The sequence below is a fragment of the Methylobacterium sp. Leaf87 genome, from assembly GCF_001422775.1.
Classification (GTDB): Bacteria; Pseudomonadota; Alphaproteobacteria; order Rhizobiales; family Beijerinckiaceae; genus Methylobacterium.
Window position 1 is genome coordinate 1 of the sequence record NZ_LMMI01000011.1, and the last position, 55,969, is coordinate 55,969.

Consider the following 55,969-nt stretch of genomic DNA (forward strand, 5'->3'; position numbering starts at 1 on the left):
CTGCGCTCGCCCGACCAGCTCCGCCGGCCAAGCTACCCGTGGCGGAACGGCCCACCGTGCACTAACTTTACCCTTGGACCACCTCGTGGGGGCCGATCAGGTTGGCATGTAATCATAATTTGGGAGTGCGAGACCCGAGACCTTGCGCGGGTGGCGGAACGCCTTTCAGAGTTCATTGGCGCGTCCCGAGAATAAGCAGGCTAAGGCGTTCCAGAACATCATCAGATGCCGTGAATCACGCCCGGTGGGCTTTATTCGACGCATTCTCGTGCATTGCGGGTGACAGGCCGGAGGAGTTCAGTACGGTAGGTCTCTAGTCGCCTGCGAAAGTCGTAGTTCTTCAACTCGCAAAGTCACCATTAAGGACGTCAGGCGCGGCCACCAACTCCCAAAACTTCCATCCCTACCGCGTGCCGTACATCCGATCACCCGCATCCCCCAGCCCAGGAACGATGTAGCCGTGGTCGTTGAGGTGGCTGTCGATGGCGGCGGTCCAGATCGGGACGTCGGGGTGGCTCGCCTGGAGATGGGCGATCCCCTCCGGGGCGGCGAGCAGGCAGACGAAGCGGAGGTCGTGGGCGCCGCGCGCCTTCAGGAGGGTGATGGCCGCCACCGCCGAATTGCCCGTGGCGAGCATCGGATCGAGGACCAGGACCGTGCGGTCGGCGAGGTCGGAGGGGGCCTTGAAGTAGTATTCCACCGCCTCCAGGCTCTCGGGATCGCGGTAGAGCCCCACATGGGCGACCCGGGCCGAGGGCATCAGCGACAGCATCCCGTCGAGGAAGCCGGTGCCGGCCCGCAGGATCGGCGCGAGGACGAGCTTCTTGCCGGCGATCTGCGGCGCCTGCATGGTCTGGATCGGCGTCTCGATTGTGACGGATTCCAGCGGCAGGTCGCGGGTGACCTCGTAGGCCAGCAGCATGCCGATCTCGTTGAGGATCTGGCGGAACCCCTTGGTGGAGCGCGCCTTGTCGCGCAGGAGCGTCAGCTTGTGCTGGACGAGGGGGTGGTCGACCACCCGAACCGCCGCGTTTGGCATCGCCCGCCCTCGTCCCCGGTCGGATCGGCGCAACGCGGACCCCAGGCGACGAGCCTTAGCGGATCGGCGCCGCGTCCGCATCCGGGCCCGCACCAAAAAGGGCTCCCGGCGTGATGCCGGAAGCCCCTTGTTGGATGGGACGCCCTCGGGTCGTTCAGACCGAGCGGGTCGAATCGGCGGCGCGCTTCTGGGCCATGTAGGCGTCGAATTCTTCGCGGTCCTTGGCGCGCTTCAGGCCCTCGACATACTCGGAGAAAGCGCGGCTCTCCTCGGCCAGCGCCTTGCGCTGGGCGTCGAGCCGGTCGAGCTCGGCCTTGCGGTAATCGTCGAAGGCGCGGTTGCCCGTGGTGCCGACGCCGTTGGCCGCCTCGTAGGCGGCGGCGAAGCGCGAGCGCCCCAGCGTGCCGCCCGACTGCCAGGCCGAACCCCAGGCGCTGCCCCGGTTGGCGAGCCCCCGCAACTCGCTCAAGGCCGGATACCCCGCGACCTTCCAGGCCACGTAGGCGGCGGCGAGCGGCCACCAATAGATGAAGCCCACCACAATGGCGCCGATCTCGAAGGACTTTTTGGGAAACGGGCCGCTGCGGCAGGCTTTGCCGGAGGCCCAGGGGGAGGTCGAGGATTGACTCACGGCTCACGTCTCCGATGTTAATGTGAACGACATTTACTTGCGGATGCGACGGCGCGCTTTCAAGGGGGCGTGGCGCGGATTCGTGCGCGGTTCGCGCCCGACATTCGCCTCATCCAGGCGAACGCCGTTCCGCGGGTCGGCTGCGCCGTTCCATCCGGGGGCTTGCGCCGTTCCATGGGGGGCGTGGACCGGCGCACCGTGCCGCGCGTGCGCCGGAGGGATCGCGTTGAGGTTGTGTTGTCGTCGCGCACCGGTTGCGCGGCGGTCGTGCGTCAGTCGCGGGCGCGCGCGGGTCCGGCGCCGTGCACGAGGGCGAGGACGCCGGCGCGCAGGAGCTCGTACTTGTCCGGCACGCCCGGCCCCTTCGGCAGGTGGCCGGAGGCGGCGAGCGTCGCCAGACCGTGGGACAGGGCCCAGACTTCGAGGGCGACGAAGCGCGGCGCCACCCCGCCGAAGCCCTCGGGAAAGGTCGATTGCAGGGCGTCCACCAGCAGGTCGAACGGGCTCGGCCGGGGCCCGGCCTCTGGGTTCGGCGCCCCCGCCGGCAGACCGCGGGTCTCGAAGATCGCCGCGTAGTAGCCCGGCTCCTCCTCGGCGAAGGCGAGGTACGCCTCGCCCATCCGGGTGAACCGCTCGAGGGGCGTCCCCTTCGCCGCCAGGGACCGCGCCAGGCGCTCGGCGAGGTCGATGAAGCCGCGCCCCGCCACCTCCTCCAGCAGGGCCTCGCGCCCGCGGAAATGGCGGTAGAGGGCGGCCGGCGTCACGCCCACGAGGCGGGCCGCGTCCACCAGGGTGAACCCGCCGACGCCGCGCTCGGCGATGAACCGGCGCGCCGCCTCGATCAGGGCCTCCTTGAGGTTCCCGTGGTGGTAGCTGCGCCGGTCGTCAGGGCCTTCGCGCCAGGGTCGCACGCTGTTGTCCTCATCGGGTCCGCCCCATCATGACGGGCGAGAGCCCCCGTGGTTGCAGACCGGAGCCCTCCCCTAGCACGCGACCGTGAATTTTTAAGCCATCTCTGTCGATTAGTAGACAGACCGTACGCCATCGACGCAGGGGCGCAACAGGGCGCGATCCTAGATCCGGAAGATGGACCCCGCCGCGTCGCGCGCCGCATTCTTGGCGTCGCGGGCCGCTTCGAGGCGCGCGATCTCGCGCTGCAGGAGGGCGATGCGCTCGGCGAGATCGGCGACCGACAGGGTGTCGAGGGGCTCGCCCACCCGGTGGGCCGGGCTCGATTCCGGACGGGTCTCGTCGTCATCGCGCATGGTCTGTCCTTCTCCGTTTCATCGCCACGGCTGCCCCGCCCCGAGGGGCGCGAGACCGAGGTGGCGCGCCACCGTGGCGCCGATATCGGCGAAGGTCGCGCGTCCCCCGAGGGGGCCGGGCGCGATCCCGGGGCCGAAAGCCAGGATCGGCACCTGCTCGCGGGTGTGCTCGGTGCCCGCCCAGGTCGGGTCGTTGCCGTGGTCGGCGGTGACGATGCAGAGATCCCCGGCGCCCAGGACCGCGTGGATCTCCGGCACCCGCGCGTCGAAGGCCTCAAGCTCGGCGGCATAGCCCGGCACGTCGCGACGGTGGCCGTGCTCCGTATCGAAATCCACGAGGTTGAGGAACACGAGGCCGCCGTCCGGCAGATCGCGAAAAGCCCGGAGGGCGGCATCCAGGCAGGCGGCGTTGCCGGCGGGCTTGATCTCGCGGCCCGTCGCGCGGTGGGCGAAGATATCGCCGATCTTGCCGACGCTGACGACGCTGCGACCCGCCGCGGACAGACGGTCGAGCAGGGTCTCGCCCGGCGGCTCGACGGCGTAATCCTTGCGGTTGGCCGTCCGGCGGAACCCCGTTTCCGGCGACCCCACGAAGGGCCGGGCGATGACGCGCGCGACCCGGTACGCGTCGCACAGGTCGCGGGCGATGCGGCAGGTGGCGTAGAGGCGCTCCAGGCCGAAATGAGTCTCGTGGGCGGCGATCTGGAATACGCTGTCGGCCGAGCTGTAGCAGATCGGCTTGCCGGTCCGGATGTGCTCGGCGCCGTAGCGCTCGAGGATCGCCGTGCCGGCGGCGTGGCAATCGCCGAGGATGCCGGGCAGATTCGCCCGCGCGACGAGGGCCGCGACGAGGGCCGGCGGAAAGGCCGGAACCGTGTCGGGAAAGTGCCCCCACGGGTCGAGCACGGGCACGCCCGCGATCTCCCAATGACCCGAGGGCGTGTCCTTGCCGGCGGCCGTCTCGGCGGCGTGGCCGTAGGCGCCCGTGACCGGGTCGGTGGGGGCGAGGTTCGGTGGGACGCGCCCTGTGGCGCCTTCCGCCGCGAGGCCGAGGCCCAGCGCCGTCAGGTTCGGCAGACGCACGGGGCCGGCGCGCAGGCCCGCGCGGTCGCCGCGCCCGGCGGCGCAGGCCTCGGCGATGTGGCCGAGGGTGTCCGACCCGGCGTCACCATAGGCGTCGGCATCGGGGCCGCCGCCGATGCCGACGGAATCGAGGACGACGAGGAGGGCGCGCGGCATGGGGCGTCTCAGGCCGGGACCGGATCGGCGACCATTTCGCTGCGCAGGTCGAAGGCGGCGGCGAACAGGGCCTGGGTGTAGGAGTGGCGCGGATGGGAGAAGATCGCCTCGGCGGCCCCCTCTTCCACCACGCGGCCGTTCTGCATGACGAGAACGTGGTTCGCCAAGGCGCGGACCACCTTGAGATCGTGGCTGATGAACAGGTAGGCGAGGCCGCGCTCGCGCTGGAGGTCGCGCAGGAGGGTGACGATCTGCGCCTGGACCGAACGGTCGAGGGCCGAGGTCGGCTCGTCGAGGACGACGAATTTCGGTTTCAACACGATGGCGCGCGCGATGGCGATGCGCTGGCGCTGACCGCCGGAGAATTCGTGCGGATAGCGGTCCATGGTCGCCGGATCGAGGCCGACATCGGTGAGCGCGCCCGCCACCACCGCCTGGCGTTCGGCCCGGCTCTTCGCGGCGCCCTGCACCACCAGGCCCTCGGCGATGATGTCGCCGACGGTCATGCGCGGGGAGAGGGAGCCGTAGGGGTCCTGGAACACCACCTGCATGTCGCGGCGGAACGGGCGCATGGCCGCCGGGGACAGGCCGGCGATGGACTGGCCGAGGAAGACGATGGGCCCCTCGCAGCCCGTCAGCCTGAGGAGCGCGAGGCCCAGGGTGGTCTTGCCGGAACCCGATTCGCCGACCACCCCCACGGTCTCGCCGGCCCGGACCCGGAGGGACACGCCATCCACGGCCTTCACGTGGCTCGTGGTGCGCCGGAGAAGCCCCTGGCGGATGGGGAACCACACCTTCAAGGGCCCGGCGGCGAGGAGCTCGGATGCGCCCTCCGCGACCGGGTTGGCGCGGCCCGTCGGCTCGGCGGCCAGCAGCCGCTGCGTGTAGGGGTGCTGCGGCCGGGCGAAAATCTCGGCCGTTTCCCCCGCCTCGACGATGCGCCCTTCCAGCATCACGCAGACGGAGGTGGCTATGCGCTGCACGATGCCGAGATCGTGGGTGATGAACAGCATCGCCATGCCGAGGCGCTTCTGCAGGTCGGCCAGCAGCGTGAGGATCTGTGCCTGCACGGTGACGTCGAGGGCCGTCGTCGGCTCGTCGGCCACCAGCAGGTCGGGCTCGCAGGCGAGCGCCATGGCGATCATCACCCGCTGGCGCTGGCCGCCGGAGAGCTCGTGCGGATAGGCGGCGAGGCGCCGTTCGGCGTCACGCAGGCCGACGAGGTCGAGGAGTTCGAGGATTCGCGCCCGCGCTTTCCGGCCCGAGAGCCCGCGATGCACCTCCAGCACCTCGCCGATCTGCCGCTCGATGCTGTGGAGCGGGTTGAGGGAAGTCATCGGCTCTTGGAACACCATGGTGATGTCCGCGCCGCGCACCTTGCGCAACTCACGCTCGGGCAACGTCAGGAGGTCCCGCCCCCGGAACAGGATGCGTCCGCCCGGGTGGTGGGCGCTGCCGTCGAGGAGGCGCAGGATCGACAGGGCGGTGACCGACTTGCCGGAGCCGGATTCGCCCACCAGCGCCAGGGTCTCGCCGGGCGCGATGGCGAAGCTCACGCCGTCCACCGCCCGGGTCTCGCGCTCGCGGGAGCGGAAGGCCACGGACAGGTCCTGAACCTCGAGCAGCGTGTCGGTCATCGGGCGCAGGTGATCCGGGGGGAGGTGATCCGGCGGGAGGTGATCCGGGGAAAGGTCATGGGAGCGAGCCGGGCTGGGGAGGTCTCGAAGCGGTTATAGCGCGCACGAGGGCGATGGGCGAACGCCGATGCGTGATTGATCGGACCGCCGCGCACGCTACAACACCACCGGTGATCTCCCTGCGCTCCGCCCTCCCCGCCCTCGTGCTCCTCCTCGCCGGCGCGGCCTCCGCCTCGGCGGCCCCATCGGAGGGAGGCGAGACCGTGGAGCAAGCCCTGTGCCGCCTCATCGAATCCTCCGCGAAGACGCGCGCCCTCCCCGTCCCGTTCCTGACCCGCCTGATCTGGCGCGAGAGCGCTTTTCGCGTGGGCGCCGTCAGCCCCGTCGGCGCGCAGGGCATCGCGCAGTTCATGCCCGGCACGGCGCGCGAGCGCGGCCTCGCCGATCCGTTCGATCCCGAGCAGGCGATCCCGCACGCGGCCCATCTGCTGGCCGACCTCAACCGGCAGTTCGGCAATCTCGGCCTCGCGGCAGCGGCCTATAACGGCGGCCCGGGCCGGGTCTCGGCGTGGCTCGCCGGCACCGGTGGCCTGCCTGCGGAGACGCGCAACTACGTTCTGGCGATCACCGGGGCGCCGGCGGAGGATTGGCGCGCGGGCGCCGGCATCGAGATGCCGCCGAGCGAGAACAAGGATGAGAAGGCCGACGCGGCCAGGAAACCCGAGGCCGAGAAGAGCTGCCTCCAGGTGACGGCGGCCCTGCGCGTCCCGTCGCGCGGCGATCGCTTCGCGTTGGGCGGCAACGAGGGGCCGGCGGCGCCCTGGGGCATCCAGCTCGCGGGCAACTTCTCGAAGGCCTTGGCTCTCCAGAGTTTCGCCCGGACACGCCAGCTCTACACAGGTGTGATCGGCGAGGTTCGGCCGATGATCATCGGCACACGCCTGCGCAATCGCGGCACTCGGGCCTTCTACCGCATCCGAATTCCCGCCCAGAGCCGCGAGGCCGCAGACAAATTATGCGGACGGATTCGTGGGGTCGGTGGCGCCTGCCTCGTCCTGCGCACGTAACTCCGGCGATCACGATGCCGATTGTCAGCATGGGTGCCATGAAACCGCCGTGTGCGCCCTGTCACAGGAAGGCAACGCCGCCTTCAGAGAGATGCATGACCCGGGTATTCACCGTCCTTGCCGGCTTCATCGGTCTCGCTCTGCTCGCCGTAGGGGTGACGGCCTGTTCGCCCCTCGCGCTGTTCGACGCCATCGGCCCGCGTGACGACGGCGGGCGCCTCACCGTCCGCAACGCGTCCTTCGGCCCCAACCCGCGCCAGCGCCTCGATGTGTTCACTCCCGTGGCCGGCACCGGCGGCGCCCCCGTGCTGGTGTTCTTCTATGGCGGCTCCTGGAAGAACGGCACGAAGGAGGATTACGCCTTCGTCGGTCAGGCGCTCGCGGCTCAGGGCTTCGTGACGGTGCTGCCCGATTATCGGCTCTACCCGGAGGTGCGCTTCCCCGACTTCCTCGACGACGGGGCCGCCGCCATCGCCTGGGTGCGCGACAACATCGCCCAGTATGGCGGCGATCCGCGCCGGATCGTGCTGGCCGGCCATTCGGCGGGCGCCTACAACGCGGTGATGCTGGGGCTCGATCCGCGCTACCTGCGTCGGGCCGGCGTCGATCCGAAGATCGTGCGGGCGGTGGCCGGCCTGTCCGGTCCCTACGATTTCCTTCCCCTCGATGCCGGCACCGCCACCGAGGTCTTCGGCGAGGCCCGCGACAAGGCGGCGACCCAGCCGGTGACCTTCGCTGGGCCGCACTCGCCCCCGGCCTACCTCGCCACCGGTGACGGCGACACCACCGTGCGCCCGAGCAACACCCGCAACCTGGCTGCCCGCCTGCGCGAGGCCCGGGTGCCCGTGCAGGAGCGGGTCTATGCCGGCCTCGATCACTCCGACACCCTGCTGGCGCTCTCGGTGACGTTCCGCTCCAAGGCCCCGGCGCTCGCCGAGATGGCCGCCTTCCTCCGCCAACATGCCGGCGGCGAGCGCGTCCCGTCGCGGACGGTGAACCGCTGACGGCACGGCCGGAGGATCACCCCCGCCGCAGTTTGTCCCGCGCCGCCTTGTGGTCCGGCGCGTCGGAGAAGGCCCGATGCATCGCCCACCACAGGGGCGTACGGGCGAACGCCTCGTCGAGGGGCAGGGCCCGCTGCGTCAATCCGTCGGCCCGGCGGCGCTGCGGGTTGGTGTTGAGCCAAGTGTTGGCGTTGGTGATGTCCCAGGTCAGTACATTGAGGGTCGCGGGCTCGTCCAGTACCACGTCGAGGAAGCGCCGGGCGAGGTCCGAGACGGCCCGGTCCCGGGCCGGCAGATCGGCGGGGAAATCCCGGTCGTTGACGTCGAACTCCGTCACCTCGATGGCGAGGCCGAGCCCGGCTACGTCGCGCAGGAAACGGCGGAGTTTGTCCTGGTCGAGGGGATGCTTGGCGTAGAGGTGGCCCTGCAGGCCGAGGCGCCGGATCGGCACGCCGCGCCGAACCATTCCTTCCAAGGTCCTCAGCACCATGGCGCGGCGCGGCGCGATCCAATCGGCGTCGAGTTCGAGGTCGTTCTCGTTCCAGACCCCGGCCGCACCGGGGTCGGCCTCGTGCAGGATCGTGAAGGCGCGGTCGACATAGCCCGAGCCGAGGGCTGCGAGCCAGGGGCTCGCCCGCAGCCCGCCGGCACGGCCGGACTCCGGCCCGCAGATCTCGTTGACCACGTCCCAGGCCTCGAGCCGGCCGCGATAGCGCCCCGCCATGGCGCCGATCCATTCGCGCAGGAAGCCTTCCGCGTCCCGGGCGATGCGCTCCTGCGCCCAGGCGGGGATGCCTTCGTGCCAGACGAGGGTATGGCCGCGCAGGCACTGACCGTTGCCCTGTGCGAACGCGACGGTCTCGTCGGCGAACGAGAAGTCGATGGGGCCGGGCGCCCGCCACGCATAGGCGAGCTTCATGGCGTTCTCCGGCACCAGGACTCCGCATTCCCGGGCGAGCGCCCGTCCGTAGGCGGGATTCTGGCGCAGGGGTGTGATGTTCACGGCGGAACCGTAGGCGATGCCCTTGCGTGCCGCCGCCGCGTTGAGGCCATCGGCCGCCCACGCCCCCCGGGCCGCCGCCGAGACCGGCCCGGCCGCCAAAGCGAGGGCGCCGACCCTCAGCAGATCGCGACGGCTCGGCATCAGTTCTCTTCCGGTGGAATCGGGCGCGGGCGCCGGTCTGGTCCGATGGCCACGAAGGTGAACAGCCCCTCGGTGACCTTCATGGTCACCTCGCCCTCGCGCTCGCGGCGCCAGACCTCGGCCTGGATGCGCATGGAGGTGCGCCCGACCTTCACGATCCAGGCGTAGATGCTGACTTCGTCGCCGACGAAGACCGGGCTGTGGAAGGTCATCGCCTCGGCCGAGATGGTGGCGCAACGGCCCCGCGAGCGCCGGGCCGCGACGTTGCCGGCGGCGAGATCCATCTGGCCCATGAGCCAGCCGCCGAAGATGTCGCCGGCCGGATTGGTATCGGCCGGCATGGCGATGGTTCGGATCACCGGTGGCCCCCGATCCGTCGGCTGATGGGTCGGATGGGGGGCGGGGTCGCGGCGGGACATGGTGTCGATCCGGTGGCGAAGGAGGCAGCCCGTCGCAAGCCGCGCGCCGCGGACCCTACGATCACTCCGGCAGGGTGAACACCACCAGGGCGTCGCCGGTGCCGAAACCCGACCCCTTGGTGAACGACGCGCCCCCCGCCGCCACGGCGACGTATTGCCGGCCGTCCAACGTGTAGGTAATCGGCGGGCCGCCGATGCCGGCGCCGCACTGGAAGCGCCACAGGATCGCCCCCGTCTTCGCATCGTGAGCGTCGAGGTGGCCGTCCTCCTCGCCCGAGAAGACCAAGCCGCCGGCGGTTGCCAGGGTCCCCCCGGAGAGGCGGCTCCCCGCTTTCACCGACCATTTGATCGCACCTTCGCGGGCCAGATCCACGGCCGTGAGGGTGCTGAACGAGGGCTCTCCCTTGGCCTCCGTGGTCTCGGTGTATCGGATCGCCGGGCGGTTCCCCAAGGCCGGCACCGTCCGGACCACGTAGGTCGTCGCCCCGTGCCGGACCTGGGCGTAGGCGGTGGCGGCCTTGGGGTCGTAGGCGACGGGGTGCCAGGAGATGGCGCCCAGCGGCCCAGGGCTCACCACCGTACCGGCGGGCGTCGGTGGGGCGTAGAGGTTCTTCTGGGTGACGAGGGGCGCCGAGCGGGTCAGCAGCTTTCCGTCCGCGCGGTCGTGGACGTAGAGCCAGCCGGTCTTGCTCGCCTGCGCCACGGCCTTCACCGGGCCCGTCGGGGTGGTGTGGTCGAGGAGGAAGGGCGGGCTCGCCACATCGTAGCCCCACTCGTCGTGGGGCACCTGCTGGTAGTACCAGCGCAGCTGGCCGGTGGCCGCGTCGAGGGCGACGAGGCTCATGGTGTAGAGGTTGTCGCCCGGTCGCGAGAGGCCGAAATTCTGCGGCGCCGGGTTGCCGGTGCCGACGTAGATCAGGCCGAGGTCGGCATCGTAGGCCGGGGTCATCCACAGCGATCCGCCGCCGACCTTCCAGGCATCCCGGTGGGCCGGGGCGGCGGCCTTCTCGGCAGCGATGTCGCGGTGAAGCGGCACCCCGTCGGGGGTCCTGTCGACGAACCCGCCCTCCCAGCCGTCGGCCTTGGTGACGTACCAGCGCCAGCGCTCCGCCCCGGTCTTCGCGTCGTAGGCGGCGAGCCATCCGCGCCGGCCGTAGCCGCCCTCGATGCCCACGACGGCGCCGCCGTCGAGGCCGCCCTTCTCGTCCTCGACATGGAGGCCGTAGCCGGCCCCGGCCACGCCGACGATGACGAGGCCGTTCGCCACCAGGGGCGGCATCTTGAAGCCGAGCCGGCTCGATCCCTGGACGGTGCCGGCCCCCAGGGTGCCCGCCAGGGCCGATGCGGTCTCGGACTCGCCCTCCTCCGGGCGCACGGCCTCGTGGTCCCACACCACTTTGCCGGTCTTGGCATCCAGCGCGATCACGCGCCCGTCCATGGTGGCCTCGAACACGAGGCCGTCCGCGACCGCGACTCCGCGGTTCGAGGGTGGCCCGAAAATCTTCTCCGTGCGGGCCTTGTGGACGTAGGTCCAGCGCACGGCGCCGGTCTTCGCGTCCAGGGCCGCGACATGGTTCTGCGTCGTCGAGACATAGAGGGTGCCGTCCACCATCACGGGCTCGGCCTGGAAATAGCCGGTGATGCCGGTCTGGAAGATCCAGGCCGGGCGCAGGCGCCCGACGTTGCCGGTGTCGATGGCGGTAAGGCCCGAGAAGTGGCGGTTGGTGTGGTCGCCGCCGAACATCGGCCAATCCTCGGCCACACACGGGGCGAGGCCCGCGACGATCAGGGGGCTCGCGAGGACGAACGGGACGGCGAGCAGCCGGCGGGTGGTGCGGCGGACCATGGCGTTCTCCTCGTCCCATATTCCTGTGGGCGATTGCGTCACCCGCGTGCCCCGTCACGGATGCAACGGTCCGATCCCTACCGCAATGTACGGCGGCGCGCCCTCGCGTCGAGGGCAAGGCCGAGGCCGAGCATCAGCGCGAGACCGCCGAGGTTGACTGCGATCTGAAGGGGCCAGACCGGTTCGAAGGTCCGGTACAGGATCCGGCCGATGAGGGCCGCCATGCAGCCGGCCGCGAAGATTTCCAGGGAGTTCCGGCCGCAGGCATCGAACGGTCGAAGCCAGCGTAGCCCGGAGAGCCGCATGACGGCCGGCGAGGCGAAGACAAGGCTCGTCAGGACCAGGATGTGGAGGAGGCGCAGGGGCGCGACGCGGCTCTTGTCCGGCGGGCTCATGGCGAGGGGCCGGAGGTCGGGCAGGCCCCAATCCCCCCAGGGAAACGCCTGCAGCAGGGCGCACAGCAGGTAGATCCAAGCCGCGACGGTGAGAAGCGAATGCCGAGGCAGGAGTCCGTCGCGCGCCTGGACCGCGACGCTGAGGGCGGCGCCGATCACGAACAGGAACTGCCACGCGAACGGGTTGAAGTACCATCCGTCGTCCACGGCAGCCGCGTTGGGGAGGTTGAGCGTGTGGTCGACGTTCGCGGCGAGCCAGATCAGGCCCGAGAGGCCGAGGGTGCCCCACAGAGTGCGTCGCAGGCCCGCATAGATCAGCGGAAACAACCCCAGCAGCAGGATGTAGAGCGGCAGGATGTCGAGGTAGTTCGGCAGAGCGTTGAGCATCAGCCCGCGCACGGCCCCCGGCAGCAGGCCCATGTCGAGGAGTGCCCGGACGCCGAAGCGCGGGACGAGGCCGATGAGGTCCATCCAGACCCGCACGATGAGCAGCGTCGCCAGGAGCAGCCCCGCCTGGAACAGGTAGATCTTCAGGCAGCGCCACCCGATGCGCGTGAGGGTGGCTCTGGTACCCGCGCGCCGGAACAGGCCGCCATAGGCCACCATCGCGGAGTAGCCAGCCAGCAGCACGAAGATCTCGGCCGCATCGGAGAATCCGAAATTGTGGAGGGTGAGCAGGGCCGGCGCGTTGCGCGGAATGTGATCGATGAAGATCGTCAGCAGGGCGAGGCCGCGGATCACGTCGATGCGTGCGTCGCGGCTTCGCGGCGGTGAGGGCGAGAGGACGACGTTCGGGGCCCGGCGCGGTGGAGCGTCCACCGTAGCGGGACCGAGACCGGTCAGCGCATCACCGACAGGCTCGTGAGCCAGAGCCGGTAGAGCCGGGGCCAGAGGGCGACGGACGCCTCGGCGCTGCCGATGCCGAAGCCGTGCCCGCCGACGGCGAACCGATGATATTCCACCATGACCTTGGCCCCCCGGCACGCCTCGTCGAGGATACGGCTTTGCTGGGGATTGACCACCCGATCGTCGTCCGCCTGCACGAGAAAGATCGATGGGCAATCGGGGCCGACATGGGTGTGAAGCGACCAGGCCGCGCGCGCCTCGGGCGGCGGTGTCTCTCCGACGAGGGACCGGCGGGTGTTCGTGGTGTCGAAGGGGGGCTGCAGGCTCACGACGGGATAGATCAGCGCCGCGAAATCAGGCCGCGCCGAGAGTTCGTCGACGGCGTCGACGGGTGTGTAGGCGCGGAAGGTGGAGCGGGCCGCGACCATGCCGCAGAGGTGGCCACCGGCCGAGAAGCCCATCACGCCGATGCGGCCGGGATCGAGGCCGAACCGCTCGGCATTGGCGCGAATCACCCGCAGGGCGCGCTGTCCGTCCTGCATCGCGACGACGGGACCGTCGGCCCAGTTCTCGCTCGGGAGCCGGTACGTCAGCACGAAGGCCGTGATGCCCTGCGACGCCAAAAGGTAGGCCGCCGGATAGGCCTCCTTCACGAGGCCGATGCGGCGGTACCCGCCGCCGCCCGCGACGAGCACCGCCGCGCCGCTGGGCTTCTGCGGAAGGAAGACTTCGAGGACCGGGGTGGAAACGTTCGATACCGCGCCGCTGCCATCCTCGACCTGGGGCCCCGACGGTCCGCCGCCGCCCGGCGGTAGATCCGGCCAGAGGGTGAGGCGGGCGAGGCCTCCGGCCGCATGAGCCCCCGGAATCAGCGCCGCCGCCGCGCCAAGACCCATCATCACGGCACGGCGGCCGGGCCGGGACAGTTCGTTCGCCACGCAGCCCCTCCGGACGCCCTTGCGCACAAGCAAAGGGGTGGCGCCCGGATTCCGTTCCATCGGCCCGGCGAACCGGGCCGACACGTCAGCGGAAGGCCATCACCAGTGCGCCGACGGCGATGCCCCATAGGGCCAGTGTCGACCAGATGGCGCGCCGTCTTGTGGCACGCGCGAAGGCGTCGAGGCGGTCGGCATTCCCGGTTCCCGATTCGTCGAGGCGTACGAGGATGCGGCGCAGGCGCTGGGCCAGATCGGGCAGGTCCGAGATGACGTCGGTCAGCGTCAGGGCTGCGCGCCCCACACCCTCGATGCGGCCCAGTGGGCCGAGATTGCGGGCGATCCAGCTGCGTACCACGGGCTCGGCCCCGGTCCACATGTCGAGCTGAGGATCCAGCGAGCGGGCGACGCCCTCCACCACCACCATGGTTTTCTGGAGCATCACCAGCTCCGTGCGGGTCCGCATGTCGAACAGGGCGGTGATGTCGAACAGCAGGGTCAGCACCTTGGCCATGGAGATCTCGTCGGCCCGGCGCTGATGGATCGGCTCGCCGATGGCGCGGATGGCTTGGGCGAAATCGTCCACGGAATGGTGCGCGGGCACGTAGCCGGCCTCGAAATGCACCTGCGCCACGCGCTTGTAGTCGCGCAGGATGAAGCCGAGCAGGATCTCGGCGAGGAAGCGCCGCTCAGGATGCCCGAGGCGGCCCATGATGCCGAAATCCACCGCCACCAGGGTGCCGGTCGGATCGACGAACAGGTTCCCGGGATGCATGTCGGCGTGGAAGAAGCCGTCCCGGATGGCGTGGCGCAGGAACGACTGGATCACCGCGCGTCCGAGCGCCCGCGGGTCGTGTCCGGCGGCCACGATGGCGGCCCGGTCGTTGAGGCGGATGCCCTCGATCCACTCGCTCGACAGGACGTCGCGGGCGGTGAGTTCCCAATCGGGCCGAGGCACCCGGAAATCGGCATCGTCCTTCGTGTTGTGGGCGAGCTCCGACATGGCCGCCGCCTCGAGGCGGAAATCCATCTCCATGGTGACGGAGCGGGCCAGGATCTCCACCACCTCGCGCGGGCGCAGGCGCTCGGCTTCCGGCGACAGGGCGTGGACGATGCGGGCGAGGAACCGCATGACTTCCAGATCGCGCTGGAAGCGCTCGCGCACCCCCGGCCGCATGATCTTGACGGCGAGCACCCGCTCGGCGCCGTCCGGGTCGATGACGTGCGCTTTGTGGACCTGGGCGATGGAGGCCGCCGCGATGGGCGGGCTGAACGAGACGAACAGGGAGGAAACCGGCTTGCCGAACGCCGCCTCGACGACCTGGAGAGCCACTTCCTGCGGGAAGGGCGGCACCCGGTCCTGCAGGGTCTCGAGATCGCGCGCGGCATGCATGCCGACGATGTCGGGCCGGGTGGCGAGGAACTGCCCGAACTTGACGTAGGACGGCCCGAGCCGGGTCAGCGCCCGCTGCAGAGGGGCGGCCCCGGTTCCGAGGCCGCGGCGCTCCAGCATCCGTCCGACCCGGAGGGCGAAGCGCAGGTGAGGCGGCAGGTCGCGGGAATCGACGAGGGACAGGCCGCCCTCGCGGGCGAGGACGAAACCCACATGGGCGCCGCGGACGAGGGAGCGGAGCATCAGGCCATCCGCCGATCTCTGTCTCGCATCGTCGTTTCCTGGGGGCCGAACGCCGCCCGGCCCGCTGCGCTCACGAGACCTTCCAGCCCGAATGGATCGCCACGATGCCGCCCGACAGGGGCCGGTGGCTCACATGGCGGAAACCGGCGGCCTCGATCATGCCGGAAAAGCGTCCCGGGCTCGGGAACTTGCGGATGGATTCCACGAGGTAGCGGTAGGATTCGGCATCGCCCGCCACCTTCGAGCCGAGGCGTGGGATGACGTGGAACGAATAAGCGTCGTAGATCCGGTCGAGGACAGGCAGGTCCACCTTCGAGAATTCGAGGCACAGGAAGCGCCCGCCGGGCTTGAGGACCCGGTGGGCTTCCGCCAGGGCGACATCGATACGCGGCACGTTCCGGATGCCGAACGCGATGGTGTAGGCATCGAACCGCTCCGACGGCAGCGGCAGGGCTTCAGCATTGGCGGTGACGAAGTCGATGCGCCCGGTGAAGCGGTTTCCCGCCCTCTCTGCCCCGACGCGCAGCATGGCCTCGTTGATGTCGAGCACGGTGACGTGCGTCGCAGGGCCGCCGGCCTCCAGGGCCCGGAAGGCGATGTCGGCGGTGCCGCCGGCCACGTCGAGGTGATGGAACGGGCGGTTGCGCGGCGGGCGCAGCATCGAGATGAGCTGCGACTTCCAGGCCCGGTGCAGGCCGCCCGACATGAGGTCGTTCATGAGGTCGTAGCGCTTCGCGACGGACCGGAACACATCGTCGACGCGCGCCTGCTTCTCGCCGAGCGCCACCTGCTCGAAACCGAAATGCGTGCTCTCGTCGGGGGGGGAACGCTCGGCGTGACTCATGAACCTCACCTCTCGGGTTGAGCGTCATAGCGAAAGGCGGGGCGGATCGCCATGTTCGCCAGCACCGCATCCCGCCCGAGTCTTGGACGCCACGCGCCGGAGAGCCATGCCCGAACTGCCCGAAGTCGAGACCGTGCGCCGCGGTCTCGCCCCAGCCATGGTGGGTGCCCGGTTCGCCCGCGTCACCCTGCGCCGGCCGAACCTGCGCTTTCCCTTCCCCGAAAGCTTCGTCGAGCGTTTGGAGGGACGGACGGTCCTGGCCCTCGACCGGCGGGCCAAATACCTCGTGGCCGGCCTCGATTCCGGCGAGTCGCTGATTCTTCACCTCGGCATGAGCGGGCGCTTCGACGTGGCGATGCCGGACGGCCGCAATCTCTCGCCGGGCGATTTCTACCTCGACGGGGCGCAGGGCGCCCCAAAGCACGACCATGTGGTCATGGCCCTGTCGAACGGTGCCACCGTGACCTATAACGACGCCCGCCGCTTCGGCTTCATGGACCTCGTGCCCAGCGCCGACCTGGCGACATGCCGGCACTTCGCCGCCATGGGTCTCGAACCCTTGAGCGACGCCATGACGCCGGAGGCCGTGGCACGGCTGTTCCGCCACAAGATCACGCCCCTGAAGGCCGCCCTCCTCGATCAGCGCCTCATCGCGGGTCTCGGGAACATCTACGTCTGCGAAGCCTTGCACCGGGCGGGACTGCACCCGGAAATGCCTGCCGGACGGCTGGCCGGGCCCGATGGACGCCCGTCCTCGAAGGCGCGTCTCCTGGCAAAGGTCATCCCTCAGGTTCTCACGGAGGCGGTGGCCGCCGGGGGATCCACCTTGCGAGACTATGCACAGACGGACGGAAGTTCCGGCGCGTTCCAGCATGCGTTTCGCGTGTATGATCGCGCTGGAGAAGCGTGCCGCACGATAGGATGTGGTGGATGCATCGAACGGATCACCCAGTCGGGCCGGTCGACATTCTACTGCGCGACTTGTCAGCGTCACCCGGAGGGGTTGTCCGGTTCATCGAAAATACCCGTGAAATCCAAGGTCGAGCTTTGAGAACTTGGCTTTTAGCCGCCCCCGTTCGTCAAGTCTGCGGACGGCGAGGGTTCTGTTAAGGCCCGGTGTCTAATCATCATCAGAGGTCGACCCAGATCCGACCAGTCGCCTAAGACACCGAGGGCTTCGGAGCACGCATGTACCCACGTCCCGGCAATGAAGCGGAGCGGCTCGCCGCCTTGCACGAACTTGCCATTCTCGACACGCCGCCCGAGGTGCGCTTCGATGCCGTCTGCCGCACAGCCTGCGCCTTGTTCGGCCTGCCGATGGCCACCGTCACCCTCGTCGAAGCGGATCGGCAATGGTTCAAGGCGAAGTGCGGCGTCGGCGGGGAAGGTAGTCCCCGGCAGGATTCGTTTTGCACCTACACGATCCTGACGGACGACGTGCTGGTGGTCGAGGATGCGACGAAGGACCCACGCTTTTCCGGCAGCCCCCTGGTCACCGGTGGGCCGCAGATCCGCTTCTATGCCGGGGCCCCGATCATTCTGGCGCCCGGCATCCGCATCGGTACCGTCTGCGTCCTCGGGACCGTTCCGCGCGGGTTCTCCGCCGTGGAGGAGGCGCAACTAACCGATCTCGCCGCTGTGGTCGCGGCGCAACTGACCCTGCACCGGACCGAAGCGCGACTGCGCGAGAGCGAGGCGCATTACCGGCTGCTTGCCGAGAACACGTCCGACATGATCGTCCGCTCGGGGCTCGACACCCGCCGCCACTACGTCTCCCCGGCGTCCCGGACCCTGCTGGGCTACGATCCCGACGAACTCGTCGGAACGATGCCGATGGACCAGATCCATCCCGACGATGCCGAGGCCTACGCACGCGTCCTGACCACCCTCGGGGAGGGACGGACCGCCCGTGCGGTGACCCGCCAGCGCTACCGCCGCAAGGACGGGTCCTGGGTCTGGGTCGAGGTGACCTTCAATCTCACCCGCGATGCCACGGATGGGCACCCGACCGGATACGTCGCGGCCGTACGTGATATCTCCGAACGCGAGGAAGCGGCCCGCCGTATCGGTCACATGGCCCGGCACGACGCCCTCACGGATCTCGCCAATCGGACCCTGTTCCGGGAGCGCCTGATCGAGGCATTCACAGCGAATCGACGGGGGAAGGATGGGTTTTCCGTGCTGTATCTGGACCTCGACCGCTTCAAGGCGGTCAACGATGGTCTTGGCCACCAAGCCGGGGACCGGCTCCTGTGCCGGGTCGCCGATCGTCTGAAGGGGCTCGTCCGGCAGTCGGATACCGTGGCGCGGGTCGGCGGTGACGAGTTCACCGTGATTCAGGCCGGTACGGACAGGCCCGAGGATCCGCAGCAACTCGCTCAGCGGCTCATCGAGGCCATTCGCCAACCGATCGACCTCGACGGCGAACGAGTGATCGTGGGGGCCAGCGTCGGAATCGCCCGGGCTCCGCAGGATGGCGGAGACGCAGACACCCTGTGCCGGCACGCGGACCTCGCCCTGTATCGTGCAAAGGCAGCCGGCCGGAACACTTTCCGGTGCTACGAGCCGGGGATGCGTTTCGACCGCGCGATCAGGACGCGCGCGGCCGGATAGGGGTGTCTCGCCGGCGCCCGATGGGCGCCGGATGCCGCTACCACCCTCGGGTATCCTCGCCCGTTGGGCGCCGGCCCTGCGGCGTCAGACGATCGATCACCTGCGGCAAAGCTTGCGCCAGCTGCGACAGGAGATCGTCGCGTTGCAGGCCGGTGCGCTGCTCGAGGGCATCGACGGTGTCGGGACCGAGGGCGTCGGCGAGTTGTCGGGGCTGGACCGGACGGTTCTCACCGGAGCCGATCCAGGATTCGATCATATCTCCGAGACCACCGCGCTGGAACCGGTCGATCAGTCCGTCGAGGCCGGTCTCACCGTCACCAGGCTCGCGGTCGAGCCGGGCGTAGGGGCCGGCACCCGGATCGCGCTCGGTCGTTCCACCGCCGCCATCTGCCGTACCCCGCTCCCCCGGTCCATCGAGCATCCCCGAGAGATCGCTGAAATCACCCTCCTGGCGGCCGCGCGGCTCGGCACCGCCCCCCCGGTCATACTCTCGTCCGCGATCGTGCGCGAAGCCGCCGAGATCACCCTCGTCGTAGCCGCCGGGGGCCTGCCCGCCCGACCCATGCCCGCCTTGGGAATCATCACGGTGGGGGCGGCCGCCGCCGCCCAGAAGATCGCCGAGGCTCCCGGCGCCCTTGGACATCAGGAGCATCAGGAGGGCCTGGACGATGGGCGAGAGATTGCCCATGCCGCCACCGGCTCCGCCGCCCTGCCCGCGGCCCTGTTCGGGTCTGCCGCCGCCCAGAACCTGTCCGAGAACGCCGCCAATGACTTGATCGAGGAGGCCCATGATCGTTTCTCCCGTGCTGCGTGGACGTGTCGGCCTACCGTTGTTGGCTGCCGCCGGTGGCGGCGCGGTCCCGGTCGGGCAAGTGATCGAGGGGATTGGTCCGCTTTCCGCTCGATCCGACGACCGCGGCCGAGTGGTCGATGGCCTTCGGCGGCGAGACCTGTCCGGTGGGCCGCTCCGCCGCGCGGGCATCGCGTGACGGCAGCGTAGCGGGAGTGGGCTGATCGTTGGGGTTGGCGAGCGACTGTGCCACGGCGGACTGGCCGCCGAGGGGCGTGATGAGCATGCCGAAGGCGGCCGACACGGCGAGGCCGGCAACGAACAGGCCGGTCGCCGCGATGCCGGCGCGGGGCCGCAGGGCATGGCGCCGGCGGGCGGAGGTGGTGGTCATGATCAAGACGATCTCCGTGGGAGGACGGGCTCGGCGCCTGCGCGGGGGCGCCATCTGCTGCACCAAGCCCGGCCGGGCCGGGCTGGTTCCCCTCCCCCGCTTCAGCCCTTCTTGCGCCCGCCCCCACCCTTGTATTTCGGCTTCTGCCCACCGAGCCCCTGCGTCGAGCGAGCCTTGGGACGCTCCTGCCATTGCGGCGGGGCGGTGCCTACGGGCAGTTCGCGGTCGGTGCCCGGCCCCATGTTGTCGAGAGTTGGCTTCGAGATGCGGCTCTGCTTCGCGCCGTAGCGTCCCGCCTCGCGTTCGACGTCGCCCTGGCGCGCCATCGGATCGTCGGAGACGAGGAGCTCCGTCGCCTGGAGGCGCTTGAGCTCGTCGCGCAGGCGCGCGGCCTCCTCGAAGTCGAGGTCGGCGGCGGCCGTGCGCATGCGCTTCTCGAGGTCGGCCATCACCGCCTTGAAGTTGTGGCCGATGGTGGCGGCGTTCTTGGCGAGCCCCGTATCGACCTGGACATGGTCGCCCTCGAACACGCTCGAGAGGATGTCGGAGATGCCGCGCTTCACGCTCTGGGGCGTAATGCCGTGCTCGACGTTGTAGGCGAGCTGCTTCGTCCGGCGCCGCTCGGTCTCGGCCATCGCCCGCTCCATGGAGCCGGTGATGTTGTCGGCGTAGAGGATGCAGCGCGCCTCCGCGTTGCGGGCCGCGCGTCCGATGGTCTGGACGAGCGAGGTCTCCGATCGCAGGAAGCCCTCCTTGTCGGCGTCGAGGATCGCGACCAGGGCGCATTCGGGGATGTCGAGGCCCTCGCGCAGGAGGTTGATGCCGATGAGGACATCGAAGGCGCCGAGGCGCAGGTCGCGAATGATCTCGATACGCTCCAGTGTGTCGATGTCCGAGTGCATGTAGCGCACGCGCACGGAGTTCTCGTGCAGATATTCGGTGAGATCCTCGGCCATGCGCTTGGTCAGCGTGGTCACGAGCGTCCGGTAGCCGGCCTGTGCGACTTCGCGGACCTCGCCCAGCAGATCGTCCACTTGGCTGCGGGCGGGCCTGATCTCGATGACCGGATCGACCAGGCCGGTGGGGCGGATGACCTGCTCGGCGAAGACGCCGCCGGTCTGCTCCATCTCCCACTTCGCCGGAGTCGCCGAGACGTGGATCGATTGCGGCCGCATGGCGTCCCATTCCTCGAACCGCAGCGGGCGGTTGTCGAGACAGGACGGCAGGCGGAAGCCGTATTCGGCCAGCGTCGCCTTGCGGCGGAAGTCGCCCTTGTACATGCCGCCGATCTGCGGAACCGTGACGTGACTCTCGTCGGTGAAGACGAGGGCGTTGTCGGGCAGGTACTCGAACAGGGTCGGGGGCGGCTCGCCGGGCTTGCGTCCCGTCAGGTAGCGGGAATAGTTCTCGATGCCGTTGCAGGCGCCCGTGGCCTCGATCATCTCGATGTCGAAGGTGCAGCGCTGTTCGATGCGCTGGGCCTCGATGAGGCGGCCCATCTTCGTCAACTCGTCCACCCGCAGCTTCAGCTCGGTCTTGATGCCCTTCACCGCCTGCTGGAGGGTCGGGCGCGGCGTGACGTAGTGGGAGTTGGCGTAGACCTTCACGAATTTGAGGTCGTTGATCTTCTTGCCCGTGAGCGGGTCGAACTCGGTGATCGACTCGACCTCGTCGCCGAACAGGCCGATGCGCCAGCCGCGATCGTCCAGGTGGGCGGGCCACAACTCGATGACGTCGCCGCGCACCCGGAAGGTGCCGCGGGCGAAATCCGACTGGATGCGCTTGTATTGGAGCGCTACGAGGTCGGCTACGAGCTGGCGCTGCTCGATCTTCTCCTCCAGCGACACCGTGAACGACATGGCGGTGTAGGTCTCCACCGAACCGATGCCGTAGATGCACGAGACGGAGGCGACGAGGATCACGTCGTCGCGCTCCAGCAGGGCGCGGGTGGCGGCGTGGCGCATGCGGTCGATCTGCTCGTTGATCGACGATTCCTTCTCGATGAAGGTGTCCGAGCGCGGCACGTAGGCTTCGGGCTGGTAGTAGTCGTAGTACGAAACGAAATACTCCACCGCGTTGTCGGGGAAAAAGCTCTTGAACTCGCCGTAGAGCTGCGCCGCCAGAGTCTTGTTCGGGGCGAGGATCAGGGCCGGACGCTGCGTCGCCTCGATGACCTTGGCCATGGTGAAGGTCTTACCCGAGCCGGTGACGCCGAGCAGCACCTGATCGCGCTCCGCCTTCTTGACCCCGTCCACGAGCTCGGCGATGGCCCGGGGCTGGTCGCCCGCCGGCTCGAACTCGGACTGGAGGCGGAATGGCACGCCGCCCTCGGATTTCTTCGGCCGTTCCGGTCGGTGCGGCGCCCAGTTCTTGCCGTCCTTGAATAGGGGGTTGCCCTCGGTGAGGAGGCGCGACAGGGCGTCCACCGTGGCCGAGACGCCGTCGGTGGCGAGCGACGTGTCGCCATCGTCGGCCAGTCCCTCCGGAGCCGGGCCGTCCTCCGGCGGGGTCAGGCCCAGAGCCTGGGCGAGGCGGGGATCGACCTCGGCCGCCTCATGCGTGAAGGCCGCCTGGGGCGCCTCGCCGAACCCCTTCGCGGATGCGGGTTTCGCGATCGCTTTCTTCGGGCGGCCAGGCCGGGCGGGGGCGGGCGGCGCGGTGTTCTCCACAACCGGCAGGCGATTACGGTTCAGGGCCGGGCTCAGCAGGGCGGCGAGATGCTCGTCGAGGGGCTGAAGCTCGGGTTTCGACGCCTTCGGGGAGCCCCTGGATCGTGAGCTTTTGGGGGGGGAACCCGTGACGGTGGAGGAGCGCGGTTTGTTCGGGGCGGCCATGGATGAGATATGGGCCTTTCGACGGGGGCCGGGAAGGGTTCGCGCCCCGATGGCATCTCCACCGCAGCGTTCGCCCCTGCAACGCGCACATGGCTCACGTGCGCGGGCGAACGGCCCGCCGTCGAAACCGTTGATCCGGCGGGCCGCCTTCACGGCCATGGAGCAGTGAGTTCATGACCGGAACGGCCCTCATCGCCGGTGTCAGCGGCATCGTCGGCAACAACCTCGCCCGCCACCTCGTCGAAACCGGCTGGGACGTTCACGGCCTTGCCCGCCGGCCCGTGCAGAGCCCAGGCGTCACCCCGGTCGCGGCCGACCTCACCGATCCGGACGCCTTGAGAGCGGCCCTGGCCGAGATACGCCCGACCCACGTCTTCATCACCACCTGGATGCGGCAGGAGACCGAAGCCGAGAATTGCCGGGTCAACGGCGCCATGGTCCGCAACCTTCTCGGCGCCCTCGACCACGCACCTCTGGCCCACGTCGCCCTGGTGACGGGGTTGAAGCACTATCTCGGCCCGTTCGAGGACTACGGAAAGGGCACCCTGCCCCAGACCCCGTTCCGCGAGGATCAGGATCGCCTGCCCGTCGAGAATTTCTACTATGTGCAAGAAGACGAAGTCTTTGCCGCCGCTGCCCGGCGTGGCTTCACCTGGAGCGTGCACCGGCCGCACACCATCATCGGCTATGCGCTGGGCAACGCCATGAACATGGGCGTGACGCTGGCCTGCTACGCCACCCTGTGCCGTGAGACCGGACGGCCGTTCGTGTTTCCGGGCTCGGCCCAGCAATGGAACGGGCTCACCGACGTGACCGATGCGCGCCTGCTTGCCCGCCACCTCGCTTGGGCCTCGACCACCCGGGCTGCCGCCGACACGGCATTCAACGTCGTCGACGGCGATGTCTTCCGGTGGTCGTGGATGTGGAGCCGCATCGCGGAGTGGTTCGGCGTTCAGCCGGCGCCCTATTCCGGCGAGGCGATGCCCCTTGAGCAGCAGATGTCGGGTGCGGCCCCCCTGTGGCGCGAACTTGCTGCCCGGCACGGGCTCGTCGAGCCGGATCTCGACCGCCTCGCCTCGCCCTGGCACACGGATGCCGACCTTGGCCGGCCCATCGAGGTCGTCACCGACATGAGCCGCAGCCGCCGCCTCGGCTTCCTCGACTACCAGCCCAGCGACGACGCCTTCTTCGACCTGTTCTCGCGGCTCCGGGCCGAGCGGGTGATCCCGTAGGTGACCGGAACACCGTCCCCGGCTGGACAGGCCGGGGCTCGGGACCCAGATCACGCTGGACACGAGACCGGACGGACCCCGATGCAGCCTCAGACCCCCGCAAAGCCCGAACTCGACGACGCCACCCTCGCCTTCGCCGGGAAGGTGTTTCAGTTCGCCCGTCTGGGCCATGCCCGGGAACTCGCCGAGTTGTTCGGTCAGGGCATGCCGGCGAACCTGCGCAACGACAAAGGCGACAGCCTGCTCATGCTCGCCGCCTATAACGGCCAGGCCGAGGCTGCGCAGGCGATCCTCGAACATGGCGGCGACCCGGAACTCGCCAACGACCGGGGCCAGACGCCCCTGGCCGGGGCCGCGTTCAAGGGCGATATCGCCATGACCGAACTGCTCCTCGCACACGGTGCCCTCGTGGACGGCACCGGCGACGGTACCCGCACGGCCCTGATGACGGCCGCGATGTTCGACCGCGTCGCGATCATCGACCTGCTCTTAGCCCATGGCGCCGACCCGGACCGGCGCGACGGGGCCGGGCTCACCGCCGCCGAGATGGCCCAGTCCATGGGGGCGACCCAGGCCCCCGCCCGTCTCGCGCAGGCGTCGAGGCCCCCGGCCTGAGGTAGCCTGCGTCCGGGGCGGTTCGGGTGTATGGAGCGCATCGGGCTCCGGCCCGCGCCCGGCCCATGAGTGTCCCATGACCACCGCTTCCAAGCCCCGTTCGCTCGAGAACCGCCGCATCCTCCTCGTGATCGGCGGCGGCATCGCGGCCTACAAGTCCCTCGACCTTATCCGCCGCCTGCGCGAGCGTGGGGCCCAGGTGCGTCCCCTCCTCACCAAGGGCGCGCAGGAATTCGTGACGCCGCTGGCCGCCGCCGCGCTCGCTGGCGAGCGCGCGCATACGGACCTGTTCGACCGGGCGGAGGAGGCCGATATCGGCCACATCAAGCTTGCGCGCGACGCCGACGCCATCGTGGTCGCGCCCGCCACCGCGAGCCTGATGGCCAGGATGGCAACCGGCGAAGCCTCGGATCTGGCCGCCACGGTGCTGCTCGCCACCACCCTGCCGATCCTCATCGCCCCGGCCATGAACGTGCGGATGTGGCAGCACCCGGCGACACGGCGCAACCTTGCGACGCTCATGGGCGACGGCGTGCGCGTGGTCGGGCCCAATGACGGCGCCATGGCGGAGGCCGAGTTCGGGCCCGGGCGCCTCGCCGAACCGACGGAGATCGCCGCCGCCGTGGAGGCGATGCTGGCCGAGGGCGAGCGACCTGGCGGGTTCGGTTTCCTTGCCGGACGGACCGTGTCCGGGCGCGCACCGGCCGGTCCTCTCGCGGGACGGCGCGTCCTCGTGACCTCGGGGCCGACCCACGAGCCCATCGATCCCGTGCGCTACCTCGCCAACCGCTCGTCCGGCCGCCAGGGACACGCTATTGCGGCCGCGGCTGCGGCGGCGGGAGCCGACGTCACCCTGATCTCTGGCCCGGTCGCGATTCCCGATCCGGATGGCGTGCGTGTGGTTCCCGTCGAGACCGCGCGGGCCATGCTGGCGGCCGTGGAGGCGGCCTTGCCGGCGGACATCGCGGTGTTCACGGCCGCCGTCGGCGACTGGCGCCCGGCGGAGGCCGGCACGCGCAAGATCAAGAAGGACGGGAGCGAGCCGCCCCCCCTCCTCCTCGTGGAGAACCCCGACATTCTCGCCACCATCGCGGGCCGGGCGAGCGGGCGCCCGGCTCTCGTGGTGGGCTTCGCCGCCGAGACCGACGACGTGCTCGCCAACGCGCAGCGGAAGATCGCCCGCAAGGGCTGCGATCTACTCGTCGCCAACGACGTTTCGGCCGCCGGGGGCGTCATGGGTGGGCTGAACAACACCGTCCACCTCGTTGGACGCGACGGCTCCGTCGAGACCTGGCCGACCCTCGACAAGGATGAGGTCGGGCGCCGCCTCGTGGCCCGCTTCGCCGCGTTGCTGCCGGCGTGACGCGGTGCGGCAAAAACCTGCGGACCCCGTGCGCGTATTGGCGCGTTAACGCTTGACTAACCCGTCTCCCGGCATCATTTCGGCGTCGCCTCCGATTCCGCCTCGTGCCGGTCGTGCGGCTCCATAGGATCTGACTGACCCAATGCCCAGCGACAGTAGTCGATGGACCGTGCCGCCTTCGGCCGTCCGCGTGCGTCACGCCTGATCGCTGATCGGGCTCGCCCGCGATCGACCCCCGGTGACCGGTCGAACGAGGTGAGCCCATGACCGTCTTGAAGCTTTCTGCCTTTCCGGCCGCTTTTCGTACGAACCTCATTCCCCTGAGCGACGTTCGCCTCCGCGCCGTACGATCGCGGTCCACCCGCAAGGCCGCGCCGAAATCGCCCCCGAAGAAAAAGCGCGATGCCAACGTCGCCCTCATCATGGCGGTGATGATGAGCCTCGTTTTCGCGCCCGTGGTCGGCATGCACCTGTTTGCCACCTTTGGGCCGGTCGACCTTGGGACGCAGAAGCCCGCCGCCGAGGTCGTGTCGCGCACCGTGCCCGCCCTTCCCCCAGGTTGACGACCTCAGCCGTCTGAGGCGGCGGGGTCCATGTGGACGGCCTCCCAGACATGGCCGTCCGGGTCCTGGAAGCTACAGGCATACATGAAGTCGTGATCCATCACGGGCTTCCACGGCCGGCCTCCGGCGGCCAGGGCCTGGGCCAGCATCGTGTCCACCGCCTCGCGGGACTCCGCCGAGACGCAGGTCAGCACCTCCGTGGCGGTGTTCGCGTCGCTGATCGGCCCGGTGATGAAATCCCGGAACCGGCCCTCCACCATCAGCATGACAAAGATGTTCTCCGCCACGATCATGCAGGCGGCCTCGTCGTTGGAGAAGTTCGGGTCGAAGCCGAACCCGAGGGTGCCGAAGAACGCCCGTGAGACCGTGAGGTCCTTCACGGGGAGGTTCACGAAAATCATCCGCATGTTTCGTCTCCCCGTGGTTGAATGCTGTCAGGCCTGTGCCTGGGCGGCTTCGTGCCGGGCCGCCAGATCGGCCTCCTCCGCCGCGATCTTGACGGCGGCGGGCCGCCCGTTGACGCGGGCGATGTAGGCCATGATCGCCGGTTCCTCGGGAACGAGCTTGAAACTCGTGGTCCAGCCAAGCGCCGTGCCCCACAGGACATCGGCGGCGGTGAAGCGCTCGCCGAGGATGTAGGGTCCCCTGGAGAGAGCCCCCAGCAGGGTCGCCAGCACCGTGTCGAAGTCGCCGTAGGCCGACATGGCGCGCGGACCCGCTTCGCGCTGGAGCGCCCGGTCGATGACCGCCGGCTCGAAGCTCGACCCGTAATAGACCATCCAGCGCAGGTACGGCCCGCGCAGGGGATCGTCGGGAGCCGGGGCGAGGCCCACCCCGGGGAACAGGTCGGCGAGGTAGAGGTAGATCGCCGCCTGCTCGGTCACGAGGGCGTCGCCGTGGGTCAGGGCCGGGACCTTCCCCATGGGGTTAATGGCAAGGTACGCCGCGGCGCGGTGCTCGCCGGCCTTCATGTTCATCACCTGAAGCCGATGCGGCGCGCCGAGCTCCTCCAGGAGAATCCGCACCCCCGTCGAGCGGGTGTTGGGCGCATGGTAGAGCGTGATCTCGGATGCCAAGCAGAATGCCTTTCGCGAATCGTCGACCGCAGGGTCTGCGCCGGGCGGGCCAGCGTCAACCGGAGCGCGCTAGTTGCGGCGCGCCGCGACGGCCTGGGCCAGGAGGCACAGGATCTCGAAGGCCAGGGTGGCGCCGGCCAGCGCCGTGATGCCGGACGGGTCGAGGGGCGGGGCGACCTCGACGAGATCGGCACCGACGAAGTCGAGGCCGCTCAAGGCCCGCACGAGGAACAGCGCCTCCCGACTGGTGAAGCCCCCCATTTCCGGCGTGCCGGTGCCGGGGGCGTAGGCCGGATCGAGGGCATCGATGTCGAAGCTGAGATAGGCCGGCCCGGCACCGATCACGGCGCGAGCCTCCGCCGCCACCGCGGGCAGGCCCCGCATCGCGACCTCGTCCATGGGGACGATCCGCACGCCCTGCGCCCGCGCCCAGTCGAGTTCGTCGGCGGCGTCGACGCTGCCGCGCAGGCCGATCTGGATCATGCGCCCAGGATCGAGGACGCCGTCCTCGATGGCCCGGCGGAACGGCGTGCCGTGGGTGAGCCGGCTGCCGTCGTACTGGCCGTCGTCGGTGTCGCTGTGGGCATCGATATGGACGAGGCCGAGGGGCCGGTCGCGGCCGAGCGCCCGCAGGACCGGATAGGTCACGAAATGGTCGCCGCCGACGGACAGGGGAACGATGCCGGCGGCCGCCAGCGGCGCGTAGAACGCTTCGATCCGTGCCGCGGTCGCAGCGACGTCGATGGGGTTGACGCAGACGTCGCCGAGATCGGCGCAAGCGGCGAGATCGTAGGGCGCGATCCCGGTGGCCGCATTGCGCGCACGGGTGCCGGTGGAAGCCTCGCGTATGCCGCGCGGCCCGAGGCGTGCACCCGGCCGGTTGGTGGTGGCCCCGTCGAACGGGATGCCGACGAGGCCGATATCGATGCGGCCCGGGGCCTCGGCGGGGGCGAGGATCGGAAGGCGCATGAAGCTCGCGACACCCGAGAAGCGCGGGCTCGCCATGCCCGAGGGCGGACGATGGCGCGCGATCCGTCCCGCATCCGGGTCTTCGGTCATCGTTCCTCCACGTGCGTCTGCCAAAGCGATCGTTAGGGCATCCTTTCGCCGGGATGGCGCTTCGATCAAGCGCATGATCGCCCCGCGGCCCCCGTGGCTGCGAAAACCGTCGCGTTGACGGATCGGCGGTGCGTGGCTATAGAGCGCGGATTGCCGACGGTCGCGGTCTTCCCCGTCCGTCGGCTTCGCCATTGCCCGAACAACCTGCACGCGATCATACGACACTCCGGCCTGCGGGCCCGTCGGGATCGCCTCAAACGTGATGAGGATGCCCCATGGCCAACACCGTGTCGGCCAAGAAAATGACCCGCAAGATCGCGAAGCGGACCGCTGTGAACCGCTCGCGCCGCAGCCGTATGCGCACCTTCGTCCGCAAGGTCGAAGAGGCCATTGCCGGTGGCGACCAGACCAGCGCGCTGACCGCCCTGCGGGAAGCCGAGCCCGAGATCATGCGGGCCGCTCAGCACGGCATCGTGCACAAGAACAACGCGTCCCGGAAGGTCTCGCGCCTCGCGGCACGGGTCAAGGCGCTCGCCGCCTAACCCTCCGTCCTCAGGACCCATTGCGAAGAAAGCCCGGCAGCGATGCCGGGCTTTCTTCGTTTTCGGCTGCCCTTCTCGCGCCGCCGGTGGCCAGCCCGGACCATGCGCCATCCCGTCGTGACACCGCGACATGCGTCCACCTGCAGTGTCTCGTTAACGATATTGCCGAATCTCCCATGTTGTGGCGTGCGCAGGCCAAGTGTAACTTAACGATCGCTTGAGAAGACGCCACAAAAGCCGTGCATCTCCGAGTCGAGGATGAACCGTTCACAAGGTCGGGGCTCCGGCTCGACTCACCCCGCCAAGCCCTCGTCGCAATTCGCGCAAATTTGGCTATCCCCATTAGTCCCGTTGTTAGGAGAACCGTAGCTTATTGTTGATAGGCTGTTTTCATCGACAAAAAGTGCCGTGGGTCCATTGACACCGGCGCGAACACCAGGGTCCCGCGAATGGCTTGCGGGACGCGACGTCAGTCAAGTGTGCGTACGTTCCGGCGGCGGCTCTCCGTCCTCGGCGCGAGGAGAGCGATGATGCATGTCGACGGTAGCGTGTCCGGCAACCCCGAGACGGGCATGAGCGGCGTGGGTGGGACCGATCCGGTGGCCGCCTGGGCTCGGGTGAAGCGCCGCTTGCGGGCGGAACTGGGCGAGGACGTGTTCGCGAGCTGGTTCGCCCGGCTCGAACTGCTCGAAGTCTCAGGCGCCACGGCCCGCCTCACGGTGCCCACCCGCTTCCTCAAGAGCTGGATCGAGTCGCACTACATCGACCGCGTCCTGAACACCTTCCGCAGCGAGGTGGAGGAGGTCTCGCGCATCGACGTCTCAGTGCGCGGTCCCGCCGCCCGTCCGGCCGCCGCCGCGAGTGCTCCGAAGCCCGCGATGGCGCCAAGCCCCCTGGCTCGTCTCCAGGCCGCCGGCTCCGGAATGCACGCCCCGGGCGAAGCCGATTCGGAAGTTTCCGCCCCGGTCCGCGCCGAGGGTGGCTCCGGCGACCTCAACGGCGCGCCCCTCGACAACCGCCTCACCTTCGCGAGCTTCGTCGTCGGCCGCTCCAACGCCCTCGCCCATGCGGCCGGCGAGCGCGTCGCCCGCCACGACGGCCAGGGCGCGCTCTACAACCCGCTCTACCTCCATGCCGGGGTCGGCCTGGGCAAGACCCACCTGCTGCACGCCATCGGCCACGCCGCCCGCGATTCCGGCCGCCGGGTGATCTACCTCACCGCCGACCGCTTCATGTACGGCTTCGTCAACGCCCTGAAGACCCAGAACGCCCTAGCCTTCAAGGAGCGCCTGCGCGCCATCGATCTCCTCATTCTCGACGACGTGCAGTTCATCCAGGGCAAGTCGATCCAGGCCGAGTTCGGCCACACCATCAACGCCCTCATCGATGCCGGCCGCCAGGTCGTCGTCGCCTCCGACCGGCCGCCCACCGAACTCGAAGCCCTGGAAGAGCGGGTCCGCTCGCGCCTCGCCGGCGGCCTCGTGGTCGAGATCGGCACCCTCGACGAGCAGTTGCGCACCTCGATCCTCTCGGCGCGGCTCGCCGCCGTGCAGGTCTCGCATCCGAGCTTCGAGGTCTCGCCCACGGTCGCCACCTACGTCGCCCGGGCGATCACCGCCAACGGGCGCGATCTCGAGGGTGCCGTGAATCGGCTGCTCGCCCATGCCACCCTCACGGGGGCGGCGGTGACCATGGAGACCGCCGAGGCCGCGATCCGCGATCTGGTGAAGAACCGCGAGCCCAAGCGCATCAAGATCGAGGACATCCAGAAGCTGGTGGCCTCGCGCTACAACGTCTCGCGCTCCGACATCCTGTCCGAGCGACGCACGGCCGCCGTGGTCAAGCCGCGCCAGATCGCGATGTACCTGTCGAAGGTGCTGACCCTGCGCTCCCTCCCCGAGATCGGCCGGCGCTTCGGCGGTCGCGACCACACCACCGTGCTCCACGCCGTGCGCAAGATCGACAAGCTCATCGGCGAGGACAATGTGCTCAACGACGAGGTCGAACTCCTGAAGCGCATGCTGCAGGATTGAGGCGCGTCGCGCGGCGGAGCTTTCGGCTCCGCCGCGGATCGAAGCCGGGATAGCCGCCCTCTCGCACTTGCGTTCGCCGATGGGCTTCGCCAAGTTCATCGGCCACGGTGCCGGGTTTTGGTGCCGTTCCACGGTGCCTTTCCACGCGGAATGCCGAGGCGCGCCGCCGCGCCGGCTCAAGCGACGTCCACCTTCAGACCACGAGTTTTGTCGATGAGAGTCACTGTCGAGCGCGCGGCCCTCCTTCGTTCGCTCGGCCACGTGCACCGCGTGGTCGAGCGCCGCAACACCATCCCGATCCTGTCGAACGTGCTCCTGCGCGGCGGCCCTGCGGGCCTGGAGCTGCGCGCCACGGACCTCGACATCGAGGTCACGGAGACCATCCCGGCCGATGTGGCCGATGCGGGCGCCACCACCGTGCCGGCGCACGTCATCTACGACATCGTACGCAAGCTGCCCGACGGCGCCCAGGTCTCCCTGGAGACCAGCGGCGAGACGGGGCAGATGACCATCCGCTCGGGCCGCTCGCGGTTCTCGCTCGGCGCCCTGCCGGAAGGCGATTTCCCCGACCTCGCCGCCGGCGAGCTGCCGAACCGCTTCACCCTGGCGGCGGCCGACCTCAAGCGCCTCATCGAGAAGACGCAGTTCGCCATCTCCACGGAGGAGACGCGGTACTATCTCAACGGCATCTACCTCCACACCATCGAGTCCGAGGGTTCGCTGAAGATGCGGGCCGTCGCCACCGACGGACACCGCCTCGCTCGGGTCGAGATCGAGGCGCCGGACGGAAGCCGCGACATGCCGGGCATCATCGTGCCCCGCAAGGCGGTCGCTGAGATCATCAAGCTCGTGGAGGATGGGGGCGAGGGCGTGGAGATCGACCTGTCCTCGGCCAAGATCCGATTCAAGTTCGCCAGTGGCGTGGTGCTGATCTCCAAGCTCATCGACGGTACATTCCCGGATTACCAGCGCGTCATCCCCTCCGGAAACGACAAGCGCCTTACCGTCGAGCGTGACCAGTTCGCCCGGGCGGTCGATCGTGTCTCGACCATCTCGTCGGAGCGCGGCCGCGCGGTGAAGCTCGCCGTGCAGGAAGGGCGTCTCGCACTTTCCGTGAACAATCCGGATTCCGGCAGTGCCACCGAGGAGCTCGACGTCGATTACGAGGCCGCTGCCCTCGATATCGGCTTCAACGCCCGCTACCTCCTCGACATCACGGCTCAGCTCGAGGGCGACACCGCCCTGTTCAAGCTCGCCGACCCGGGCTCGCCGACCCTGATCCAGGACCGCGAGGGCGCGTCCGCGCTTTACGTGCTGATGCCGATGCGGGTGTGATCGCGACCGCTTCGTCCAATCTCATCGCGCATGCACCCGAGGATGCCTCGGCGGGTCGCAGGCTTCGCCTGACCCGCCTGATCTGCCGCGACTTCCGCAATCACGCCGACGTCGATCTCGAGGTGAGCCGCCGCTTCGTCGCGCTGGTCGGCGAGAACGGGGCCGGCAAGACCAACCTATTGGAAGCCGTATCCCTGTTCTCGCCGGGGCGCGGCCTGCGCCGGGCCGATCTCGCGGGCATGGCCCGCATCGGCGGACCGGGCGGCTTCGCCGTGTCGATGACCCTGGCGGCGGGCGAAGGCGAGCACCGGGTCGGCACCGGCTACGAACCGCCCGGCCTCGACGGGCGCGCCGCGCGCCTGTGCCGGATCGACGGCGCGACGGCGCCTTCCCCCGTGGCGTTCTCCGAGTTCCTTCGCGTGGTCTGGCTTACCCCGGATTTCGACGGATTGTTCCGAGGGGCGGCGGGTGACCGCCGCCGCTTCCTCGACCGGCTGGTGCTTGCCGTCGATGCCACCCACGGTGCCCGGGTCAACGCGTTGGAGCGGGCGTTGCGCTCGCGCAACCGGTTGTTGGAGGAGCGTCCCAACGACGGGCAATGGCTGGACGCCATCGAGCGCGAGGTCGCCGAACTCGGGGTTGCCGTGGCGCTCGCCCGGCGCGAGACTACGGAGCGCCTCGACCGGCTCATCGCGGAGGGGCGCGACGATGCCCAGCCCTTCCCCTGGGCGGCGCTCCGCCTCGAAGGCGACCTCGATGATCTCGTCGCCGTCTGGCCGGCGCTGGAGGCCGAAGACCGGTTCCGTATGGCCCTGCGCCAGGGCCGCGCCCGCGACCGCGCGGCCGGCCGTACGCTCAGCGGACCGCAGACCAGCGATCTCGTGGTGCGCCACGGTCCCAAGGACGTGCCCGCCGCCACCGCCTCCACGGGCGAGCAGAAGGCCCTGCTCATCGGGCTCGTTCTGGCCCATGCTCGCCTGGTCCAGGCCATGTGCGGGATCGCCCCCCTGGTCCTGCTGGACGAGGTCGCCGCCCATCTCGACCCGCGCCGCCGCGCCGGCCTGTTCGACGCCCTCGAAGCCCTGTCCGGTCAGGTCTGGATGACGGGGGCCGATCCGGCCCTGTTTGCCGAACTCGACGGACGGGCGGATCTGGTGAGAATCGTCGACGGGCGCGTCGCCGTGCCTTGAGGCGCCGGTGGGCCATGTCGATCGCGAATCTCCTCCTCTTCGCCGTTGCGGTGGCCTCTCCCGGTCCTGGCATCGCCGCCCTGGTGGCGGGAGTGCTGGCGCGCGGGCCGGTCGGCATCGGGGCCTTCATCGCCGGCTTCGTCGTGGGCGACCTCGTCTGGTTCGGCGTGGCGGCGGCCGGTATGGCCCTCCTCGCACGGTCCCTGGCCGTCGCGTTCGTCGTCCTGAAGTACGCCGGTGCCGTCTATCTCGCGGTTCTCGCCTGAAAAGCCTGGACCGCGCCCTTGGAGCCCATCGAGACCGAGCGCGTGGACGCAGACGGCCGGATACGCCTGTTCTTCGGCGGCCTCGTCCTCACCCTCGGCAACCCAAAGGTGATCCTGTTCTTCCTTGCGCTTCTGCCAGGTGTGGTTGATCTCGATCGCCTGACCCTCCTCGGCTTCGCCGAGATCGGCGCCACGATCGTCGTCGTCTTGAGCGCTGTCTTGTGCGCCTATGCCGGGGCCGCCGACCGCGCCCGGCGGGTCTTCACCTCGATTCGCGCGCGGCGTGCGATCAACCGCAGCGCCGGCACGGTGATGGCGGGCGCGGCGGTCGCCATCGCCACGCGGTGAGCCTCACGCGAGGGCGGATGGAATGTCGGTCTGCGAAAAATCGTTGCCGATGAACAGGAGTGGGACAACACGAGTTTGGGCGCAGGCATAGGCGAAGCAGTCGCCGAGGTTGAGGCGCGCGGGGTGGCCCCTGCCCTTTCCGTAGCGGTGATGCGCGAAGATCGCATGACTTGCGTCTCGGCCATCGATCGGCACGATGGCGATTTCGGATGCTGCCAGAAAGCTGCGGACCTTTTCCTCCGCCTCGGTGGTTGGAATCGTACCGAGACGACTGATCGCCAATGTCGATTCGAAGATCGCGATCGCCGATGTCATCGCGGAACTCGTCTTTTCGAGCCGGTCTACGAGCGCCTTGAAATGGGGTTCGCGCTGGAGAATCGCTACGATCGCAGATGCGTCGATGAACATCACGGCTCACCGCTGAGATCGTCGTAAAAGGCTTTGTCGGCCTTCAGGCCCGTTCTGGGATAGGCGGCAATCGCATCCTGGATCGGTTTGATGCGTTCCAAAAGCGACGGCTTCGCCTCCCGTCTCGCCAACTCGTTGACGAGCGCCATTCGCACGGCCTCGGTCTTGCTCACCCTTGCCGCTGATGCCAGCGTTTCAGCGAGTTGGTTAACCTCCTCGCTACGGATATTCAGCGCCATCGTACGCCCCTCGTGTAGACGCGTTTACGATGGTGCCTACACGACTTTCGCGCAAGCTACCCATTCCACAAAAACAACCAAAAGTTGAAATCCTGAAGGTAGCGATGAACACTCGCCTCGATGAAGCCCGCGCCGCGTTGAAAACGACCTTCGGCTACGACGATTTCCGCCCCGGCCAGGACGAGGTCATCGGCGCGGTGCTCGACGGGACCGACGTGTTCGCCGTGATGCCGACGGGCTCGGGCAAGTCGATGACCTACCAGCTGCCCGCCCTGGTGGAATCCTCGCTCACGGTGGTGGTCTCTCCCCTGATCGCCCTGATGCACGATCAGGTTCAGCAGATGCTCGGCTTCGGTGTAGCCGCCGCCACCCTCAACTCCTCCGTGCCCGAGGCGACTTCGCGCGAGACCTGGCGCCAGATACGCTCCGGCGATCTGCGCCTCCTCTTCGTCTCACCCGAGCGGCTGATGATGGAAGGGCTGATGGATGCCCTGCGGGGCGCCGGCGTTCGGCGCCTCGCCGTGGACGAGGCCCACTGCGTCTCGCAATGGGGCCACGATTTCCGACCCGAATACCGCGATCTGTCGCGCGCGCGCGAGGCGCTCGGCAACGTCCAGACCGTGGCGCTCACCGCCACCGCCGACAAGGCGACGCGGGCCGACATCACCGAGCGGCTGTTTCCCGCGGGCCGCGAGCTCAAGGCGTTCGTCCATTCCTTCGACCGGCCGAACATCCGCCTGACCTTCGTGCCGAAGGACAACCCCACCCGGCAGATCGAGCGTTTCCTCAAGCACCGCCGCTCCGAGAGCGGAATCATCTACTGCTCCTCGCGAAAGCGTACGGAGCAGCTCGCCGAAAGCCTTGCCAAGGACGGCTTCAACGCCCTGCCCTATCACGCCGGCCTCGACCAAGGCACGCGGATGAAGAACCAGGACACGTTCCTGCAGGAGGACGGCGTGGTGATGACGGCGACCGTCGCCTTCGGCATGGGCATCAACAAGCCCGACGTGCGCTTCGTCTGCCACGCCGACATGCCGTCCAACGTCGAAGGCTACTACCAGGAGATCGGCCGCGCCGGCCGCGACGGCCTGCCCGCCGACACCCTCACCATCTACGGCCTCGACGACATGTCGCTCCGCCGGCGGCAGATCGACGAGAAGGAGGTGCCGGACGAGCGTCGCCGCGTCGAGCGGCGCAAGCTCGAGGCGATGATCGCGCTGTGCGAGGGCGCCACCTGCCGCCGCCAGTCGCTCCTCGGCTATTTCGGCGAGGCGAGCGAGCCGTGCGGACGCTGCGACCTGTGCCGCTCGGGCGTCTCCCTCGTCGACGCCACGGTGCCGGCACAGAAGCTGCTCTCGGCCATCGTCCGCACCGGCCAGCGCTTCGGGGCGGCCTATGTCTGCGATGTGGTCCACGGCAAGGAATCCGACCCGATCCGCCGCAACGGCCACGCCGCCCTGAAGACCTTCGGGGTCGGCGCCGACAAGCCTGTCGCGGCTTGGCGCGCCATGCTGCGGCAGCTCTTTGCCGCGGGCGCCGTGTCCGAGAACGGCGACGGCTTCGGCGGGCTCTCACTCACCGACAAGGGCGAGGCGATCCTGTTCGGCCGCGAGACCATCCAGATGCGGCCGGACCCCGAGCCGAAGGTCGCCGAGCCGCGCGACCGCAAGCGCGCGGTCTCGCGCGACGATGCCAGCCTCGATCTCGACCCGGCCACCGAGGCCCTGTTCCAGCACCTGCGCGGCTTGCGCGCCACCATCGCGCGCGCCGAGGGCATCGCCGCCTTCATGGTGTTCCCCGACCGCACCCTCATCGAGATGGCGCGCTCCAAACCCGTCGATCTCTACGCCCTGCGCACGGTCCACGGCGTCGGCGAGCGCAAGCGCGAGGCCTATGGCGCACGCTTCGTCGAGGCCATCGCCGAGTTCCTGTCGCACGCCTCAGCCGGGTCTTCGTGATGCGGTTTCGCACTCGTCGGACGGGATCTTGATCGTGTAGGGACGGGCGTGGTCGCCGCTGCGACCGCCGAGACCCGCGTTCCATCGCATCATCGGACGGACAGCCCCATCGCTCAGGACGCCCCCTCGGCCGAGACCAGGCCGCGCCACATCTTCTACATGCCGGGCTTCGATCCGCGCGCGCCCGAGACCTACTGGGGCCTGTTCCGTCGCGAGAGTCGTCTGACCGCAGCCCGGCGCGGCATGGCGATCACGGTGGGCGATCCTGAGCGCTCGCCCGACGGCCTGCGCCTCGACTGGAGGGTGGCGGCGGACGGCACCGAGACTCGCTACACCCTGCTGCGCTGGGACGACATCGTCGCCGCCCGGTTTCCCCGTGGGAACACGCGCCGCCTCCTCGCCGTGCCGGCCCTGTGGTGGCGACTCTGGCGCATGGGCTACGTTCGACGCTTCCGTCGCGAGGCGCGACGCTTTTCCCGGGTGATCGTCGGCGTCCACCTCATCTACCTGGCGCTCGTGGTCTTCAGCTTCGGGGCCGCGCTGGGTCTCGTCGGCCTGCTTCCTGACTGGACGCGCCCCTGGTCCTGGCTCTCGGCGCCGGCGCTCGCCTACGCGATCCTCGCCGGGCTCATGGCGGTGACGCGGGGAAAGCCGTTCTATGTCGCGCATCTCGTCGACGACACCGCCTTCACCCACGACCATGCCGACGGGCGCGAGGCGCGGATGAATGCGCGCCTCGACGCCTTCGCCGATCTCATCCGGGCGGCGGACGGCCGGGCCGGTGAGATCGTGGTCATCGGCCATTCCTCTTCGAGCTTCCTCGGCATCGAGGTCCTCGACCGGGTGCTCGCCCGCGATCCCGAGTTCGGCCGGCGCGGTACCCCGGTCTCGTTCGTCAGCATCGGCAGCGTGATTCCCTGGATCACCCTCGACCCCCGGGCCGTGGCGATGCGGGCGTCCCTGGCGCGGGTCGCCGCCTGCGATGCCGTCGGCTGGCTCGATGTCCGGGCGAAATGGGACTGGCTCTCCATCCACAAACGCAATCCCCTGAGCGCCTCGCGGGTGCCGGCGCCGATGGCGCACCGGCCGGTGGAAATCCACGTCCGCATCGAGGATCTCATCGAGAAGCGCATCCTCAAGCGGCGCAAGTGGAACCTGTTCCGCATGCACTTCCAGCTGCTCATGTCGAGCCGCGACCCGCACGCGTTCGACTACGTCGCCTTCGTCGCCGGGCCCGAGCCGGTCCACGCCGCGATCCGGCGCTGGCGCGACGGCGCGGAACATCCCAAGGCCCGTGTGACGGAGGAATCCGCCGTTCCATGAGGTGCATGGAACGGTCGCGCGACGATCGCGTGTTGCCAGGGCGCGCCCTAACGCTCTAGAGCCGTCTCGACCGAGACGGCCGAACTGGATCGTGTCGAGAGGGGCCGCATGTTCCGCAACGATGTTCCGATCACCCCCGAACTGGTGCGCCAGCACGGCCTGACGCCCGACGAGTACGACCGCTTCCGCGGCCTCATCGGGCGCGACCCGACTCTGACCGAGCTCGGCATCGTCTCGGCCATGTGGAACGAGCACTGTTCGTACAAGTCCTCGCGCAAGCACCTGCGCGGCCTGCCGACCAAGGCGCCGTGGGTGATTCAGGGGCCGGGCGAGAATGCCGGCGTCATCGACATCGGCGACGGCCTGGCCTGCGTCTTCAAGATGGAGAGCCACAACCACCCGAGCTTCATCGAGCCCTATCAGGGCGCGACGACGGGCGTGGGCGGCATCCTTCGCGACGTGTTCACCATGGGGGCGCGCCCCATTGCGGCACTCAACGCCCTGCGCTTCGGCTCGCCGGACCATCCGCGCACCCGCCACCTCGTCTCGGGCGTGGTCGCGGGCATCGGCGGCTACGGCAATTCCTTCGGCGTGCCGACGGTGGGCGGCCTCATGGGCTTCCATTCGCGCTACGACGGCAACATCCTCGTCAACGCCATGGCGGTGGGTTTGGCCAAGACCGACGCGATCTTCTACGCGGCGGCCACCGGCGTGGGTAACCCCATCGTCTACCTCGGCTCGAAGACCGGCCGTGACGGCATCCACGGCGCCACCATGGCGTCGGCCGAGTTCGACGACGCGTCGGAGTCGAAGCGCCCCACCGTGCAGGTCGGCGACCCCTTCGCCGAGAAGCTGCTGCTGGAGGCCTGCCTCGAACTCATGGCGTCGGGCGCCGTCATCGCCATTCAGGACATGGGGGCCGCCGGCCTCACCTGCTCGGCCGTCGAGATGGGCGCCAAGGGGGATCTCGGCGTCGAGCTCCACATCGAGAAGGTCCCGGCCCGCGAGGCCGGCATGACCGCCTACGAGATGATGCTGTCGGAGAGCCAGGAGCGCATGCTCATGGTCCTCAAGCCCGGCATGGAGGCCGAGGCGCAAGCCATCTTCGTGAAGTGGGGCCTCGATTTCGCGATCATCGGGCACACCACCGACACGCTGCGCTTCGTGGTCAAGCACGACGGCGTGGTGATGGCCGATCTGCCGATCAAGGAACTCGGCGACGAAGCCCCGCTCTACGACCGGCCTCATATCGCCAACACCCACCAGCCGGTGATCCTGGCGTCCGAAGTGCCCGAGACCGTGGGCAGCGCGGAGGCCCTGAAGCGCCTCGTCGGGTCGCCGGACCTGTCCTCGAAGCGCTGGGTCTACGAGCAGTACGACCATTTCATCGGCGGCAACACCGTGCAGAAGCCCGGCGGGGATGCGGCCATCGTGCGCGTCGAGGACGGCCCCAAGGGCCTCGCCATGACCGCCGACGTGACGCCGCGCTACTGCGAGGCCGATCCCGTCGAGGGCGGCCGGCAGGCCGTGGCGGAGGCCTGGCGCAACATCACGGCGGTGGGCGGCACGCCGCTCGCCATCACCGACAACCTCAATTTCGGCAACCCCGAGAAGCCCGAGGTGATGGGCCAGCTCGTCGGCTGCCTCAAGGGCATCGGCGAGGCCTGCCTCGCCCTCGACTTCCCCGTCGTGTCCGGCAACGTCTCGCTCTACAACGAGACCAACGGGGTGGGCATCCTGCCGACCCCGACAATCGGCGGCGTCGGCGTCCTCGCCGACGTGACCCGCCACGCCACCCTGGCGCTCAAGCGCGAGGGCGACCTCCTAGTGCTCGTCGGCGACACCGCCGGCTGGCTCGGCCAGTCCGTCTACCTCGCGGTGATCGCCGGCCGCGAGGCGGGCGCGCCGCCGCCCGTCGATCTCGCCGCCGAGCGCCGCAACGGCGATTTCGTGCGCGGCCTCATCGTCTCCGGCCAGGTCGACACCGTGCACGATCTCTCGGATGGCGGCCTCGCCGTCGCCGTGGCCGAGATGGCCATGGCGGGCGGCATCGGCGCGGCACTTCCCGAGGTGCCGGCCGGCATGGCGACGCACGCCTACCTCTTCGGAGAGGATCAGGCCCGCTATCTCCTCGCCGTCGATGCCGAGACCGCGCCCGACCTCCTCTACAGCGCCACGGCGCAGGGGATCGACGCCCTCGTGGTCGGCGTGACGGGGGGCGATCGCATCACCCTGCCGGGCGGCGAATCCATCGCCGTCGCCGACCTGCGCGAAGCCCACGAGGGCTGGTTGCCCGCCTATATGGCGAGCCAGCCCGCCGGCGTTCCCGCATAAATCCCCGCTGTTCAGGAGGACTTCCCATGCCGATGGATGCGCGTGAGATCGAGGCGATGATCCGCGAGGCACTGCCCGACGCCCGGATCGAGATCAAGGATCTGGCCGGGGACGGCGATCACTACGCCGCCACGGTCCTGTCCGCCGCCTTCAAGGGCAAGACCCGGGTGGCCCAGCACCAGATGGTCTACGGCGCGCTTCAGGGGCGCATGGGGGGCGTGCTCCATGCCCTTGCGCTCACCACGGGCGTCCCCCAGGATTGAGGGGCGCCCTTCGCGAAGCGAGGGACCTCACGGGGCGGACCGCATGGACCAGCCGAGCCTCTACGACGACGACATCGTGACCTGGGCCGAGCAGCAGGCGTCGACCCTTCGCGAACTCGCGCGCCGGCCGGACCTGTCGAACATCCTCGATTGGGAGAACGTCGCCGAGGAGATCGAGAGCGTGGGGCGTTCGCAGATCGGTGCCGTGGAAAGCCTGCTGGCACAGACTCTGGCGCATTTGCTCAAACGCTTGTCCGCGCCGGATACCCTCTCCGTCGAGCATTGGCGGAAGGAGGCCGGTACATTCCAGGTCGCCGCGTTCACCCGCTACGAGCGGTCGATGCGCCAGCGCCTGGACTGGGACAAGATCTGGTCCGTCGCTCAGTCGCAGGCCAAACTAGGCCTGACCACCTATGGGGATACTCTGCTCCCCCATCTGCCCGCCCGATGCCCTTTGGGACCGGACGACCTTCTCGTCGCGCCCTTCGACCTGGATGCCGCTCTCCGCGCCATCGCCGACGCGACGGCCTTGAAATCGACGAATCAATCCTGACCTCAACGGTGACGCACACCGTTCCCGACCATACGAGGATTCCCATGACCGACGCCAACACCGCCATCAAGACCGAGATCGAATCCCAGGACGTGGTCGTGTTCATGAAGGGCACGCCGCAATTTCCCATGTGCGGCTTCTCGGGCCAGGTCGTGCAGATCCTCAACCACCTCGAAGTGCCGTTCAAGGGCGTGAACGTCCTCGACGACATGGCGATCCGCGACGGCATCAAGGCCTTCTCCAATTGGCCGACGATCCCGCAGATCTACGTGAAGGGCGAGTTCGTCGGCGGTTGCGACATCACCCGCGAGATGTTCCAGTCGGGCGAATTGCAGCAGTTCCTGTCCGAGAAGGGCATCCCGGTGAAGGCCGCGACCACGGCCGCCTGAACGGGCACCCGAAACCCTGCGAATGGAAAGGGGCGCCGCGGGCGCCCTTTTTCGTGTCCGGCAACGGGTTGGCGCCTCCGGTCGTTGGTGTACCGGCACCACCATCCCGGAGCGATCGACCGATGCACGATGCCATCATCGTCGGTGGCGGACCCGCCGGCCTCAACGCCGCGCTCATCCTGGGCCGCTGTCGCCGATCGGTCCTGCTGATCGACTGCGGCGACCCCCGCAACGCCGCGACGCCCCGGACCTGGGGGTTGTTCACCCGCGACGGGACGCCACCCGCCGCCCTGCGGGCGCAGGGGCGGGCCGATCTCGCGCGCTACCCCACCGTGGAATGCCGCACCGCGGAGGTGACGGCGGCGCGCCGCGAGGGTGATGCCTTCGCGGTGGTTCTGGCCGACGGCCAAACGGAAACCGCACGCCGCCTCGTCCTCGCCACGGGGCTGCATCAGGACCTGCCCACGGTCGAGGGGTTCGACACCTACTGGACGCGCGGCGTCCACACCTGCCCGTATTGCGACGGCTACGAGAGCCGCGACCAGCCCCTGGTCGCCTACGGACACGGTCACGCCGGCGTCGGCCTCGCCCTCGAACTCATCGTCTGGAGCCGGGACGTGACCCTGTGCACCGACGACCGGGCCGACAGCCTGTCGGAGGCGGACCGCGCCCGCCTCGACCGCCACGGGATCGGGGTCGCCGACGGCGCCGTGGCGCGCCTGGCGGGGAACGGCGAGCGGGCGGAGCGGCTCGTGTTCGCGGACGGGACCGAGCGGCCGTGCCACGCCGTCTTCCTCACGCCCGGGGGATGCCGCCCGTCCGACCTCATCACGCAACTCGGCTGCGACCTGACCCCGAAGGGCATCGTGCCGACGGGGGATTACGAGGGCACCAACGTGCCCGGCCTCTACGTGGCGGGGGATGCGTCCCGTCGGGTGCAATTCGCCGTGGTGGCGGCGGCCGAAGGCGCGATGGCGGCCTTCGCGATCAACACCGAACTTCTGAAGGACGACGCGGCGTGACCACCATTCGTGATTCGCAGCGGCCCGAATCACCCCCGAGCGAATCGGGCATCTTTGCGGCGCAACGGCGGCAAGCCGATCGACGGCGCCCGTCGGGCCGGAAGGGCGCTGCGGTGCATCATCAGTGATCCGATGTATTCGCGTGCGCCGCCGCACCCAATCAACGGCTCGAACTACGCAAATGTAAATTAATCATCAATCAACATGTGCGCCGGGAACTTATTGGCGTTATCCACGCTTTCTGCCAATGACCGGGTCGCGGCTCCCTTTGGAGACCTCAACGGCGCCGGGTCGGTGAACGCCATGCCAGTGTTCGAAGCCAAGAATCTCGATGCGGAGTTCGAGGGCCACGCCTTCCTCGCCGCGATCCTGCACCCCTCCCAGGAGGCGCAGACACGGGCACTCACGCACGGACGCAACCGCGCCCTGCGCGCCTCGATCATGGCCGACCCGATGACCATCGAGCCGCATTATCCCATGTGCCCCTGCGACGTGGAGATCGAAGCGCAGGCGACCTGAGGCTCGGTCCTCGGCCGGCGCTGAACTGCCTCGACCATCGAGCCCGACCACCGGGGGAATTCGAGCCGCCTGCCCCAGACCGGGACGGCGGCTTTTTCATTGCGAACCGTGCCTCGGAAGGCCGGTACGGCTGACCAAATCCGGCGCAGCCTACCAAGCTTGCGGGGTGATCACGCCCTGGCGGGTCACGACGGCCCAGGCCCGGCCCCGGCGCTCGATGGTCTCGATGCGGCCGACGCCCGGGACCGTATCGCCGATTCCGACCTCGACGAGGCGGCGCTTGCGATCCTCCAGAACCGCGATGCCGTCGTAGACCTCGCGCACGGCCCAGTTGTCGCTGGCGGGCGGCTTCGACGCCGCCTGCGCCTTGGCATCTGCCTGCACCTTGGCTTCGGCCTGGATCTTGGCTTCGGCCTGGATCTTGGCTTCGGCCAGGACCTTGTCGGCCTGGAATCTGTCGGTCTGGACCTTGGCGTCCGGAAGCGATCCAGTGACCGTGGGCTCCGGCTTCACGGCGGCCGGTGCCGTTGAGGCGCTTCGCTTCTCGACCTGGGCGGTCAGGGTCGCGAGGCGCCCGGCCTGGTCCTTCTCGGTCTGTTCGAAGCGTTCGCTCAGGGTCGCGAACTTGGCGGCGAGGGTCTGTTCCGTCCGGGCGACGCGATCGACCACGGCGGTGCTGCGGGTCCGCGCCTCCGTGCGGGCCGCGTCGACGGTCTCCTGCGTGTGCGCAATGGCCTTGCCGACCTGCCCAAGGGCCGTGGTCAGCCGTTCGGTCTCGGCCTGCGCCGCGCCGAGCTGGCGCTGGATGTCGGCCATCTCCCCCGTCGCACGGTCGTCGCCCGTCGCCGCGAGGCGGCTCGCGCCGGCGCCGACGACCCCCCCGAGGAGCAGGGCCGCCCCGACGAGGCCGGCGAGACGCGGATCGATCCGGCGAAAGGCAGGCACCGCTGCGCCCAAGCCCGAGGTGTTCCCGAGCGCGGCGTCCCCCGTGGCGGGCTTGGCCGCAGCCTTCGTCCTGGCGCCCATCACCGCCCGCTTGAGCAGGGCTTCCGGCGAGGTGTCCGACGCCGTTCCGACCGTGTCCGTCATGACCAATGCTTCCCGAAGATGTCAGGAAGCATTGGTTAAGCATGCTTGTTTACGGAAGGGTTACCAAGGTGGGCCCGTCCATCAGGCGGCCAGCCCCCGCTTGCGCAGGAGCGGGTCGATGCTGGGCAGCCGCCCGCGGAAGGCCGTGTAGGCCTCGCCCGGATCGCGCAGGTTGCCGGCGCCGTAGACGAACTTGCGCAGACGCGCCGCCGTCTCCGGATGGAAGATGTCCCCGGCTTCGCGGAACGCGTCGAAGGCGTCGGCGTCGAGCACCTCCGACCACAGGTAGCTGTAATAGCCCGCCGCGTAGCCGTCCCCGGAGAAGATGTGGGCGAAGTGCGGGGTCCGGTGCCGCATGGCGATCTCGGCCGGCATGGCGATGCGCTTGAGGGCGTCCGCCTCGAAGGCCAGCACGTCGAGGCCGGCCTCGCCGGCATTCGACAGGTGCAGGGTCATGTCGACGATGGCCGACGACGTGTACTCGATGGTGGCGAAACCCTGGTTGAAGGTGCGGGCCGCCAGCAGGCGCTTCAGCAGGTCTTCGGGCATCGGCTCGCCGGTGCGGTGGTGGCGGGCGTGCCGGCGCAGGACCTCGGGCTGTTCGAGCCAGTGCTCGTAGAGCTGCGACGGCAGCTCGACGAAATCACCCGCCACCGCCGTGCCGGCCAGCAGCGGATAGGTCACGTCGGAGAGGAGCCCGTGCAGGGCGTGGCCGAATTCGTGGAACAGGGTGCGGGCGTCGTCGAAGGACAGCAGCGTCGCCTCGCCCTCGGGGGCTTTGGCGAAGTTCATCACGTTGACGATGATCGGCCGGACCGTGCCGGCGAGGCGCTCCTGCGAGCGGAAGGCGCTCATCCAGGCGCCGCTGCGCTTCGACGCGCGGGCGAAGTAGTCGCCCAGGAACACGCCGACGTCCGAGCCGTCGGCGTCGCGCACGGCCCAGGCGCGCACGTCCGGGTGGTAGCGCGGCACGTCCGCGAGTTCCTCGAACTGCAGCCCGAACAGGCGCGTCGCCGTGTCGAAGGCGGCCGCGATGACCCCGTCGAGGGGCAGGTAAGGCTTGATCTCGCCCTCGTCGAGATCGTGCTCGGCCCGGCGCAGCTTCTCGGCGTAGTGGCGCCAATCGTGGCGGGCGAGGCTGAAGTTGTGCCCCTCCGCCTGGACCAGCCCCTGGAGCCGGTCGCGCTCGGCCGCCGCCTGCTGGTGGGCCGGCGTCCAGACGTTGCGCAGGAGGTCCATGGCGTTGTCGGGGGTGCCCGCCATGGTGTCGGCGAGCTTGAAGTGGGCGAAGCTGTCGAAACCGAGGAGGCGGGCGCGCTCGGCGCGGAGCGCCACGATCTCCGCGATGATGCCGCGGTTGTCGGTCTCGCCCCCGGTCTCGCCGCGCTTCGACCACGCTTCGTAGGCGCGCTCGCGCAGGTCCCGGCGGGTGGAGAACACCAGGAAGGGCTCGATGAGGGAGCGCGACAGGGTGATGACGTGGCCGTGCTTGCCCCCGCGCTCCTTCGCGGCGGCGGCGGCGGCATCGCGCAGGAAGTCGGGCAGGCCGGCGAGATCGTCGGCGCCGTCGAGGGGCAGGGCGAAGGCGCCCTCGTCGGCGAGCAGGTTCTGGCTGAAGCTGGTGCCGAGCTCCGCCATGCGGCCGGCGATCTCGGCCATGCGGGTCTTGGCCTCGGGGGCGAGGTCGGCGCCGGAGCGGCGGAAGCGCGTGCGGTAGCGGTCGAGCACCCGGCGCTCCTCCGGCCCGAGATCCTCGGCGTCGGCATCGACGGCGGAGATGCGGGCCCAGAGATCCGGGTTGAGGTAGATGGCGCTGCCGTGGCGGGCGAGGCGCGGGGTGATGGCGCGCTCCACCGCCTGGAGGTCGGGGTTGGTGTGGCTGCCGCTGAGGTTGAAGAACACGCCCGCGACCCGGTCGAGGGCGTGGCCGGCCCGCTCCAGGGCACCGACGGTGTTGTCGAAGCGCGGCGCCTCGGGGTTCTTGGCGATGGCGTCGATCTCGGAATTGTGGGCGGCGAGCGCCGCCTCGAAGGCCGGGAGGTAATGGGCGGGCGCGATGCGCTCGAACGGCGGCAGGCCGTGGGGCGTCGCCCAGTCGCGCTCGGCGAAGGGGCCGAGGGAGGCGGTGGACGTCGAGGGGGTACCGGCGGTCATGGTCATCCTGGGTCTATGGGCTCGGACGTGTCGGCCGCACGGTAGGCCCAAGTCCGGCGCGCGCAAGTCCGGCGCGCGCGAGGTCCGACGGTCGCGTGCGCGAGGCCGATGGTGCGCGGCTGTTGCGGCCCTGCCCTTGTCCCGGGGCGCCGATGCGCCGATCGTGCGGGCACCGTCGACCGCCTTGCAGGGTCAAGGTCCGGACAGGATTGGAACCGGATGCCCGCGCCCTCGCCCAAAGCCGCACCGGCCCTGTTCCGCTGCGGCCTCGTGATGCTGGCGCTCTGCGGGGGCGCCCGCGCGCAAGCCGAGACGGCGATCCCGGTGCCACCGCCGGCACCGCCGGCCCGCCCGGCGGAGCTCGTGACCGGTCCGCCCGAGCCCGGCCCGTCCCTCGACGCGCCGCGTCCGCCCGAGCGCCCGCCGGAACTGACCACCCCGGCCGTGAAGGCGCCCGAGATCAAGCCGGACGACACCAAGCCCGCGGAAACCAAAGCTTCCGAGACCAAACCCGCCGAGACCAAACCGGCAGAGCCCACGCCCCTGCCCCCGGCGCGTCCGCCCGAACTCTCCGGCGAGGCGGCCCTCGCCGTGACGGTCGCGGCGGCCGACGACACCGCCTGTCGCCAGCGCCTCGAGCGCCTCGGCGCCCGCTTCGAACCCGTGCCCGCCCTCTCGGACGGGCAGTGCGGCGCGGCACGGCCCCTGAAGATCACGGCGCTCGCGGGCGACCTCGCCCTGAACCCGCCCGCCACCCTCGTGTGCGGCGCCGCCGAGGCCCTGGCGCGCTGGGCCACGGAAGCGCAGACCCTGGCCGAGCGCGACCTGTCGCAGCCGCTCAAGGGCCTGAGCCTCGGCACCACCTACCTTTGCCGGGGCCAGAACCACGATCCCGACGCCAAGCTGAGCGAGCACGCCTTCGCCAACGGCATCGACGTCATGGGCTTCACCTTCGCGAACCGCGCCGTCATCGCCGTAGCCCCCCTGCCCGAGGGCACGCCGGAGGCGGCCTTCCTCGCCCATGCCCGTGCCAAGGCGTGCGGCTTCTTCCGCACGGTCCTGGGGCCGGGCACGGACGCGGCGCACGCCAACCACTTCCACCTCGACGAACGCGAACGTACCGCCGGCCACCGCCTCTGCCAATAATTCCCATCGGCGGAACGGCTTGCGGTCGGTCACGCTTGTTCCGGCGCGTGGGCGACGGCGCCCCGGGCAGGATGCGGACGCTGGACGATGCGTAGATTTTCGATGATGGGCGGCGTCTCTCTGCTGGCCCTGGCCTGCCTCGCCGGCGGCGTGGCGGCGGCTCCGGACAAACAAGCCGCCGGCCAGGAAGCCCTCGGTAAGGAAGCTCCCGGCAAAGTCGACGCGGCTTCGTCGGCCCTCACCCGCGACGCCATCGAGGCCGCCGCCCCGGCATCCGCCAGCAAGTCTTCCGACACAAAGCCCTCCGACGGCGAAAAAGTCCGTAACGAAAAGGTCCGGACTAAGAAGACCGCCAAGGCCGACGACAAGCGGCCCGATCCGCTTCTGGTGAAGGTGCAGGTTCTCCTCGACCGGGCACGGTTCTCCCCCGGCGCCATCGACGGGCGCGACGGCGAGAACATGCGCGGCGCCCTCGCAGCCTTCGCCACGGCCAACGGCCTGCCGGCCACCGAGGCGGTGAACGCGGAGGTGTTCGAGAAGCTCGCGGCGACCAGCACCGAGCCGGTGACGGCCGAGTACACCCTGACGGAGGCCGACGTGGCGGGGCCCTACGTGGCCACGATCCCGCCCAAGATGGAGCGCCAAGCGGACCTCGAGGCCCTGTCCTACACCAACCCGCGCGAGATGCTGGCCGAGCGGTTCCACATGGCCCGCGCCCTGCTCGTGGCCCTTAACCCCGACAAGCCCCTCGACAAGGCCGGTACGGTGATAACCGTCGCGGCGGTACCGGCCCTGGAGACGGGCAAGCCCAGACCGGACGAGAAATCCAAACCGGAAGAAAAATCCAAGGCCGACGATAAATCCAAGGCCGACGACACGTCGAAATCCGAGGACAGGCCGACGAAGGACGTCGCCCGCATCACCGTCGACAAGACCACCCGGCACGTGCGTGCCTTCGACAAGGCCGGCAAGCTTCTGGCGTTCTATCCGGCCTCCATCGGTAGCGCCGAGAAGCCGGCGCCGTCGGGCAACACCAAGGTGAAGGGCGTCGCCTTCGCGCCGACCTACACCTACAACCCGAAATACGCGTTCAAGGGCGTGAAGACGAAGGAGAAGTTCACGATTCCCCCTGGCCCCAACAATCCCGTGGGCGTGGTCTGGATCGATCTCGCGATCCCGTCCTACGGCATCCACGGCACGCCGGAGCCCGAGAAGGTCGGCAAGACCGAATCGCACGGCTGCATCCGCCTCACGAACTGGGACGCGCGCAGCCTCGCCCTGCGCGTCGCCCCGGGCACCGAGGTGGCGTTCAAGGACGATTGATCCGGAACGCCGCCGCAAGCCCGAGCAGGGCGGCGTCGCCGAGGAAGGCCAGGGCCGCCGTGGCGGCGGCCCCCTGGAGCATCGGTACGGTGTTCTGGTTCTGCAACCCGGCGACGATGGGGGTGCCGAGGGTGGAGGCGCCCGCGAGCGCCCCCACGGCGGCGGTGGCCACCGCCAGCACCAGGGCCGTGCGCAGGGTCTCGACGATCTCTGACGCGGCGAGGGGGAGTTCGACGGAGAACAGGATCTGCCGGCGGGTCATCCCCATGGCCTCCGCAGCCGCCATGGCGTCGCGCGAGACCGCCTCCAGGGCGCCCACGGTGCCGCGCAGGGCCGGCATCACCCCGTAGGCCACGAGTGCCAGCAGGGTCGGCGGTCCGCCGAACCCGAGGATCGGCAGAGCGAGGGCCACCACCACCACGGGCGGCACCGCCTGCGCGCCGGCCGCGAGGCCGTCGATGGCTGGACGGAAGGCGGCGCCGGCCCGGCGGGTCGCCAGGATGCCGAGGCCGAGCCCGAGGGTCGTCACCAGCCCGAGGCCGGTCCCCGCGAGCACGAGGTGCTGCACGGCGAAGACGAGGAGGCGGTCGAAATCCAGCGCCCGGCGCGGTGCCTCGCCGAGGAGTTTCGCGAGTTCGGTCGCGACCACCGGATGGCTGACGGCCGCCAGGACGAGGCCGATGAGGCCGATGGGCACCATGCGCCGCAGCCTCATGCGGGCGCTCCGACGCGCATCCGATCTTCCACCCCGCTCAACGCCCGCTCGGCGACCAGCGACAGGGCGATCACCGGCACGGCGCCGAGGAGGATGAGATCGGGGGCGAACTGCGCCATGCCGTCGAACACGATGCGGCCGAGGCCGCCGGCCCCGATGAGGGCGCCGAGGGTGGCGAGGCCGATGGCCTGGACCGCAGCGACCCGCAGGGCGCCGACGAGTTGCGGCGCACCCAGCGGCAGGCGCAGGCGTACGAGGATCTGTGCGTCCGTGAGACCCAAGGCCCGCGCCGCGTCGAGGCTGTCGGGGTCGGGCGCCCGCAACGCCGAAGCGAGGCCGCGCCACAGGGGCAGGAGCAGGTAGGCGGCGATGCCGACCACGGCCGGTCCCGGCCCGAGGGCGGAGAAGCCGAGTTCGCGCAGCGCCGGTACCGCCCGTAGGAGGCCGCCGGTGAGTGCCACCAGGGCGCCGAGCAGGGCCACCGCCGGCACCACCTGAAGCCCGCCGACCACGATCCCGACGAGGTCCTGGCCGCGCCGCCACAGGGAGAGCCCGATCGTCACGGGGATCGCCAGCGCGAGGGCGCCGCCCGCCAGGGCGAGATGCTCGACGAAGGCGGCGTGCAGGGCCGCGCGCCGGCCCGCATACTCGACGGCGAGCGACAGGGCCGCGAAGGTCCCGGCCCGCCCGGCCACGATCAGTCCGACCCCGACGAGGAGCACGATGCCGAGCCCGAGGCCGGGACGGCGCTCGCGTTGGACTGCGACCCCGAGGGCCGCGGCGAGCAGGGCGGCGGCGAGCCACGCCCCGGCGCCGAGACCGGCCCGCGCCGCCGGAGGCTCGGCCGCCATCCGCAGGGCGGCGCCGTGTCCGATTCCCCAGGCCAGAAGCCCGGCGGCGGCGAGGAGCAGGGCCAGGGCGACGGCACCGGCCCGGCCTCCGGATGCGGATGCCAGGAGGCCCGCCGCGGGGGCGGACAGGACGAGCACGCCCGGCAGGGCGGGCCCGAGACCGGCCCAGCCGGCCACCGGAACGCCGGGAACCAGGCGATTGGCCGCGATGGTGAGCAGCGGCCCGTGGACGAGGGCTGCCCCGAGGCCGACGAACCAGGCGAGCGCCAGCACAGCCGGCAATCCGCGCGCGGCACCGGCCGCCCGTCCGTGGGCCTGTCCGGGGGCGCTCATCTCAGGAACCCGCGCTCCGTCAGGTAGGTGCGCGCTACGGTCTCGGCCACGACGCCCTCCACGGTGATGCGGGCGTTTAGCCCGCGCAGGGTCGGGGCGTCGAGGCCGGTGAAGATGCGGGCGAGGGCTGGGCGGATCTCGGGATGGCGGGAGAGGGTCCCGGCCCGGATCACCGGCGCGACCTCGTAGACGATCTGCGCCCCCTTCGGGTCCTCCATCACCACGAGGTCCAGGGCATCGAGGGCCCCGTCCGTGCCGTAGACCATGCCGGCATCGACGCCGCTGATCCCCTGCGCCGCCGCGCGGGCCGTCACCGCCGTGTCGCCGCCCGGCAGGCTGACGATGCGATCCAGCGGCATCCGGAACCCGTAGGCGGCCTCGAAGGACGGCAGGGCGGCGGGGCTCTCGACGAACTCCGTCGAGGCGGCGAGCCGGATCAGGCCCCGCCCCACGGCCCGGGCGAAATCCGCCATGGTGGCGAGCCCTTCGCGCCGGGCGAGGGCTCCGTTCACGGCGATGAGCCAGGTGTTGTTGGCCGGCGCCCGATCGAGCCAGACGAGGCCGCGGCCCGCATCCGCGCGGGCGATGGCGGCGAACGCGCCGTCCGACGTCTTCCAGGCGGGGTCGGACACCGTATCGGTGAAGAACGCCCCGTTGCCGGTGTATTCGGGATAGAGGTCCACCTCGCCCGACAGCAGGGCGTTGCGCACGATCAGCGTCGGGCCGAGGCCGAGCTTCGTCACCACCGCCAGGCCGAGGGCTTCGAGCGCCAGGGCGATCATCGCCCCCGTCAGCGCCCCCTCCGTGTCGCTTTTGGAGGCGACGACGAGGGGGGCAGCGCTCCGCGCCGGTCGTGACGGGGCAACGGCCGCTCCCGCAAGGCCCGCGAGCAGGATGCGCCGGTCGAGGACGTGTGGGCGAGGTGGAAACCGTTCCGACATAAATCCCTTCACCCCCGGTGCGGGGATCCTATTTCGGCCGGCTGAGACGCAAATGTATCACTTCGTAACATCAACGTCTTTCGGCGTCGTCCGGAGCCGGGGAAGCGCTTGACACGCTCGGCGGAACGGGCGACGGCTCGCTTCGTCCCGGAACGGCCCACGTCGTACCGGATCTTCGGCAATGTTGTCGCGCTCGCGGTCGAGGGTGGAAGCACCTGAGCCGAGGTCGATCCAAGACTCCTCTTTGTAGACGACGTTCCCGAACCCGGAACGAATCGAAGGGAAGAAGCCCCGGCGTGAGTGCTCAAGTGGACGAAGACCTTCTGAACGGGGCTCGCGTGCTTGTCGTCGAGGACGAGGCGGCGATCTCGATGCTGCTCGAGGACATGCTGCTCGATTTCGGTTGCACGGTGGTGGGCCCCGCCGCCCGCCTTTCGACGGCCCTCGAGATGGCGCAGGTCGAGAACTTCGAAGTGGCGATCCTCGACGTGAACGTCGCCGGCGAGCCGATCTATCCGGTGGCCGAGGCCATCGTGAAGCGCAACCTCCCCATCGTGTTCTCCACGGGCTACGGCGGTGCCGGCATCCGCGAGCCGTTCCGCGATCGTCCCGTCGTGCAGAAGCCGTTCAGCCAGGCCGACCTCAAGCGCACCCTGCTCGCCGCCGTCGCCGCCGCGCGGGCCTGACCGTCACCGCCCGTCCAGGGGAAACGCGTCGGCCACGTGGGCCGGCCAGCGCCCCGGTGCGACCAGCACGGCATCCGCCCGCAGGGTGAACCCGGCATGGGCCGGGTGCGCCGTGATCCAGCCCCGCACCGCGCGCGAGAACCGTGCCCGCTTTCGCCCGTCGATCGCGTCGAGGGCCGTCTCCAGGTCCGCCCGTGCCTTCACCTCGACGAACGCGATGGTGCGTCCGCGCCGGACCACGAGGTCGATCTCGCCGCCCACGGCCGCGTAGCGCCGGGCCAGCGGCCAGTAGCCCTTCAGCAGGAGCGCCAGCAGCGCGCGGGTCTCGCCCGTGAGGCCGCGTCCGTGGGTGGCGCGCCGCCGGGCGGCATCCTTGGTGCGGGGCTCAGGCCTCGTCATCGGTCCGCCGGGACAGGGCCAGGGCGCGGGCATAGACCACCCGGCGCGGCTGGCCGGTCTCGTCGGCCACCAGGGCGGCGGCGTCCTTGATGGAGTGGCGGGCGAGCGCCGCCGTCAGGGCGGCATCGAGGCCCGCATCGGTCTCGGCCTGATCGGGCTCCTCGGTGCCGGTGCCGATGATCACCACGATCTCGCCCCGCGGCGCCCCCTCCTCCGCGAAGGTCGCCGCGAGGCTGCCGAGGCTGCCGCGCCGGATGGTCTCGTAGAGCTTGGTCAGTTCACGGGCGACTGCCGCCGGGCGATTGGCCCCCAAGACCTCGGCGGCATCGACGAGCATCTCGGGCAGGCGGTGGGGGGATTCGAACAGCACCAGGGTGCCGGGGACCTGCGCCAGGTCCTCCAGGCGGTTGCGGCGCGCGCCCGCTTTCTGCGGCAGGAAGCCCTCGAAGAAGAACCGGTCGGTGGGCAGGCCGGCGGCGACGATGGCGGTCATCACCGCCGAAGGGCCGGGGATCGGCGTGATCCGGATGCCGGCCTCGATGGTCGCCTGGACGAGCTTGAACCCGGGGTCGGAGACCAGGGGCGTGCCCGCGTCCGAGACCAGGGCCAGGGCCTCGCCGGCCTGCATCCGGGCGATCATCCGCTCGCGCACGGCGGCGTTGGAATGCTCGTGATAGGCCACCAGCGGCGTGGTGATCCCGTAATGCATCAGCAGGGTGCGGGTGACGCGGGTGTCCTCGGCCAGCACCGTGTCGGCCGCCGCCAGGGTCGCGAGCGTCCGGAACGAGACGTCCCTGAGGTTGCCGATGGGCGTCGCCACCACGTGCAGCCCCGGATCGAGGGGTTCGGCTTCCGCCGCGAGACCGAAGGCCGTGAAGGTGGAGATGGGTTTTGCCGGCCCCGCCGGGGCGTCCCGGCGCGGTCGGCCCGGCTTGTCGCTTCGCTGTGTCATGGGCGGGACCATGCCATGCCGGCGCCTCCGTGCGGAATGCGTGTATCCCCCGGCACGCACATTTACTTTTGCGAACGACACTCCCAACGTGATGGGACGCTCGGCGACAGGGGAGCCGCGATGATACGCGCGAAGTGGCGGCAGATGGGCGTCTGGGGCGTCGGTACCCTGGCGTCGGCCTTGGCGCTGACCCTGGCGGGCTGCATCGGCGGCCCCGACGGCGGCCCGCGCGCCGGACGCCGGTCCGCGCCGCCCGTGGTCGCCGCTTCGCCGCCGGCCGATCTCCCCCCGACTGACCTGCCCCCGGGCGAGACCGGCCCGGGACCGGCCGCCTCCGGGACCCGGATCGGCACCGGCGCGGTGAAGGTCGCCCTCGTGGTGCCGCTGACCGGCCCCGGCGCGGCCGTGGGGGCGGCGCTCCGCAACGCCGCCGAACTCGCCGTCGAGGATTTCCAGAAACCCGACCTCCAGATCCTGGTGAAGGACGATCGCGGGACGGCGGATGGCGCCCGCGAGGCTGCCCAGGCGGCCCTGGCGGATGGGGCCGAACTCGTGCTCGGTCCGCTCTTCGCCGCCAACGTCCAGGCGGCGTCCGTGGCCACCCGCGCGGCGGGCAAGCCCGTCATCGCGTTCTCCACCGATGCGGCGGTGGCGGCGCGCGGCGTCTACCTCTTGAGCTTCCTGCCCCAGGCCGAGGTCGACCGCATCGTCGACGAGGCCGTGGCCAAGGGCCGGCGCTCGTTCGCGGCCCTGATTCCGGAGAACAGCTACGGCAACGCCGTGGAAGCGCAGTTCCGCGAGGCCGTGGCGCGCAAAGGCGCCCGTCTCGTCGGCATCGAGCGCTATGCGCCGGGCAATCCCGGTCCGGCGGTGGGGCGGCTCTCCGGCCTGATCACGGGCGGGGGCGCCCAGGCCGACGCCCTGTTCCTCCCCGACACGCCGGACGGCCTCGCCGCCCTCGACACGGTCCTCGCCAAGGCCGGGTTCTCGCCGACCCGGGTCCGGCCCCTCGGCACCGCCGTGTGGAACGATCCCCGCGCCTTCGCCCTGCCCTCCCTCCAGGGCGGCTGGTTCGCGGCCCCCGACGCGGCGGGCTTTTCGAACTTCTCCCAGCGCTATCAGGCACGGTTCGGGGCGGTGCCACCGCGGGTGGCGACCCTCGCGTACGACGCCGTATCGCTCACGGCGGCGCTCAGCCGGCAATTCGGCTCGCAGCGCTTCGCCGACACCACGCTCACCAACCCGTCGGGCTTCTCCGGCGTCGACGGCACCTTCCGGTTCCGGCCCGACGGCCCGAGCGACCGGACCCTCGCGGTCTACGAGATCCGCAGCGGCGCCCCCGCGGTGGTCAGCCCGGCGCCGCGGGTGCTCGGGCCCTCGGGGACGTGACCGGAGCCTCGGCCAACGAAGGGCGAACCGGTTCTCGGTGACGCCGATGCAGGCGGAGGAGCCTGGACCGGCGAACCGGACATCCCGGTGATTCAGGCGGCCAGCGCCGCCACGACGGCGTTGAGCACCGGGGCTCCGCGCGGGGTCGCGGCGATGCGGCCGCCGGCGCTCCGGGCGAGGAGCCCGTCGGCCACCAGGGTCTCGATCCGGGCGGCGTCGAGGACGCGGCCCTTGAGCGCGGCGTAGCGGGCCGGGTCGATGCCCTCGGACAGGCGCAGGCCCATCATCAGGAATTCGTCGCCCTGGTCGGCCGGCAACAGGCGCTCCGTCTCGGCGATGCCGTGCCCGTCGCGCTCGACCCGGGCGAGCCACGCTTCGGGCGCCCGCTCGGTGACGGTGCCGAGGCGCCCGTCAGGGGCCACGAGGCGCCCGTGGGCACCGGGGCCGATGCCGGCGTACTCGCCGTAGCGCCAGTACAGGAGGTTGTGGCGCGACTGTGCGCCGGGGCGGGCGTGGTTCGAGATCTCGTAGGCCGGGAGCCCCGCCCGGTCGCAGACCTCCTGGGTCACGTCGTAGAGGGCGCGGGCATGGTCGTCGTCGGGCGGCACCAGCTTGCCGGCGGCGGCGAGGCCGAAGAACGGCGTGCCGGGCTCGATGGTGAGCTGGTAGAGCGAGAGGTGCTCGGCCGCCCGGGCGATGGCCCCCTCGAGTTCCGCGCGCCACGCCGCGAGGCCCTGGTCGGGCCGGGCATAGATGAGGTCGAAGGAGTAGCGCTCGAAATGCGTC

Annotated in this window: 53 protein-coding genes and 1 pseudogene (1 of these 54 cut by a window edge); 25 read left to right on the forward strand and 29 right to left on the reverse strand. The window is 70.1% G+C overall.

Translation table 11 applies throughout. The features are described 5' to 3' along the window. Window positions 1–403: 403 nt before the first annotated feature. The 6 genes from upp to ASF22_RS07650 all read right to left on the reverse strand — a co-directional run bounded on the left by upp (window position 404) and on the right by ASF22_RS07650 (window position 5,811). Window positions 404–1,039 (reverse strand): uracil phosphoribosyltransferase, encoded by a 636-nt coding sequence (gene upp, locus ASF22_RS07625; RefSeq protein ID WP_056175480.1) that lies wholly within the window; start codon window positions 1,037–1,039, stop codon window positions 404–406. 154 nt (window positions 1,040–1,193) lie between these two features. Then, a complete protein-coding gene (locus ASF22_RS07630; RefSeq protein ID WP_056263096.1) occupies window positions 1,194–1,670 on the reverse strand; it encodes a DUF2852 domain-containing protein in 477 nt (158 codons plus the stop codon). Window positions 1,671–1,942: 272 nt separating this feature from the next. Continuing rightward, entirely contained in the window at window positions 1,943–2,581 is a 639-nt protein-coding gene (locus tag ASF22_RS07635) for a TetR/AcrR family transcriptional regulator (protein WP_056263099.1), read from the reverse strand. 162 nt (window positions 2,582–2,743) lie between these two features. Then, a complete protein-coding gene (locus tag ASF22_RS07640) occupies window positions 2,744–2,935 on the reverse strand; it encodes a DUF1192 domain-containing protein (protein ID WP_056263102.1) in 192 nt (63 codons plus the stop codon). Window positions 2,936–2,953: 18 nt separating this feature from the next. Then, on the reverse strand, window positions 2,954–4,174 hold the full coding sequence (locus ASF22_RS07645) for a phosphopentomutase (RefSeq protein WP_056263104.1): 1,221 nt from the start codon (window positions 4,172–4,174) through the stop codon (window positions 2,954–2,956). 8 nt (window positions 4,175–4,182) lie between these two features. Continuing rightward, complete coding sequence (locus tag ASF22_RS07650) at window positions 4,183–5,811, reverse strand: ABC transporter ATP-binding protein (protein ID WP_056263107.1); 1,629 nt, start codon at window positions 5,809–5,811, stop codon at window positions 4,183–4,185. Window positions 5,812–5,981: 170 nt separating this feature from the next. Here ASF22_RS07650 and ASF22_RS07655 point away from each other — a divergent pair, with 170 nt between their 5' ends. Further along, window positions 5,982–6,878 carry a lytic transglycosylase domain-containing protein gene (locus ASF22_RS07655; RefSeq protein WP_056263109.1) on the forward strand — a complete coding sequence of 299 codons (897 nt, stop codon included), beginning with the start codon at window positions 5,982–5,984 and terminating at the stop codon, window positions 6,876–6,878. 95 nt (window positions 6,879–6,973) lie between these two features. Then, entirely contained in the window at window positions 6,974–7,882 is a 909-nt protein-coding gene (locus tag ASF22_RS07660) for an alpha/beta hydrolase (RefSeq protein ID WP_056175503.1), read from the forward strand. A 16-nt stretch (window positions 7,883–7,898) separates the two neighbouring features. Here ASF22_RS07660 and ASF22_RS07665 read toward each other — a convergent pair whose 3' ends face one another. The 7 genes from ASF22_RS07665 to ubiE form a co-directional block, all read right to left on the reverse strand. Beyond that, window positions 7,899–9,026, reverse strand: coding sequence for an endo-1,4-beta-xylanase (locus ASF22_RS07665; protein ID WP_056263112.1), 1,128 nt, complete (start codon window positions 9,024–9,026; stop codon window positions 7,899–7,901). Next, complete coding sequence (locus tag ASF22_RS07670; protein ID WP_056175509.1) at window positions 9,026–9,445, reverse strand: acyl-CoA thioesterase; 420 nt, start codon at window positions 9,443–9,445, stop codon at window positions 9,026–9,028. The genes ASF22_RS07665 and ASF22_RS07670 overlap by 1 nt, the downstream gene beginning before the upstream one ends. A gap of 61 nt (window positions 9,446–9,506) precedes the next feature. Then, on the reverse strand, window positions 9,507–11,291 hold the full coding sequence (locus ASF22_RS07675; protein ID WP_056263113.1) for a PQQ-binding-like beta-propeller repeat protein: 1,785 nt from the start codon (window positions 11,289–11,291) through the stop codon (window positions 9,507–9,509). Between the two features lie 77 nt (window positions 11,292–11,368). Further along, on the reverse strand, window positions 11,369–12,505 hold the full coding sequence (opgC, locus tag ASF22_RS07680; RefSeq protein ID WP_056263117.1) for an OpgC domain-containing protein: 1,137 nt from the start codon (window positions 12,503–12,505) through the stop codon (window positions 11,369–11,371). Window positions 12,506–12,525: 20 nt separating this feature from the next. Further along, window positions 12,526–13,470 (reverse strand): alpha/beta hydrolase, encoded by a 945-nt coding sequence (locus tag ASF22_RS07685; protein WP_244474226.1) that lies wholly within the window; start codon window positions 13,468–13,470, stop codon window positions 12,526–12,528. 85 nt (window positions 13,471–13,555) lie between these two features. Beyond that, window positions 13,556–15,103 carry a 2-polyprenylphenol 6-hydroxylase gene (gene ubiB, locus ASF22_RS07690; protein WP_056175518.1) on the reverse strand — a complete coding sequence of 516 codons (1,548 nt, stop codon included), beginning with the start codon at window positions 15,101–15,103 and terminating at the stop codon, window positions 13,556–13,558. Between the two features lie 70 nt (window positions 15,104–15,173). Then, window positions 15,174–15,947, reverse strand: coding sequence for a bifunctional demethylmenaquinone methyltransferase/2-methoxy-6-polyprenyl-1,4-benzoquinol methylase UbiE (gene ubiE / locus ASF22_RS07695; protein WP_056175521.1), 774 nt, complete (start codon window positions 15,945–15,947; stop codon window positions 15,174–15,176). A gap of 106 nt (window positions 15,948–16,053) precedes the next feature. On the opposite strand from ubiE, the gene mutM reads away from it, so the two are divergent. Then, complete coding sequence (gene mutM / locus ASF22_RS07700) at window positions 16,054–16,998, forward strand: bifunctional DNA-formamidopyrimidine glycosylase/DNA-(apurinic or apyrimidinic site) lyase (protein WP_056263120.1); 945 nt, start codon at window positions 16,054–16,056, stop codon at window positions 16,996–16,998. A gap of 137 nt (window positions 16,999–17,135) precedes the next feature. Then, window positions 17,136–18,560: a sensor domain-containing diguanylate cyclase gene (locus ASF22_RS07705; RefSeq protein ID WP_082483576.1), complete on the forward strand. Its 1,425-nt coding sequence runs from the start codon at window positions 17,136–17,138 to the stop codon at window positions 18,558–18,560. Window positions 18,561–18,597: 37 nt separating this feature from the next. On the opposite strand, the gene ASF22_RS07710 is transcribed toward ASF22_RS07705, so the two are convergent. The 3 genes from ASF22_RS07710 to uvrB form a co-directional block, all read right to left on the reverse strand. Further along, the gene (locus tag ASF22_RS07710; protein ID WP_056263125.1) at window positions 18,598–19,350 is read right to left on the reverse strand and encodes a YidB family protein; all 753 of its coding nucleotides are present in this window, start codon (window positions 19,348–19,350) and stop codon (window positions 18,598–18,600) included. 34 nt (window positions 19,351–19,384) lie between these two features. Continuing rightward, window positions 19,385–19,636, reverse strand: coding sequence for a hypothetical protein (locus ASF22_RS07715; RefSeq protein WP_056263186.1), 252 nt, complete (start codon window positions 19,634–19,636; stop codon window positions 19,385–19,387). Window positions 19,637–19,842: 206 nt separating this feature from the next. Beyond that, the gene (uvrB, locus tag ASF22_RS07720; protein ID WP_056263129.1) at window positions 19,843–22,575 is read right to left on the reverse strand and encodes an excinuclease ABC subunit UvrB; all 2,733 of its coding nucleotides are present in this window, start codon (window positions 22,573–22,575) and stop codon (window positions 19,843–19,845) included. A gap of 173 nt (window positions 22,576–22,748) precedes the next feature. On the opposite strand from uvrB, the gene ASF22_RS07725 reads away from it, so the two are divergent. From ASF22_RS07725 to ASF22_RS07740, 4 genes are all read left to right on the forward strand, one after another. Next, window positions 22,749–23,807: an SDR family oxidoreductase gene (locus ASF22_RS07725; RefSeq protein WP_056263131.1), complete on the forward strand. Its 1,059-nt coding sequence runs from the start codon at window positions 22,749–22,751 to the stop codon at window positions 23,805–23,807. Between the two features lie 81 nt (window positions 23,808–23,888). Beyond that, window positions 23,889–24,422: an ankyrin repeat domain-containing protein gene (locus ASF22_RS07730; protein ID WP_056263134.1), complete on the forward strand. Its 534-nt coding sequence runs from the start codon at window positions 23,889–23,891 to the stop codon at window positions 24,420–24,422. 76 nt (window positions 24,423–24,498) lie between these two features. Continuing rightward, window positions 24,499–25,785, forward strand: coding sequence for a bifunctional phosphopantothenoylcysteine decarboxylase/phosphopantothenate--cysteine ligase CoaBC (gene coaBC / locus ASF22_RS07735; protein WP_056263137.1), 1,287 nt, complete (start codon window positions 24,499–24,501; stop codon window positions 25,783–25,785). A 263-nt stretch (window positions 25,786–26,048) separates the two neighbouring features. Continuing rightward, a complete protein-coding gene (locus ASF22_RS07740; protein ID WP_056263138.1) occupies window positions 26,049–26,348 on the forward strand; it encodes a hypothetical protein in 300 nt (99 codons plus the stop codon). Between the two features lie 5 nt (window positions 26,349–26,353). On the opposite strand, the gene ASF22_RS07745 is transcribed toward ASF22_RS07740, so the two are convergent. The 3 genes from ASF22_RS07745 to speB all read right to left on the reverse strand — a co-directional run bounded on the left by ASF22_RS07745 (window position 26,354) and on the right by speB (window position 28,483). Then, complete coding sequence (locus tag ASF22_RS07745) at window positions 26,354–26,755, reverse strand: VOC family protein (RefSeq protein WP_056263142.1); 402 nt, start codon at window positions 26,753–26,755, stop codon at window positions 26,354–26,356. Window positions 26,756–26,782: 27 nt separating this feature from the next. Then, a complete protein-coding gene (locus tag ASF22_RS07750) occupies window positions 26,783–27,424 on the reverse strand; it encodes a glutathione S-transferase (RefSeq protein ID WP_056263145.1) in 642 nt (213 codons plus the stop codon). Between the two features lie 69 nt (window positions 27,425–27,493). Then, complete coding sequence (gene speB / locus ASF22_RS07755) at window positions 27,494–28,483, reverse strand: agmatinase (protein ID WP_056263147.1); 990 nt, start codon at window positions 28,481–28,483, stop codon at window positions 27,494–27,496. A gap of 275 nt (window positions 28,484–28,758) precedes the next feature. On the opposite strand from speB, the gene rpsT reads away from it, so the two are divergent. From rpsT to ASF22_RS07780, 5 genes and pseudogenes are all read left to right on the forward strand, one after another. After that, window positions 28,759–29,025, forward strand: a complete 267-nt coding sequence (gene rpsT, locus ASF22_RS07760) for a 30S ribosomal protein S20 (RefSeq protein ID WP_056095665.1) — start codon at window positions 28,759–28,761, stop codon at window positions 29,023–29,025. 530 nt (window positions 29,026–29,555) lie between these two features. Beyond that, complete coding sequence (gene dnaA / locus ASF22_RS07765; protein WP_056263189.1) at window positions 29,556–31,058, forward strand: chromosomal replication initiator protein DnaA; 1,503 nt, start codon at window positions 29,556–29,558, stop codon at window positions 31,056–31,058. Window positions 31,059–31,271: 213 nt separating this feature from the next. Continuing rightward, entirely contained in the window at window positions 31,272–32,393 is a 1,122-nt protein-coding gene (dnaN, locus tag ASF22_RS07770) for a DNA polymerase III subunit beta (protein ID WP_056175554.1), read from the forward strand. Between the two features lie 23 nt (window positions 32,394–32,416). Then, complete coding sequence (gene recF / locus ASF22_RS07775; RefSeq protein WP_056263192.1) at window positions 32,417–33,583, forward strand: DNA replication/repair protein RecF; 1,167 nt, start codon at window positions 32,417–32,419, stop codon at window positions 33,581–33,583. Window positions 33,584–33,597: 14 nt separating this feature from the next. After that, window positions 33,598–34,197, forward strand: a pseudogene (locus ASF22_RS07780) (LysE family translocator). A 3-nt stretch (window positions 34,198–34,200) separates the two neighbouring features. Here the strand turns inward: ASF22_RS07780 and ASF22_RS07785 are convergent. Together ASF22_RS07785 and ASF22_RS07790 are read right to left on the reverse strand one after the other, a co-directional pair. After that, window positions 34,201–34,605 carry a type II toxin-antitoxin system VapC family toxin gene (locus tag ASF22_RS07785; RefSeq protein ID WP_056263156.1) on the reverse strand — a complete coding sequence of 135 codons (405 nt, stop codon included), beginning with the start codon at window positions 34,603–34,605 and terminating at the stop codon, window positions 34,201–34,203. Beyond that, entirely contained in the window at window positions 34,605–34,844 is a 240-nt protein-coding gene (locus ASF22_RS07790) for a type II toxin-antitoxin system VapB family antitoxin (RefSeq protein WP_056263159.1), read from the reverse strand. Before ASF22_RS07790 ends, ASF22_RS07785 begins: the two co-directional genes overlap by 1 nt. Before the next feature lie 104 nt (window positions 34,845–34,948). On the opposite strand from ASF22_RS07790, the gene recQ reads away from it, so the two are divergent. From recQ to ASF22_RS07830, 8 genes are all read left to right on the forward strand, one after another. Next, on the forward strand, window positions 34,949–36,802 hold the full coding sequence (gene recQ, locus ASF22_RS07795; protein ID WP_056263161.1) for a DNA helicase RecQ: 1,854 nt from the start codon (window positions 34,949–34,951) through the stop codon (window positions 36,800–36,802). Window positions 36,803–36,961: 159 nt separating this feature from the next. Further along, window positions 36,962–38,125, forward strand: a complete 1,164-nt coding sequence (locus ASF22_RS07800; protein ID WP_056263195.1) for a hypothetical protein — start codon at window positions 36,962–36,964, stop codon at window positions 38,123–38,125. Between the two features lie 108 nt (window positions 38,126–38,233). Then, window positions 38,234–40,459 (forward strand): phosphoribosylformylglycinamidine synthase subunit PurL, encoded by a 2,226-nt coding sequence (gene purL, locus ASF22_RS07805; protein WP_056263163.1) that lies wholly within the window; start codon window positions 38,234–38,236, stop codon window positions 40,457–40,459. Window positions 40,460–40,485: 26 nt separating this feature from the next. Further along, window positions 40,486–40,722 carry a BolA family transcriptional regulator gene (locus tag ASF22_RS07810; RefSeq protein ID WP_056095688.1) on the forward strand — a complete coding sequence of 79 codons (237 nt, stop codon included), beginning with the start codon at window positions 40,486–40,488 and terminating at the stop codon, window positions 40,720–40,722. 43 nt (window positions 40,723–40,765) lie between these two features. Then, window positions 40,766–41,275, forward strand: a complete 510-nt coding sequence (locus ASF22_RS07815; protein ID WP_056175566.1) for a DUF29 domain-containing protein — start codon at window positions 40,766–40,768, stop codon at window positions 41,273–41,275. 44 nt (window positions 41,276–41,319) lie between these two features. Then, complete coding sequence (gene grxD, locus ASF22_RS07820) at window positions 41,320–41,664, forward strand: Grx4 family monothiol glutaredoxin (RefSeq protein ID WP_056175569.1); 345 nt, start codon at window positions 41,320–41,322, stop codon at window positions 41,662–41,664. Between the two features lie 122 nt (window positions 41,665–41,786). Next, a complete protein-coding gene (locus ASF22_RS07825) occupies window positions 41,787–42,686 on the forward strand; it encodes an NAD(P)/FAD-dependent oxidoreductase (protein ID WP_056263166.1) in 900 nt (299 codons plus the stop codon). Between the two features lie 303 nt (window positions 42,687–42,989). After that, window positions 42,990–43,205, forward strand: coding sequence for a hypothetical protein (locus ASF22_RS07830; protein ID WP_056175574.1), 216 nt, complete (start codon window positions 42,990–42,992; stop codon window positions 43,203–43,205). 150 nt (window positions 43,206–43,355) lie between these two features. Here the strand turns inward: ASF22_RS07830 and ASF22_RS07835 are convergent, their stop codons facing one another. Together ASF22_RS07835 and ASF22_RS07840 are read right to left on the reverse strand one after the other, a co-directional pair. Continuing rightward, window positions 43,356–44,294, reverse strand: a complete 939-nt coding sequence (locus ASF22_RS07835; protein WP_056263169.1) for a hypothetical protein — start codon at window positions 44,292–44,294, stop codon at window positions 43,356–43,358. An 81-nt stretch (window positions 44,295–44,375) separates the two neighbouring features. Then, complete coding sequence (locus ASF22_RS07840; RefSeq protein WP_244473006.1) at window positions 44,376–46,448, reverse strand: M3 family metallopeptidase; 2,073 nt, start codon at window positions 46,446–46,448, stop codon at window positions 44,376–44,378. Between the two features lie 273 nt (window positions 46,449–46,721). On the opposite strand from ASF22_RS07840, the gene ASF22_RS07845 reads away from it, so the two are divergent. Further along, window positions 46,722–47,594, forward strand: coding sequence for an extensin family protein (locus tag ASF22_RS07845; protein ID WP_056175707.1), 873 nt, complete (start codon window positions 46,722–46,724; stop codon window positions 47,592–47,594). A gap of 87 nt (window positions 47,595–47,681) precedes the next feature. Further along, window positions 47,682–48,917, forward strand: a complete 1,236-nt coding sequence (locus ASF22_RS07850; RefSeq protein ID WP_056175581.1) for a L,D-transpeptidase — start codon at window positions 47,682–47,684, stop codon at window positions 48,915–48,917. Here the strand turns inward: ASF22_RS07850 and ASF22_RS07855 are convergent. Genes ASF22_RS07855 through ASF22_RS07865 form a run of 3 tightly spaced genes read right to left on the reverse strand, consistent with a single transcriptional unit; the run spans window position 48,904 to window position 51,757 of the window. Then, window positions 48,904–49,632 (reverse strand): ABC transporter permease subunit, encoded by a 729-nt coding sequence (locus ASF22_RS07855; RefSeq protein ID WP_056263172.1) that lies wholly within the window; start codon window positions 49,630–49,632, stop codon window positions 48,904–48,906. The genes ASF22_RS07850 and ASF22_RS07855 overlap by 14 nt on opposite strands. Continuing rightward, window positions 49,629–50,816: an ABC transporter permease subunit gene (locus ASF22_RS07860; RefSeq protein WP_056263175.1), complete on the reverse strand. Its 1,188-nt coding sequence runs from the start codon at window positions 50,814–50,816 to the stop codon at window positions 49,629–49,631. Before ASF22_RS07860 ends, ASF22_RS07855 begins: the two co-directional genes overlap by 4 nt. After that, entirely contained in the window at window positions 50,813–51,757 is a 945-nt protein-coding gene (locus ASF22_RS07865) for a glycine betaine ABC transporter substrate-binding protein (RefSeq protein ID WP_056175590.1), read from the reverse strand. The genes ASF22_RS07860 and ASF22_RS07865 overlap by 4 nt, the downstream gene beginning before the upstream one ends. Window positions 51,758–52,053: 296 nt before the next feature. On the opposite strand from ASF22_RS07865, the gene ASF22_RS07870 reads away from it, so the two are divergent. Next, on the forward strand, window positions 52,054–52,443 hold the full coding sequence (locus tag ASF22_RS07870) for a response regulator (RefSeq protein WP_056175593.1): 390 nt from the start codon (window positions 52,054–52,056) through the stop codon (window positions 52,441–52,443). Between the two features lie 3 nt (window positions 52,444–52,446). On the opposite strand, the gene ASF22_RS07875 is transcribed toward ASF22_RS07870, so the two are convergent. Next, window positions 52,447–52,842 (reverse strand): YraN family protein, encoded by a 396-nt coding sequence (locus ASF22_RS07875; protein ID WP_056175710.1) that lies wholly within the window; start codon window positions 52,840–52,842, stop codon window positions 52,447–52,449. Next, a complete protein-coding gene (gene rsmI, locus ASF22_RS07880; protein WP_056263197.1) occupies window positions 52,829–53,794 on the reverse strand; it encodes a 16S rRNA (cytidine(1402)-2'-O)-methyltransferase in 966 nt (321 codons plus the stop codon). Before rsmI ends, ASF22_RS07875 begins: the two co-directional genes overlap by 14 nt. 120 nt (window positions 53,795–53,914) lie before the next feature. On the opposite strand from rsmI, the gene ASF22_RS07885 reads away from it, so the two are divergent. Beyond that, window positions 53,915–55,183, forward strand: a complete 1,269-nt coding sequence (locus ASF22_RS07885; protein WP_156647635.1) for a penicillin-binding protein activator — start codon at window positions 53,915–53,917, stop codon at window positions 55,181–55,183. Window positions 55,184–55,275: 92 nt separating this feature from the next. Here ASF22_RS07885 and hemW read toward each other — a convergent pair whose 3' ends face one another. Further along, on the reverse strand, window positions 55,276–55,969 hold the 3' portion of the coding sequence (gene hemW, locus ASF22_RS07890) for a radical SAM family heme chaperone HemW (protein ID WP_056263177.1). 485 nt of this gene lie beyond the right edge of the window; the window shows 694 of its 1,179 coding nt (coding positions 486–1,179); its start codon lies off the right edge, out of view; the stop codon is at window positions 55,276–55,278.

Coding starts and splice junctions, on each gene's coding strand:
- upp (WP_056175480.1), bottom strand. CDS start 1,039: ATGCCAAACGCGGCGGTTCGGGTGGTCGACCACCCCCTCGTCCAGCAC.
- ASF22_RS07640 (WP_056263102.1), bottom strand. CDS start 2,935: ATGCGCGATGACGACGAGACCCGTCCGGAATCGAGCCCGGCCCACCGG.
- ASF22_RS07645 (WP_056263104.1), bottom strand. CDS start 4,174: ATGCCGCGCGCCCTCCTCGTCGTCCTCGATTCCGTCGGCATCGGCGGC.
- ASF22_RS07650 (WP_056263107.1), bottom strand. CDS start 5,811: ATGACCGACACGCTGCTCGAGGTTCAGGACCTGTCCGTGGCCTTCCGC.
- ASF22_RS07660 (WP_056175503.1), top strand. CDS start 6,974: ATGACCCGGGTATTCACCGTCCTTGCCGGCTTCATCGGTCTCGCTCTG.
- ASF22_RS07665 (WP_056263112.1), bottom strand. CDS start 9,026: ATGCCGAGCCGTCGCGATCTGCTGAGGGTCGGCGCCCTCGCTTTGGCG.
- ASF22_RS07670 (WP_056175509.1), bottom strand. CDS start 9,445: ATGTCCCGCCGCGACCCCGCCCCCCATCCGACCCATCAGCCGACGGAT.
- ASF22_RS07675 (WP_056263113.1), bottom strand. CDS start 11,291: ATGGTCCGCCGCACCACCCGCCGGCTGCTCGCCGTCCCGTTCGTCCTC.
- ubiB (WP_056175518.1), bottom strand. CDS start 15,103: ATGCTCCGCTCCCTCGTCCGCGGCGCCCATGTGGGTTTCGTCCTCGCC.
- ubiE (WP_056175521.1), bottom strand. CDS start 15,947: ATGAGTCACGCCGAGCGTTCCCCCCCCGACGAGAGCACGCATTTCGGT.
- mutM (WP_056263120.1), top strand. CDS start 16,054: ATGCCCGAACTGCCCGAAGTCGAGACCGTGCGCCGCGGTCTCGCCCCA.
- ASF22_RS07705 (WP_082483576.1), top strand. CDS start 17,136: ATGTACCCACGTCCCGGCAATGAAGCGGAGCGGCTCGCCGCCTTGCAC.
- ASF22_RS07710 (WP_056263125.1), bottom strand. CDS start 19,350: ATGGGCCTCCTCGATCAAGTCATTGGCGGCGTTCTCGGACAGGTTCTG.
- ASF22_RS07715 (WP_056263186.1), bottom strand. CDS start 19,636: ATGCTCATCACGCCCCTCGGCGGCCAGTCCGCCGTGGCACAGTCGCTC.
- uvrB (WP_056263129.1), bottom strand. CDS start 22,575: ATGGCCGCCCCGAACAAACCGCGCTCCTCCACCGTCACGGGTTCCCCC.
- ASF22_RS07725 (WP_056263131.1), top strand. CDS start 22,749: ATGACCGGAACGGCCCTCATCGCCGGTGTCAGCGGCATCGTCGGCAAC.
- ASF22_RS07730 (WP_056263134.1), top strand. CDS start 23,889: ATGCAGCCTCAGACCCCCGCAAAGCCCGAACTCGACGACGCCACCCTC.
- coaBC (WP_056263137.1), top strand. CDS start 24,499: ATGACCACCGCTTCCAAGCCCCGTTCGCTCGAGAACCGCCGCATCCTC.
- ASF22_RS07740 (WP_056263138.1), top strand. CDS start 26,049: ATGACCGTCTTGAAGCTTTCTGCCTTTCCGGCCGCTTTTCGTACGAAC.
- ASF22_RS07745 (WP_056263142.1), bottom strand. CDS start 26,755: ATGCGGATGATTTTCGTGAACCTCCCCGTGAAGGACCTCACGGTCTCA.
- speB (WP_056263147.1), bottom strand. CDS start 28,483: ATGACCGAAGACCCGGATGCGGGACGGATCGCGCGCCATCGTCCGCCC.
- rpsT (WP_056095665.1), top strand. CDS start 28,759: ATGGCCAACACCGTGTCGGCCAAGAAAATGACCCGCAAGATCGCGAAG.
- dnaA (WP_056263189.1), top strand. CDS start 29,556: ATGCATGTCGACGGTAGCGTGTCCGGCAACCCCGAGACGGGCATGAGC.
- dnaN (WP_056175554.1), top strand. CDS start 31,272: ATGAGAGTCACTGTCGAGCGCGCGGCCCTCCTTCGTTCGCTCGGCCAC.
- ASF22_RS07785 (WP_056263156.1), bottom strand. CDS start 34,605: ATGTTCATCGACGCATCTGCGATCGTAGCGATTCTCCAGCGCGAACCC.
- ASF22_RS07790 (WP_056263159.1), bottom strand. CDS start 34,844: ATGGCGCTGAATATCCGTAGCGAGGAGGTTAACCAACTCGCTGAAACG.
- recQ (WP_056263161.1), top strand. CDS start 34,949: ATGAACACTCGCCTCGATGAAGCCCGCGCCGCGTTGAAAACGACCTTC.
- ASF22_RS07800 (WP_056263195.1), top strand. CDS start 36,962: ATGCCGGGCTTCGATCCGCGCGCGCCCGAGACCTACTGGGGCCTGTTC.
- purL (WP_056263163.1), top strand. CDS start 38,234: ATGTTCCGCAACGATGTTCCGATCACCCCCGAACTGGTGCGCCAGCAC.
- ASF22_RS07810 (WP_056095688.1), top strand. CDS start 40,486: ATGCCGATGGATGCGCGTGAGATCGAGGCGATGATCCGCGAGGCACTG.
- ASF22_RS07815 (WP_056175566.1), top strand. CDS start 40,766: ATGGACCAGCCGAGCCTCTACGACGACGACATCGTGACCTGGGCCGAG.
- grxD (WP_056175569.1), top strand. CDS start 41,320: ATGACCGACGCCAACACCGCCATCAAGACCGAGATCGAATCCCAGGAC.
- ASF22_RS07825 (WP_056263166.1), top strand. CDS start 41,787: ATGCACGATGCCATCATCGTCGGTGGCGGACCCGCCGGCCTCAACGCC.
- ASF22_RS07830 (WP_056175574.1), top strand. CDS start 42,990: ATGCCAGTGTTCGAAGCCAAGAATCTCGATGCGGAGTTCGAGGGCCAC.
- ASF22_RS07835 (WP_056263169.1), bottom strand. CDS start 44,294: ATGACGGACACGGTCGGAACGGCGTCGGACACCTCGCCGGAAGCCCTG.
- ASF22_RS07840 (WP_244473006.1), bottom strand. CDS start 46,448: ATGACCGCCGGTACCCCCTCGACGTCCACCGCCTCCCTCGGCCCCTTC.
- ASF22_RS07845 (WP_056175707.1), top strand. CDS start 46,722: ATGCTGGCGCTCTGCGGGGGCGCCCGCGCGCAAGCCGAGACGGCGATC.
- ASF22_RS07850 (WP_056175581.1), top strand. CDS start 47,682: ATGCGTAGATTTTCGATGATGGGCGGCGTCTCTCTGCTGGCCCTGGCC.
- ASF22_RS07855 (WP_056263172.1), bottom strand. CDS start 49,632: ATGAGGCTGCGGCGCATGGTGCCCATCGGCCTCATCGGCCTCGTCCTG.
- ASF22_RS07860 (WP_056263175.1), bottom strand. CDS start 50,816: ATGAGCGCCCCCGGACAGGCCCACGGACGGGCGGCCGGTGCCGCGCGC.
- ASF22_RS07865 (WP_056175590.1), bottom strand. CDS start 51,757: ATGTCGGAACGGTTTCCACCTCGCCCACACGTCCTCGACCGGCGCATC.
- ASF22_RS07875 (WP_056175710.1), bottom strand. CDS start 52,842: ATGACGAGGCCTGAGCCCCGCACCAAGGATGCCGCCCGGCGGCGCGCC.
- rsmI (WP_056263197.1), bottom strand. CDS start 53,794: ATGACACAGCGAAGCGACAAGCCGGGCCGACCGCGCCGGGACGCCCCG.
- ASF22_RS07885 (WP_156647635.1), top strand. CDS start 53,915: ATGATACGCGCGAAGTGGCGGCAGATGGGCGTCTGGGGCGTCGGTACC.